The organism is Gammaproteobacteria bacterium, from assembly GCA_040183005.1.
In the GTDB taxonomy this organism is placed as follows: domain Bacteria; phylum Pseudomonadota; class Gammaproteobacteria.
Genome location: JAMPIW010000007.1, coordinates 1,325,790 through 1,383,460, shown reverse-complemented (window position 1 = coordinate 1,383,460; position 57,671 = coordinate 1,325,790). Strand labels below are relative to the sequence as shown.

50 protein-coding genes, 2 tRNA genes and 1 pseudogene (2 of these 53 cut by a window edge) are annotated in these 57,671 nt (G+C 56.0%); 28 read left to right on the top strand and 25 right to left on the bottom strand.

Translation table 11 applies throughout. From position 1 onward, the window contains the following. Positions 1 to 1,008, top strand: the 3' portion of a protein-coding gene (locus tag M3A44_12470; GenBank protein ID MEQ6342428.1) for a hypothetical protein. The gene continues 162 nt to the left of window position 1, outside the view; the window shows 1,008 of its 1,170 coding nt (coding positions 163–1,170); the start codon falls outside the window, past its left edge; it ends in the stop codon at positions 1,006 to 1,008. A 61-nt stretch (positions 1,009 to 1,069) separates the two neighbouring features. On the opposite strand, the gene M3A44_12465 is transcribed toward M3A44_12470, so the two are convergent. The 7 genes from M3A44_12465 to pepA form a co-directional block, all read right to left on the bottom strand. Further along, positions 1,070 to 1,771, bottom strand: a complete 702-nt coding sequence (locus M3A44_12465; protein MEQ6342427.1) for an endonuclease III — start codon at positions 1,769 to 1,771, stop codon at positions 1,070 to 1,072. A 1-nt stretch (position 1,772) separates the two neighbouring features. Then, complete coding sequence (locus tag M3A44_12460; protein MEQ6342426.1) at positions 1,773 to 4,136, bottom strand: DUF2357 domain-containing protein; 2,364 nt, start codon at positions 4,134 to 4,136, stop codon at positions 1,773 to 1,775. Then, positions 4,137 to 5,744: a DUF3578 domain-containing protein gene (locus M3A44_12455; protein ID MEQ6342425.1), complete on the bottom strand. Its 1,608-nt coding sequence runs from the start codon at positions 5,742 to 5,744 to the stop codon at positions 4,137 to 4,139. 274 nt (positions 5,745 to 6,018) lie between these two features. Further along, entirely contained in the window at positions 6,019 to 7,011 is a 993-nt protein-coding gene (locus tag M3A44_12450; GenBank protein MEQ6342424.1) for a (p)ppGpp synthetase, read from the bottom strand. Further along, positions 7,008 to 8,075 carry a nucleoid-associated protein gene (locus M3A44_12445; GenBank protein ID MEQ6342423.1) on the bottom strand — a complete coding sequence of 356 codons (1,068 nt, stop codon included), beginning with the start codon at positions 8,073 to 8,075 and terminating at the stop codon, positions 7,008 to 7,010. Before M3A44_12445 ends, M3A44_12450 begins: the two co-directional genes overlap by 4 nt. Positions 8,076 to 8,150: 75 nt before the next feature. Further along, positions 8,151 to 8,435: a primase-like DNA-binding domain-containing protein gene (locus M3A44_12440; protein MEQ6342422.1), complete on the bottom strand. Its 285-nt coding sequence runs from the start codon at positions 8,433 to 8,435 to the stop codon at positions 8,151 to 8,153. 110 nt (positions 8,436 to 8,545) lie between these two features. Further along, positions 8,546 to 10,048 carry a leucyl aminopeptidase gene (pepA, locus tag M3A44_12435; GenBank protein ID MEQ6342421.1) on the bottom strand — a complete coding sequence of 501 codons (1,503 nt, stop codon included), beginning with the start codon at positions 10,046 to 10,048 and terminating at the stop codon, positions 8,546 to 8,548. A gap of 183 nt (positions 10,049 to 10,231) precedes the next feature. Between pepA and lptF the strand changes: the two genes are divergently transcribed. Genes lptF through M3A44_12420 form a run of 3 tightly spaced genes read left to right on the top strand, consistent with a single transcriptional unit; the run spans position 10,232 to position 12,864 of the window. Beyond that, positions 10,232 to 11,332 (top strand): LPS export ABC transporter permease LptF, encoded by a 1,101-nt coding sequence (gene lptF / locus M3A44_12430; protein MEQ6342420.1) that lies wholly within the window; start codon positions 10,232 to 10,234, stop codon positions 11,330 to 11,332. Next, the gene (gene lptG / locus M3A44_12425) at positions 11,329 to 12,393 is read left to right on the top strand and encodes an LPS export ABC transporter permease LptG (GenBank protein MEQ6342419.1); all 1,065 of its coding nucleotides are present in this window, start codon (positions 11,329 to 11,331) and stop codon (positions 12,391 to 12,393) included. Before lptF ends, lptG begins: the two co-directional genes overlap by 4 nt. 51 nt (positions 12,394 to 12,444) lie before the next feature. Then, on the top strand, positions 12,445 to 12,864 hold the full coding sequence (locus M3A44_12420) for a hypothetical protein (protein ID MEQ6342418.1): 420 nt from the start codon (positions 12,445 to 12,447) through the stop codon (positions 12,862 to 12,864). A 28-nt stretch (positions 12,865 to 12,892) separates the two neighbouring features. Here M3A44_12420 and M3A44_12415 read toward each other — a convergent pair whose 3' ends face one another. The 4 genes from M3A44_12415 to rpmE form a co-directional block, all read right to left on the bottom strand. Next, positions 12,893 to 13,900 (bottom strand): AI-2E family transporter, encoded by a 1,008-nt coding sequence (locus M3A44_12415; GenBank protein ID MEQ6342417.1) that lies wholly within the window; start codon positions 13,898 to 13,900, stop codon positions 12,893 to 12,895. 162 nt (positions 13,901 to 14,062) lie between these two features. Next, complete coding sequence (locus tag M3A44_12410) at positions 14,063 to 14,755, bottom strand: hypothetical protein (GenBank protein ID MEQ6342416.1); 693 nt, start codon at positions 14,753 to 14,755, stop codon at positions 14,063 to 14,065. 663 nt (positions 14,756 to 15,418) lie between these two features. Beyond that, positions 15,419 to 16,183: a thermonuclease family protein gene (locus M3A44_12405; protein ID MEQ6342415.1), complete on the bottom strand. Its 765-nt coding sequence runs from the start codon at positions 16,181 to 16,183 to the stop codon at positions 15,419 to 15,421. A gap of 99 nt (positions 16,184 to 16,282) precedes the next feature. After that, positions 16,283 to 16,486, bottom strand: a complete 204-nt coding sequence (gene rpmE, locus M3A44_12400; protein ID MEQ6342414.1) for a 50S ribosomal protein L31 — start codon at positions 16,484 to 16,486, stop codon at positions 16,283 to 16,285. A gap of 240 nt (positions 16,487 to 16,726) precedes the next feature. Here rpmE and prlC point away from each other — a divergent pair, with 240 nt between their 5' ends. Continuing rightward, positions 16,727 to 18,769 carry an oligopeptidase A gene (gene prlC / locus M3A44_12395; GenBank protein MEQ6342413.1) on the top strand — a complete coding sequence of 681 codons (2,043 nt, stop codon included), beginning with the start codon at positions 16,727 to 16,729 and terminating at the stop codon, positions 18,767 to 18,769. Positions 18,770 to 18,785: 16 nt separating this feature from the next. Further along, positions 18,786 to 19,586, top strand: coding sequence for an exodeoxyribonuclease III (gene xth / locus M3A44_12390; GenBank protein MEQ6342412.1), 801 nt, complete (start codon positions 18,786 to 18,788; stop codon positions 19,584 to 19,586). A 151-nt stretch (positions 19,587 to 19,737) separates the two neighbouring features. On the opposite strand, the gene M3A44_12385 is transcribed toward xth, so the two are convergent. From M3A44_12385 to glyQ, 8 genes are all read right to left on the bottom strand, one after another. After that, positions 19,738 to 20,067 carry a hypothetical protein gene (locus M3A44_12385; protein ID MEQ6342411.1) on the bottom strand — a complete coding sequence of 110 codons (330 nt, stop codon included), beginning with the start codon at positions 20,065 to 20,067 and terminating at the stop codon, positions 19,738 to 19,740. Then, a complete protein-coding gene (locus M3A44_12380; GenBank protein ID MEQ6342410.1) occupies positions 20,061 to 20,285 on the bottom strand; it encodes a hypothetical protein in 225 nt (74 codons plus the stop codon). The genes M3A44_12385 and M3A44_12380 overlap by 7 nt, the downstream gene beginning before the upstream one ends. A 10-nt stretch (positions 20,286 to 20,295) precedes the next feature. After that, complete coding sequence (locus tag M3A44_12375) at positions 20,296 to 20,958, bottom strand: hypothetical protein (GenBank protein MEQ6342409.1); 663 nt, start codon at positions 20,956 to 20,958, stop codon at positions 20,296 to 20,298. A gap of 108 nt (positions 20,959 to 21,066) precedes the next feature. Next, complete coding sequence (locus M3A44_12370) at positions 21,067 to 21,642, bottom strand: YceI family protein (protein ID MEQ6342408.1); 576 nt, start codon at positions 21,640 to 21,642, stop codon at positions 21,067 to 21,069. A gap of 126 nt (positions 21,643 to 21,768) precedes the next feature. Further along, the gene (locus tag M3A44_12365; protein MEQ6342407.1) at positions 21,769 to 22,593 is read right to left on the bottom strand and encodes a hypothetical protein; all 825 of its coding nucleotides are present in this window, start codon (positions 22,591 to 22,593) and stop codon (positions 21,769 to 21,771) included. Positions 22,594 to 22,671: 78 nt separating this feature from the next. Then, positions 22,672 to 23,406 (bottom strand): 1-acyl-sn-glycerol-3-phosphate acyltransferase, encoded by a 735-nt coding sequence (locus M3A44_12360; GenBank protein ID MEQ6342406.1) that lies wholly within the window; start codon positions 23,404 to 23,406, stop codon positions 22,672 to 22,674. 221 nt (positions 23,407 to 23,627) lie between these two features. Further along, the gene (glyS, locus tag M3A44_12355) at positions 23,628 to 25,742 is read right to left on the bottom strand and encodes a glycine--tRNA ligase subunit beta (protein MEQ6342405.1); all 2,115 of its coding nucleotides are present in this window, start codon (positions 25,740 to 25,742) and stop codon (positions 23,628 to 23,630) included. Then, positions 25,739 to 26,692, bottom strand: coding sequence for a glycine--tRNA ligase subunit alpha (glyQ, locus tag M3A44_12350; protein ID MEQ6342404.1), 954 nt, complete (start codon positions 26,690 to 26,692; stop codon positions 25,739 to 25,741). Before glyQ ends, glyS begins: the two co-directional genes overlap by 4 nt. Positions 26,693 to 27,020: 328 nt before the next feature. Here glyQ and M3A44_12345 point away from each other — a divergent pair, with 328 nt between their 5' ends. Then, positions 27,021 to 27,452 carry a periplasmic heavy metal sensor gene (locus M3A44_12345; GenBank protein MEQ6342403.1) on the top strand — a complete coding sequence of 144 codons (432 nt, stop codon included), beginning with the start codon at positions 27,021 to 27,023 and terminating at the stop codon, positions 27,450 to 27,452. A gap of 183 nt (positions 27,453 to 27,635) precedes the next feature. Here the strand turns inward: M3A44_12345 and M3A44_12340 are convergent, their stop codons facing one another. Both M3A44_12340 and folD read right to left on the bottom strand, forming a co-directional pair. After that, positions 27,636 to 28,103: a DUF5658 family protein gene (locus M3A44_12340; protein ID MEQ6342402.1), complete on the bottom strand. Its 468-nt coding sequence runs from the start codon at positions 28,101 to 28,103 to the stop codon at positions 27,636 to 27,638. 167 nt (positions 28,104 to 28,270) lie between these two features. Beyond that, positions 28,271 to 29,122 carry a bifunctional methylenetetrahydrofolate dehydrogenase/methenyltetrahydrofolate cyclohydrolase FolD gene (gene folD, locus M3A44_12335; protein ID MEQ6342401.1) on the bottom strand — a complete coding sequence of 284 codons (852 nt, stop codon included), beginning with the start codon at positions 29,120 to 29,122 and terminating at the stop codon, positions 28,271 to 28,273. 144 nt (positions 29,123 to 29,266) lie between these two features. Here folD and leuC point away from each other — a divergent pair, with 144 nt between their 5' ends. From leuC to pgi, 14 genes are all read left to right on the top strand, one after another. Continuing rightward, positions 29,267 to 30,673, top strand: a complete 1,407-nt coding sequence (leuC, locus tag M3A44_12330; GenBank protein ID MEQ6342400.1) for a 3-isopropylmalate dehydratase large subunit — start codon at positions 29,267 to 29,269, stop codon at positions 30,671 to 30,673. A gap of 285 nt (positions 30,674 to 30,958) precedes the next feature. Beyond that, a tRNA-Val gene (locus M3A44_12325) sits at positions 30,959 to 31,035 on the top strand. Positions 31,036 to 31,078: 43 nt separating this feature from the next. Beyond that, complete coding sequence (thrS, locus tag M3A44_12320) at positions 31,079 to 33,004, top strand: threonine--tRNA ligase (protein MEQ6342399.1); 1,926 nt, start codon at positions 31,079 to 31,081, stop codon at positions 33,002 to 33,004. Positions 33,005 to 33,007: 3 nt separating this feature from the next. Continuing rightward, complete coding sequence (gene infC / locus M3A44_12315; GenBank protein ID MEQ6342398.1) at positions 33,008 to 33,523, top strand: translation initiation factor IF-3; 516 nt, start codon at positions 33,008 to 33,010, stop codon at positions 33,521 to 33,523. A 79-nt stretch (positions 33,524 to 33,602) separates the two neighbouring features. Further along, positions 33,603 to 33,800 (top strand): 50S ribosomal protein L35, encoded by a 198-nt coding sequence (rpmI, locus tag M3A44_12310; GenBank protein ID MEQ6342397.1) that lies wholly within the window; start codon positions 33,603 to 33,605, stop codon positions 33,798 to 33,800. An 18-nt stretch (positions 33,801 to 33,818) separates the two neighbouring features. Continuing rightward, on the top strand, positions 33,819 to 34,178 hold the full coding sequence (gene rplT / locus M3A44_12305) for a 50S ribosomal protein L20 (GenBank protein ID MEQ6342396.1): 360 nt from the start codon (positions 33,819 to 33,821) through the stop codon (positions 34,176 to 34,178). 289 nt (positions 34,179 to 34,467) lie between these two features. After that, on the top strand, positions 34,468 to 35,484 hold the full coding sequence (gene pheS / locus M3A44_12300; protein ID MEQ6342395.1) for a phenylalanine--tRNA ligase subunit alpha: 1,017 nt from the start codon (positions 34,468 to 34,470) through the stop codon (positions 35,482 to 35,484). Positions 35,485 to 35,674: 190 nt separating this feature from the next. Next, positions 35,675 to 38,056, top strand: coding sequence for a phenylalanine--tRNA ligase subunit beta (pheT, locus tag M3A44_12295; GenBank protein ID MEQ6342394.1), 2,382 nt, complete (start codon positions 35,675 to 35,677; stop codon positions 38,054 to 38,056). A 1-nt stretch (position 38,057) separates the two neighbouring features. Continuing rightward, a complete protein-coding gene (gene ihfA / locus M3A44_12290) occupies positions 38,058 to 38,363 on the top strand; it encodes an integration host factor subunit alpha (protein MEQ6342393.1) in 306 nt (101 codons plus the stop codon). After that, complete coding sequence (locus tag M3A44_12285) at positions 38,341 to 38,697, top strand: MerR family transcriptional regulator (GenBank protein MEQ6342392.1); 357 nt, start codon at positions 38,341 to 38,343, stop codon at positions 38,695 to 38,697. The genes ihfA and M3A44_12285 overlap by 23 nt, the downstream gene beginning before the upstream one ends. Positions 38,698 to 38,855: 158 nt before the next feature. Next, positions 38,856 to 38,932: transfer RNA gene (locus M3A44_12280), tRNA-Pro, on the top strand. Positions 38,933 to 39,257: 325 nt separating this feature from the next. Next, a complete protein-coding gene (gnd, locus tag M3A44_12275; GenBank protein ID MEQ6342391.1) occupies positions 39,258 to 40,175 on the top strand; it encodes a decarboxylating 6-phosphogluconate dehydrogenase in 918 nt (305 codons plus the stop codon). 1 nt (position 40,176) lies between these two features. After that, on the top strand, positions 40,177 to 41,676 hold the full coding sequence (gene zwf, locus M3A44_12270) for a glucose-6-phosphate dehydrogenase (GenBank protein MEQ6342390.1): 1,500 nt from the start codon (positions 40,177 to 40,179) through the stop codon (positions 41,674 to 41,676). 148 nt (positions 41,677 to 41,824) lie between these two features. Next, positions 41,825 to 43,474, top strand: coding sequence for a glucose-6-phosphate isomerase (gene pgi, locus M3A44_12265; protein ID MEQ6342389.1), 1,650 nt, complete (start codon positions 41,825 to 41,827; stop codon positions 43,472 to 43,474). A gap of 232 nt (positions 43,475 to 43,706) precedes the next feature. Here the strand turns inward: pgi and M3A44_12260 are convergent, their stop codons facing one another. Next, complete coding sequence (locus tag M3A44_12260) at positions 43,707 to 44,150, bottom strand: Mth938-like domain-containing protein (protein MEQ6342388.1); 444 nt, start codon at positions 44,148 to 44,150, stop codon at positions 43,707 to 43,709. Between the two features lie 110 nt (positions 44,151 to 44,260). Beyond that, positions 44,261 to 45,697 (bottom strand): catalase, encoded by a 1,437-nt coding sequence (locus tag M3A44_12255; GenBank protein MEQ6342387.1) that lies wholly within the window; start codon positions 45,695 to 45,697, stop codon positions 44,261 to 44,263. Between the two features lie 308 nt (positions 45,698 to 46,005). On the opposite strand from M3A44_12255, the gene alaC reads away from it, so the two are divergent. From alaC to M3A44_12230, 5 genes are all read left to right on the top strand, one after another. Then, positions 46,006 to 47,208 carry an alanine transaminase gene (gene alaC / locus M3A44_12250; protein ID MEQ6342386.1) on the top strand — a complete coding sequence of 401 codons (1,203 nt, stop codon included), beginning with the start codon at positions 46,006 to 46,008 and terminating at the stop codon, positions 47,206 to 47,208. After that, entirely contained in the window at positions 47,205 to 48,521 is a 1,317-nt protein-coding gene (locus tag M3A44_12245; GenBank protein ID MEQ6342385.1) for a homoserine dehydrogenase, read from the top strand. Before alaC ends, M3A44_12245 begins: the two co-directional genes overlap by 4 nt. Positions 48,522 to 49,281: 760 nt before the next feature. Further along, the gene (locus M3A44_12240; GenBank protein ID MEQ6342384.1) at positions 49,282 to 49,494 is read left to right on the top strand and encodes a type II toxin-antitoxin system HicB family antitoxin; all 213 of its coding nucleotides are present in this window, start codon (positions 49,282 to 49,284) and stop codon (positions 49,492 to 49,494) included. 60 nt (positions 49,495 to 49,554) lie between these two features. Then, on the top strand, positions 49,555 to 50,634 hold the full coding sequence (gene thrC, locus M3A44_12235) for a threonine synthase (GenBank protein MEQ6342383.1): 1,080 nt from the start codon (positions 49,555 to 49,557) through the stop codon (positions 50,632 to 50,634). Between the two features lie 72 nt (positions 50,635 to 50,706). Next, a complete protein-coding gene (locus M3A44_12230) occupies positions 50,707 to 51,192 on the top strand; it encodes a cyclic nucleotide-binding domain-containing protein (GenBank protein MEQ6342382.1) in 486 nt (161 codons plus the stop codon). A 326-nt stretch (positions 51,193 to 51,518) separates the two neighbouring features. On the opposite strand, the gene M3A44_12225 is transcribed toward M3A44_12230, so the two are convergent. Next, complete coding sequence (locus M3A44_12225; GenBank protein ID MEQ6342381.1) at positions 51,519 to 52,838, bottom strand: hypothetical protein; 1,320 nt, start codon at positions 52,836 to 52,838, stop codon at positions 51,519 to 51,521. A gap of 25 nt (positions 52,839 to 52,863) precedes the next feature. After that, positions 52,864 to 54,483 (bottom strand): S8 family peptidase, encoded by a 1,620-nt coding sequence (locus M3A44_12220; protein ID MEQ6342380.1) that lies wholly within the window; start codon positions 54,481 to 54,483, stop codon positions 52,864 to 52,866. An 894-nt stretch (positions 54,484 to 55,377) separates the two neighbouring features. Here M3A44_12220 and M3A44_12215 point away from each other — a divergent pair. Together M3A44_12215 and tadA are read left to right on the top strand one after the other, a co-directional pair. After that, positions 55,378 to 55,587: pseudogene (locus M3A44_12215) on the top strand (transposase domain-containing protein). Positions 55,588 to 56,333: 746 nt separating this feature from the next. Further along, positions 56,334 to 57,671, top strand: partial view of a Flp pilus assembly complex ATPase component TadA gene (gene tadA, locus M3A44_12210; GenBank protein ID MEQ6342379.1) — the 5' portion only. Its footprint extends 510 nt past the window's final position; the window shows 1,338 of its 1,848 coding nt (coding positions 1–1,338); its start codon is at positions 56,334 to 56,336; its stop codon lies off the right edge, out of view.

Here is a 57,671-nt window from a genome sequence, read left to right as displayed (position 1 = left end):
CGGTACATCGTCGCGCCAACTAACACGAGCATTATTGATCTGATGAAATCAGGCGTGCGATCTGTCCGCGACGCCCTTAATCAACCTTGGGTGTGGTTTCTCGATACGCAATATGACGGCAATCCTGTTGCGGCCTGGAAGGGTACGCTAGCCGATGCGCCTGTAGATACTCTCCCGCGGCCGGGCGTGATGCTGTGGCCGCACCTTGAACCTGTTTTTGTGCTTCGTGCGATTGGCGACGGCTTGGGCGAAGGCACCGTACCCGCCAGCGTGATACGGCAAGTGGTCGATGGCGCGACAACGGCGCTCAAAAAGATAGCTGGGCGAGTATTTCAGGCGGCGCGCGCGCAAGGGCGCAAGGCTAATGTTATCCGACAATTCTACGACTTGCCCATGCAAGGTGTTGCCTACAACAGCTTCGAGATTGCCTTTCGACTTCCCGATCGCAAGCAGTTGAATTTGGGCGCAGGCGAAGCCCCGGAAGAACTTGGCAGTGAGTTCGATGAAATCGGCAAGCTGTTGGAGCAAGCACTTTCGTGGGCCATAGATGCCAAGCCCGAAGAAGACAACGAACCGCTGGACATTGACCTGCTGGAAGCACTCGAAAAGCTTGTGCCGCCGCAAACGGGCATCGTCAAGTCTGTGGAGCTACGTGGCCGGATTTTCCGTGCTGGTCACGCCCGTTATCAGCTCACCCGTGACACATCAAAGCGTGTACGTCGGGCGCTTGGCAAAGCGCGCGTATCCCAGGAGCGAATCACCAAAGTCACAGGGTTGGTGCGCGAGCTCGACAAGGACGATCTGTCCTTCACCCTGCGAGAAACGGACGACAGCAAAGATCACGTTTGCCGGTTTCCGCAGGAATTTTTCGACGATGTGTTGGAGGTGTTCAATACCGATCAGTGCGTCACGATTAGTGGCAGGGAAAACATCAAGAATGGCGAGATTGACGTTTCGCTGGTATCCCGCGAGCCATCGGCTACTGAGTCTTCCAGCAGCGCCGCATAGTCTCACATTTTCCGAATCAACCTCAGCGCTACCGATCAGTCCTCCGCCTATTTCAGCGCTACTATTTCCCCCTTCCCTTGCCACGAGCCACGCCAATCTTGGGGCACCAGTCGGCTAACGGGCATTCATCGCAACGGGGTGCACCCGCAGTGCAAATCTCGCGCCCTAGCGAAATCATGTTCACGTGTAGCGAGTAACGAAGCTCTGGGGGGATTTTGGATTGCAGGCGGTCCATGTCGCGCGGCGCGCAATGCCGGTCTTTTTGCGTTGGCCTGACCCATCCCAGTCGCCGGACGATGCGCCAGCAGTGCGTGTCAACCGGGAAAACCTGCCGGTCTAGCGAGTACATCAGAACGCACCGCGCGATTTTCTTGCCGACACCGGGCAACGACAGCAAAAAATCTTCCGCTTCCTTATCGCTCATCGCACGCAGTGGTTCGAGGCTTGGTTCGCCAAACCGTGCCACGACAGCATCCAGCAGATTGCGGATGGCTTTGGCTTTCTGGTTGGATAATCCGCCCCTTGCGATGGTCTGGGCGATGTATTCGGCTGGTGCTTCGGCGATCTTGAGGTGGGTGGGGAAAGATTCTTTCAGGGCACGAAAGGAATTCCGGTAGCTCGCTTCTTCGGTTTTCGTGCTGCAAATAATGAACAGCAGCTCGTCCAGCGGGTCTTTAAGGTTGTAATGGTCGAAATCGTGATAGCGGTATTTCAAAGCCCCTGCAACTTCTCTGACTGCCACAGGGTATTTGCGCGATCCCACGTCAGCCGCCCCCAGCGCCAGCCAGCAGGTTCTCCTTGGCTACTGCCATCAACTCGTCGAGCGTGACTGTTTGCGGCTCGGCGGACTGGCGATTTTGCAGGCGCTCGGGCAGTTTCGAGTAATCCCATTCGTAGCCATCAAATCCGGGCGCTGGCACTACGTTATAGACTAGGTAGAAAGGTTGGGATGGTGCGCCGGGATAGCCCTTTTCCTTCAGCTTTTCTCGTGAAAGCACGCGCGGTCCTTCCTTGGCGACATGGAAAAGGCCGGAACTCGTTTTTCCCTTGTAGCTGTGCAGCAACAGATACTGTGCGCCTGAAACTTCCGGCGTGAGCCGTAGCGAGCCAGCTTTCGTGTCCATGCGGAAGTTATATAGCTTCTGGGCCAGCACCCATTTCAAATGTGCCTCGTCCTTGTACCAACCAACCAGCACATGCGTTTCGGCAGGAGGTTGCGCGCGCCTGCGGGTAGCGCCATCAAACTCGGGCAACTTGCTCAACACCGCATAGCTCGCTGGCGCTTCCTGCGTTTGGTAGGTATGGTAGCTCTGGCGCTCCCGCGCAGTCGCACGGTTGCATGCGTGGGCGACAACCTCGCGGATAAAGTTTTCCACTTCCTGTGCGCCGTTGCCGGGCTTGAGCGGGAACGCGCCCAGCCCTGGCAAAATTTCATGGTAGCCCTGCCACTGGCGCGATGAATCGCCGGGGTAGAGCACATAAGCGCCTTGGGTGCGGCGGATGGCATCGCGGTAAGCGTGCATTTTCAACAGGTCGGCGCGTTTGTAGCGGCCTTCGCGCTGCTCCTGCTTTTCTTCAGCCAAGTCACTATTCACGCCAGCGGCACCCAAACTTTCGTCCTCGCGCCCAAAAAGCTGCTCCACGTTGTCGATGCGGTATTTGGCATCAAAATGCACATGCGCCATGATTTCCTGAGCTTCCGCTTCTGCTTCGGAAAACTCTGCCGGCCACAGGCTCAACGAGTAGTCCGGGCGCATGCGCTCGGTCCACGATCCAACCCGATCCGGCGCGGCATTGTGAGAAAAGCTGCGGTTGTAGCTGAAACGCACTCGCAGCGGACGAGCACCGCCAAAAGTTACGCCATCGAACGCCAGTTGCTCGCCGGATTTGAGCTTGAGGCCGAAGCCGTCCGCAGTTTCTTCGATCAGTGCATGGGCGGCAGGTTTTTCCAGCTTGAACACCGCCGAAACGATGTCCAGCAGCTTGAAGAAAACCCAGTATTCGTACAGCGTGGCGATGTCGCGCTGGCCTGCGCCGTACACGTCATCGCCGCCGTGCCATACCAGGCGCGCCGCCATGTCGAACTTGAGCCACGCCTGATAAACCTCGCGATAGCCTTCCTTGCGCTGCAAAACAGGGCTACCCAGCGGCAGCATGTCCGGGTCGGAAACGCTGCGGAACACGTCTGCCGCCAAAGCCGTTTCGAGCTGGTTTTCCAGCGCGGCGATTTCCGCTTGCAGCCGCGTGTCGGCAGCGCTGCCGACTTCTTCCAGCTTGAGGCGCATCCGGTTCAGGAAACCGGAAAAGGTTTGCAGCGCGAACCTGACAAAGCGGTTTTCCGGCGTGTCCTCGGTCTGGGCGTTGCGGTGGAGCGAAATGCGCTCGGGCAGGGATGGAATGATCTTCGCCAGCGGGTGGCCGGACGGGAGCGGCACCCGCCTGGGCGCACGGGCAAGCTGGCGCAGTGTTCTGGCGTCGGGCTTGAAGCCTCGCCGCATGTCGTGGACGGATTCTTCTGGCTCCCAGCGCCGGTGGGGGTGGGTAGTAATGCGGTGCAGCGCATCCCGAAACTGGCGCGAGCCAAGCAGGCCGCGCAAAAAGGCAAAGCGCTGGTGCAACGTGTCCGGTGTCCGGCCAGGGTCGGGCGCTACGCGCATGGCCGTAGGGGCGCGCAGTTCCATGAGCAGAGCCACGCATTGATCGGTGATGTCTTCCAGCATACGCCGGTAGTCGTAACGATACGTGACCTTGCGCGAGCGTACCTCAAGCGCTGCGCGCCCGGCAATTTCTCCCGCCGCATCGCGCACCACCAGAGCCAGCCGCCCGGTATTCAGGCCGGTGGCGATGCTGCCGCAGTGTGCCAGCCCCTTGATGCCGCTTGGCTCGACCGCGCCCTTACCAAATTCTTCTTCCAGCCGCAGGTTATCAGCGCCGGGGCCGACAAAAGCGTATTCGTAGCGCAGCCCTTCCATGAGCTGCACCGGCTCCTCTCCGGCCTCCCTGGCTTCCGCATCTTCCAGCCGCACCAACGCGTTGGCCGGGCTATCGGGCGGGTAAAGTTCCAGGCTTGCGACAGGGTTGCCGCGTTCGTCCAGAAACTCCAGTGCCTCGGGAAGCGGCTCTGCCACTTAGGCCTCGGCGAAGCTGGTGAAGCCGTCTTTCAAACGGTCCTGCATGCGGCGGATTTTTTTCAGGCTGTCATCGCACTGATGCGTCGTGCAAAACGCTTCCAACGCTTTCAGCACCGGCCCCAACCTGCGTTCCGAGCCATGCAGCTTGGGCAGCAGCTTTTGCAGCACCTGGGCATCCAGGGCATCTTTGAACTGCCAACCGCTGCCAGCCAGCTTGGCGTGAAAATGGGTGAAGCGAGTAATTTCATACGCGGTGCGGAAACCGAATTCCGCGCCAATCGGGGCAAGCGCGCCAAAAATCTCCGTTAGCCGTGCCTTGAGGTCCGCTGCTGTCGCGCCGTCCAGTTGCGCGTCCGCACTGGCTTCCGTTACAAAGGCCGGGCCGAAAGCCGCGCCCTTGCCGGCCAGCGCGGCCATGTCCACCTTTGACGGCGCATCGAGAAACGCGGCGATGTCGTCAGCGGTGGCGCGAAATTCGATTACGTTGGCGCGATCCAGCACCTTGGGCGAAAACATGTAAGTGGTTTCGTCCACGTTCACCGTGCCGACGATAAACAGGTTGTCCGGCAGGCGGAGTTTGGGCGGCACCGGCAAGGGGTCGTCCTCGCTCGCTTTCAGGTTCCCCGCCGCCGAATGCAGTGCGATTTCCTGCCCCGATTCAACAGCGGACAAAATATCGGCGAAATAGCGCTCCACGTGGGAAAGATTCATTTCGTCCAGGATCAGGAAGTAGGGGCGCGCCGGGTCGCTCTCCGCACGCAGGATCACGTCCAGCGCGCCGTTGGACGGCTTGCGGTAAATGCCGGTTTGCAGCGCGTCCTGGTAGCCGACCACGTTTTCGTTCGTGGTCCAGTCCGCGCCTACGGCAACGAGGCGGTACTGGTCTTCGGTCTCCGAAATCCAGGCGGCGAAGGCGTGAGCAAGCTTTGTCTTGCCCGAGCCGGAAAGGCCGGTGAGGATGAGGAAACGCTTGGCGAGGAGTGATGCGGCAAAACGGAGCAACAGGCTATCAGAAACTCGCAACCCCGCCCGAGTAAAGCTTGCATGTGATTGCTCTCGAAATGCTCGCAAGGAAATTTCCAACATTAACGGCTCCAGTGTTGGCGTTGCTCTGGGCAAGGTGAGATAATCATCCATGACGTGCAGGAATGCGTCTGTGATTCCCGAATAATCTTCTCTTTCATCAGTTTGAAAAAGCCGTAGTTCGTGCGATTCGCCATATTTTTTATGGCCAAAAAATGGCAGGGTTTGAACAAGTTCCGCTGGCCACTCCCTCGGCCAATCGCCTTCTGCCGCCTGGGTTGTGGCGCTCACACCATAGCAAACGCTTAACGTGTGGTTATCGCGACGATACAAGATGACAGGGTAGACACCTTCCTTGCTCGCTGTTTGTCCGGGATAAAAACATGCCATCCAGGGAATTACGGTGGGCGATCCCATTCCGAAGCTTGTCTTCATGGCGATGCCGTGGACCTGACAAATATGCCCAAGTTCAGGTGGGACTGGCACTTGGGTAAGTTCTGGTTTCTCTAGCTGTGCCTGCTGAATGAACTGTCGCAGGTACGGCATGAACGCCGCTTTGAATTGTTCGCGTTGTTGAAGCATCGTTTTCTTACCTACTGAAATTGCTGGTCCCGTCATGGTCAAAGAGGCCAGTTCCAATGTGTTCTCTGAATTTCTGCCGGCGCACAGAACCATTTGCACTGTGCATCATACGAATATTTTGCCTAAAAAAGCCAGCAGTGACACAAGTGACGCTATCCCCTACATATCTTCCCTTACATGGCTGTGCATCAGATGAGCCACTACTAAATAAGCCGCTACGCGATAAATTGGAGAAATGTAGAACACCGCATCACTTACGTCACTCCGCCTATTTCTAATCCGTGGTGTAGGAATGGTCCAAGTCAGTAAATATCTGTTCAAGGTCTTTTTCCCGGCTCCCCAGCGGCCACTGGGCTTTTGTGAACTTGCTGCGCGCAGACACGAGATAGTAAACAACCGGAATAGCGGCCTGCCGATAAAGGATATTCCCTGTGCGACGATCTTTTATCAATTGAACAAGTGCCGGGGTAGCCTGTAAAAACTGCTGAATTTCTGAAGCGGTTTCCGGTACGAATTTTTCCCGGTAGGCGTCAATAAGTTCCAGTTCGGTTTTTGTGGCAATAGCCCTTTCGCCGATCAAAACTTCATATAGGCGTTTTATATCCCTGAGAATGGCGTCTTCTGGGCTTGTTGCAATATCTATTTGTTTTTTTGCGGTACAGAAAAGCTCGTCGGTCGTTTCAATCAACGCCATACTGCGCGCCATGTAGCGCTTAACCTGTGGTGTAGCTGCCGCCTTGGGCTTGTAGGTGGCATCGTGGGTAAGCTCGCTGTAGGCATGTTGCATGAGGCTGCGAACCTGCACTTCGCAGGGTGTACCCGCCGGTACAGTTATTCCGCCTACTGGCAAGTTCTGCTTGGCGCGAACAACAAAATGAACGGACTGGTAATCAAAAGATTCGGGATTTTGTTCCTGCTCTTTTTCGTAGTCCTTGTCCTTTGATGCCGCCCAATGCTCGATTGATTCCACGGCGCCAGTGATTTTATCAATGTCCTGGGTAAGCAGAACGACAAAGCGGACGCCGACCTTATCGCTCAAGTCTTCATAAGGGTTTTGGTAGGGCTTGCGAACGAAAACTTTTTCTATTGCCGACTCCACTGTTTTTACACGCGGACTAACCGGAAGTTTTAGAAAAGTCTCAACAGATTCAGATTCTGGCAGTAATTCACCAAGTTTGTCGCAGATTGCCTTGGCCACAAAACGTCCCCACGCCTCCAGCATTGGGGCATCTTTCTCAAAACGCTCAATGAAGTCTGCTTCGGTCATTCCTCTGACCTTAACTTGCCTTTGATTCTGACCAGGGTTGAATCCGCGCCGCTTTCCTCGATCTGTATTAAGTCTTTGAACTGGTCGGCAGGAGCGGTTAGGGTGACATCGCTGGTGAACTTAACCTTGCGGCGCTTCAACAACGAGCCCAGCAAGGAAGTGTCCTTGCTAATCGCCTGAGCAGGAAAACCCTTGGTTTGCATGAATTGCAGATAATCGTCTCGGGTGTCTTCGTCAAAGGCCAAGTAGGAATCGGCATACTCGGCGGACGAGAGCGTTAAAGTCTGATCAGACTTGACCATGACGCGCAAGGCATCGTTAAGGTCTAGCTTCTTCTCGGTGTCAAGATCGCGGCCAGTAATGAATTCTCGCGTAAACAAAAAGAAATCGCGGGTCAGCTTCTTGCTGGTGTCCATCACCTCGAACCCAAGAAAGGTCCGGTAAAAATATTGGGCTGCCGAGCGGGTTTCCTGTGCGCTCATTTGTTGGTCATACAAAATTGCGGCAAAATCGCCCGGCGCTCTTCCTTCCTCGCCAGCTTCATTGTAGGTGCGTTCCAGTAGCAGCCCGATCTTGTAAAAGCGCTGCGCTGGGGTCAGCATCAAATTGCTGAGATATTGAACAGTTAGCCCTTGTTCGGACTCTTCAAGATCAAAGCCGTCTTGCATTTCCGCCTTAATCACTGCCAGAAAACGCGCTGCGTTCGCGCCCGTTATGCCTGTCATGACTACCAGAGCGCCCCCTGGTAAATCGCGGGTTGCCTGGGCAACGTTAAGCATATCGGCAATGAGTTTTGACCTGTCAACAAATGAAACGTCATCAGATTCCAACAGGCCCGTGGCTGTGGCAAAAAAACTCCCCGCGCCATGTTGGGCTATCGCCATTTCAACCCCACGAGAATCGTTCCCCATGGCCTTGACGATGCGATTCTGGAGGGTTTGCAGCCCATCCGCCCCCATGTTCACAAGCCCCTGCCCATAAACAGGAGCAACTGGAGCACGATTTTGGCGCGGCTGAACCTTGTGCAGCACAAGCCGTTGAATGGTGAATTGAAAAAAATCCATGCTCACAAATTCCCCTGTCATCACTATTTTTTATGTCACGAAGTGGAAATTGTGCGCCAATTTCTGGTTGGCAGGCTAGAAGAATAAGGATAAATCTGGACATTTCACCCCCTCCTTCACTGCGCCATAACTACCCACCTCTTGCCTCGGCTTCCCCCCCCCCGCAATCATCCGCGCCCCGCTCGTTCTCCGCCCCGACGCATAGCCCAGCCGTTTCAGCCGCCCGGTGAAATTGTTGCGGTTGAGTTGCCGCCGCACTCCGGCATCCATCGCCCAGCCCTGATAGCGGGTGTATAGCTTGGCGGAGGTGGCGCGGCAGTCGGTGCCGGTTTCGCAGGCGTCATCCACGAATTGGGCCACTTGGTCAGCGTGCAGGGGATAACGTGCCCTTCACATTGTGCCCTTCACGGGTACGGCGCACCCTACGTTGGATGCAACATACCCCCCCGTGGTGTGGTCGTTTTTTACCGCTATACCTGCTTCTCCGCACACCTATCCATCAAATACTGTGTCAGCAACGGCACGGGCCGTCCGGTGGCGCCCTTTTTGTCGCCTGACAGCCAGGCGGTGCCGGCGATGTCGAGGTGCGCCCAATGGAATTTCTTGGTGAAACGCGCCAGGAAGCAGGCGGCGGTGATGGTGCCGCCCTCGCGCCCGCCGACGTTGGACATGTCGGCAAAGTTGCTTTTGAGCTGATCCTGGTATTCATCCCACAGGGGTAGCTCCCAGGCGCGGTCGCCGCTGGCCTTGCCCGCGTTGAGCAGGTCGTGTGTCAAGGGGCTGTGATTGCTCAGTAGGCCGCTGGCGTGCCTGCCAAGGGCAATGACGCAGGCGCCGGTGAGGGTGGCGATATCGATGACTGTGTCCGGCTCATAACGTTCGGCATAGGTCAGCGCGTCGCACAGGATCAGGCGGCCTTCTGCGTCTGTGTTAAGGATCTCAATGGTCTGGCCGGACAGGCTGGTGACAATGTCGCCTGGTTTGGTGGCCTGGCCGTTGAGCAGGTTTTCCGTGGCGGGGATGATGCCGACCACGTTGATGGGCAGTTTCATTTCGGCCACGGCGGACAAGGTGCCCAGCACGCTGGCTGCGCCGCACATGTCATATTTCATTTCGTCCATCTTGTCGGCGGGCTTGATTGAAATGCCGCCGGAATCGAAGGTGACGCCCTTGCCGACCAGTACCACGGGCTTGTCATGCTTTTTACCGCCGCTGTATTCGAGGGTGATCAGCTTCGGAGGTTGATCGCTGCCGCGTGACACGGATAACAGCGAGCCCATTTTGAGCTTTTCCATGTCGGCGGTTTCAAGCACGTCGACCTTGATGTTCTTGTGACGCTTGCCCAGTTCCTTGGCCTGCTCGGCTAGGTAGGTGGGTGTGCAAATATTGGCAGGGAGGTTGCCCAGGTCTTTGGTCAGCGTCACGCCCGCGGCAATAGCGAGCCCGACCTCAAGTGCCCGTTCGCCCTCTGTTAGATCGCGGCGACTCGGCACGCTCAACACCAGTTTACGCAACGGGCGGCGCTCGGTGTCTTTTTTACTTTTGAGCTGATCGAAACGGTACAGAGCGTTTTGCGCGGCCTCCACCGTTTGGCGTACCTTCCACGGTACATCGTGCTGCTTAATGTGCAGTTCGGTCAGATAGCACACGGCCTCCATCGCGCCGATCTCATTCAGGGTGTTGACAGCGGTGTTGACGATTTTGCGATACTGGGTGTCGCCCAGATCGCGCTCGCGCCCGCAGCCGATCAGCAGTATGCGGTCGCACAGCGTATTCGGAACATCGTGCAGCAGCAGCGTCTGGCCGATCTTTCCCTCCAGGTCGCCGCGCCGGATCAATTTGGACAAATAGCCGCCGGTGATGTCATCCAGTTTCTCCGCCACGGGTGAGAGCCGCCGTGGTTCGAACACCCCCATTACTATGCAGGCTGTGCGCTGTTTTTCGGGATCGCCGCTTTTTACTGTGAACTCCATGCCGAACTCCTAAAGACAAATGGCTATAAACCAGTGGATAATTGTATTTCTTTGACGTTTGACGTTTATCCTGATAGCGGAGGCTATAAGGAAAACTTTATAAAATAGGCCTGATTTCAAGTTTACCTGAAATACCCCCTTTTTCCATATAGAGAACGCATTTTTCCTTTCGGGTGTGACCTGTTGATAATTGAACGTTATTTATTGAAGGAAGTGCTGCAAACGCTATTGGCGGTGACGGGCGTGTTGTCCCTCATTTACGTCAGCAACCGTTTTGTGCGTTTTCTGACCGAGGCCGATGCGGGCGCCTTGCCAGCCGGCATGGTGGTCGAGCTGCTCTCGCTGAAGTCGCTGAATGCCATGGTGCTGCTGTTGCCGCTGGCCCTCTATCTGGCCATCATGCTCGCCTTTGGACGTTTGTACAAAGACAGCGAAATGACAGCCCTGGCCGCCTGCGGGGTGGGGCCGGGGCGGATGCTAAGGAATATCCTTGGGGTTGGTCTGCTGTTCGCAGTGCTCGTGGCAGGAGTGTCGCTGTATGCCGGGCCATGGGCGGAGGAACGCAGCTATCAGCTTATGGATCGCGCCAAAACGGCTTCGGACATCAGCACCATTACACCCGGCAGTTTCAGGGAATCCACCACTGGGGATTTGATCGTTTATATCGAGAGCCTGGCGCCAGACCGGCGAGCGATGAATAACGTGTTTATCCAGAGCGAGAAGAAGGGCAGGCAAACCATTATCACGGCGCCCAGCGCCTATCAGCGTACCGACCCCAAAACCGGCGACCGATTTGTTGTGCTGGTGAACGGCTACCGCTACGAAGGCGCGCCCGGCAAAGCTGATTTCAAGATCGTCCAGTATAAAGAACATGCCGTTCGCGTCGAGGAAAAGGCGGTGGAGCCCACCATGCGCCAATTGGCAGCGGTTCCGACGCAGGCATTATGGCAATCAACCGAGCCGGGCGCGAGCGCGGAGATTCAGTGGCGCATCGCCATGCCCGTCTCTGCCGTGCTGCTGGCCCTGCTGGCAGTGCCGTTAAGCCGCAGCAATCCGCGTCAGGGTCGTTATGCCAAGCTGTTTGCCGGGATACTGATTTATGTGGTGTATAACAATCTGCTAGGCGTCGCGCGCGCGTGGCTGGAGCGTGGTGTGGTGCCTGCCGGGGTCGGCTTGTGGTGGGTGCATGGCCTGCTGCTGCTAGGTATTGCGGTCTTGTTGTTGCAGCAGGTGGGTATTAAGTGGTTTTTCGCTACAGCCACAGGCAGGGCGGTGAAACTATGAAAATAATCGACCGTTATATCGGCGTTACCGTCGCCAGTCATACCGTAGTGGTGATGCTGGTATTCCTTGCGCTATTTTGTTTCGCCAATTTTGTTGGTGAGATGGATTCCGTCGGCAAGGGTAACTACGGCCTGCCGCAGGCCGCGCTGTATGTGTTGTTCACGCTGCCCAGCCTTATCTACCAGTTGTTCCCGCCGGTGGCGTTGATAGGCAGCATGATTGGTCTGGGTACGCTCGCCAGCAACAGCGAGTTGATCGTGGTGCGCGCTGCGGGTGTCTCCATGGCGCGGATTATTTTGTCGGTGATGAAGGTGGGCGTGTTGCTCATGCTTGCAGCTGTGATTGTTGGAGAATGGATCGCTCCAAGAGCTGAACAATACGCCCAAACCATGCGCTCCAGCGCGCTGGCGGAACGCATATCCCTGAAAACGAAAACCGGCTTCTGGGCGCGTGATGGCCAGAGCTTTATTCATGTACGCGACATCCTCCCCGACAGCAATCTGCGTGATATTTCAGTCTATGATTTTGATGTCAGGCAACGCCTGCAGGTAGTGACCCATGCAGGCGCGGCCTCGTATCAGAACAACAAATGGTTGCTGCAGGATGTTGAGCGCAGCACGATCAGCGAAAGCGGTGTAACCACTGATCACCTGCTGCGTGCGGAATGGGGTCCACTACTCAGTCCTACGGTGCTTGGTGTTGTCGCGGTCAAGCCCGAAAAGCTCTCGGCGTGGGGGCTGTATAAGTACATTGATTATCTGCATGACAATGGTCTGAGTGCCGAGCGTTACGAGCTCGCCTTCTGGAAAAAAGTCATCTCGCCACTCGCCACTGGCGTGATGGTATTTCTCGCCATCCCCTTCGTGTTCGGGGGGCTGCGTTCGGTGGGCATAGGGCAAAGAATACTGGTCGGCGCGCTGGTAGGCATCGGGTTTTACCTGTTCAACCAGACCTTCGGCTACGTTGGCCTGGTGTATGACATGAATCCGTTGTTCAGTGCTGTGTTTCCCGTGGCAGTGTTTTTTGTGGCGGGGGTGTTGTTGATGCGCAGGGTGCGTTAACGGGCCTATCAATCGTCGTGTGTTGTTCAAATTTAGCGTGAGGGATGAGCTGTGAGTGATGCGAAAAAGATAAATAAACCCTGGTCGAAATGGCTGACGATGCTGCTGATTGTCGCGGCGCTCGCGTTTGTGGTGGTTATGCTGCCCCGTGGCTTCAGTGAGGATTTATCCGTTATCGGCCAAGGAAAAAATGTGGCTGTGATGGTGCATGACAAGGAGGGCGTGCAGAGCATGAACCTCATGTCGATGATCAATAAGGTACGGGGCGAATATGCTGATCGGATAGAATTTCGTGTTGCCGATGCCAACACCAGGGAAGGATTGGCATTTTCCGAAAAATACCAGGTGCCTAGCGCCTCCCTGATATTGTTTGCGCGTGATGGCCGCCGTTTGGGCATTGTTAATGGCGAGAGTGGAGCGCAGGATCAGGACGCGTTGCGTAAGGCGCTGGATGAGGCCTTGCGTTTTTGAGCCGGATTACCCATGAATTGTGCGCGAGCTAAATCAGCTTTCTCGCCGCCAGCTCGTCCTTGATATAGGCATAGTAAATGGGCGCGGCCACCACGCCGACCAAGCCGAAGATGGATTCCATTACCAACATCGCCAGCAATAACTCCCAGGCGGAGGCGCGTATCTGCGTTCCCACGATGCGCGCGTTCAGAAAATATTCCAGTTTGTGGATCACAATCAAAAACGCCAGAGACCCGAGGGCAACATTAACCGATAGACTCAGGCTGACGATGACAATGATGCTGTTTGACAGCAGGTTCCCGATCACAGGCAGCAGTCCGAGCAGGAAGGTGAGCGCTATCATCGTTTTGACCAGCGGCAAGTCAACGCCCGCCAAAGGCAGGATAACGGCCAAATAAATCCCGGTAAAGGTAGCGTTGAGCGCGGCAATTCTCACTTGGGCGAAAACCACCCGGCGGAACGAAGCGCCAAGGCGCGACGCGCGCTCGATGAGCGCGGATGCAAGCGGCCCATGCCTGTGATCCTCCGTAACCTCCCTGAGCGAAATCAGCGCGCCGATGATCATGCCGATCAGGATGTGCGCAGCCATGCGGCCCGTCTCCTTTCCTACTGTTTGCAACTCACCGGCATGCTCCTTCAGCCAATGAACAACGGTATCTTTAAGTCCGTCCACATTGGTTGGAAGATATTGCACCAGTGAGATCGGCAACATGGCTCTGGAACTTTCCAGAATCTCGGCCATTTTTTGTAGAAGCATTGGAATGTTTTCGGCGTCGCCGCGAAAAAACACCGCCGCCCCAACGATCAACGCCGCTAGTCCGCCAACGATTAAAGCAGCAATCAGGGCAATTACTGCAATCTTGGCTTTGCCGCCTTGCAGCCGTTTTAATCGGATGCGCGGAGCGAGCAGGTGAACCATCTCATAGACAAGCAACCCCGCCAGCAGTGCCGGAAGAAGGTGATTGTTAAGCGCTATAAAAAGCAATAGTGTGACAACAGTCCAGGCGGCGATGCGACTATTTTTCTCCAGGTTCAATGGGAATCTTTCCTGACAGTTTAGTTGAAAATCATCCTAAGCATAACCAATAAAGGGAGGGTCGGGAATGAGGCTGTGCTTATGTAATTGTAGGGTGCGCCGCACGCACCATGGTGAATCCATTGGTGCGCGCGGCAGGGAAGGAGAGCGCTAGATTATAAATTAGTTTACCGTCACGTTCACCACCGCCACAGGTGGTATGCTGAACCCGAAGGAGGATGGGATGCATTGCAAGGCGAAAGACACGGTCTTTGGCGAAGATGATGCCACCAGGCTGATGTCGCCCTGTGTCGACGTTGAGATCTGACTCGTCAAAGCAAAGTTGCCTGGATTCCAGACGGGGTGTTGGTTGTTAAGTGTATACGGTTGGCATTGAAAAAAGCCTCCGCTGTGCAACCAGGCCAGCTTGGTGGTGCTGTTCGATGCCAATGTGCGAGGCCCCGCGACCAATATCAGCGGTTGTTGCGGATTGACGGTGACCGTCAGCCGGGCCGCATCACCCGCATTGACACCGGGGCCGCAGGTGGCGACAAAATTCCCGTTGACGCCGCCTGAACTGGCGATAAAGCTCGATGCCATTGAATATGATGATGATACGCCGCAGCCCGACAGTGTCACGTCGGTCCATACGGTGCTGCCTTGAGACCTTCTTTGGATAGAATATGCAGTGATTTGGTTTTGTTGCACGTTGGAGAACTGGAGCGGAAACGTGACGGCCGCAGTGCTGCCGCTTTGAACGAAGGTGCTGTCGAAGGTGAATTCGGCGGCCTGGGCGGAATAACAAATTCCCAGTGCAGAGATTGCGGAAAAAATGCCTGAAGCGATTCTTTTGTGCATCATCCCTTTGTATTTCATGGTGATCTCCTTATGAACGCAGTAAATGTGACTATGTGCAAGGGACTGGTCATCTGCTGAGTCACGCCCTTGTCGTTAAACTATAGGCCGCAAAAAGCGCAGGTGCAAGGGGGGGTGTGTTTTGTACCATTACGTTGGTTATGTAGCCATATAGGTGAGCACGGTTTGTGTTCCAACGCGCAATTTCCGCAATGACATTACGACGATCAGGTTCATTTTTATACGAGCATTTCAATCATTGTTATGTGCCCACCTTGCCTGGTCTGTGGAATGACAGTTGTTGCAAAAGCCCTTCCTTACGGGCCTATAATCAACCTAGCGCTTACTCACTCAACAGGTTCATTCCCGTATCAGCTTGCCATGCGTCGACGTTTGCCATAGCACCGCGTATTGAGGGCGTGGGCGCAAACGAGTGTCTGCATCCGGCGCTAATGCCGGCGTATGCGAGTGCGCTTTTTTGTTCTCGTACGGACGCATAGTTATCTGCCGTATCCAGCAGATCAACGACAATATATGTGCCTCGTTCTGGATTGAGGAAAACGCTATTGTCGGGTGCGCCATCCTGCGTGCATCCGGCACATGCAAGGAGAACCCACCATCAATGCTTGCAATGGCATTTTTCTCATAACGCCGACACTCGGTTTTTCTGCGCTGCTTCTTGGCTTATTCGATCACCTGCAATGCGGCAGGATGGCGAATATGGATACGTGGCCCGCTTTCGTCAGAGGGCGATAACTTGCCCCGAACCAGCACGGTGCGGCCCTGCCATCCTTCCGGCGCTGAATTGGCAAAGTAATGCCTGTTTTTGCGGGAGATGTACAACTGCATTCCGCCATTGAGTTCAAGCAACAGACCACCACGATCTTCGCTGATCTGTGCCACCTTTCCCTTGATCAGGCGAAAACCCCGCTCATCACCCGTCATGCTTGCGGCATCGACAGGCTGGTATTGCGGTAAAGACCAAATTCCGCGCTGCGCTTTGCGAGCGCGCTGCTCGGCAGCTTGATAGCAGGCTAAGTTCCACGTGTTTGGAGGGTAGGTCAACACAGTCGCAAGGCCCTGCTCCAGCATCCGGGCTTCGATGCTCACACCATTTTTCAGGAAAATATGCGCAAGGTCGCGCCCATACCTGTCGTGACGCTCCTCATCATACCGCAGACTCATAGCCTTGCCGGAACCCAGTAGGGTTTCCAGCGCGGTGCGTGCCTCAGCGGCGAAGGGCTGGGACGGTGCGCCGTTGTGCCCGACTTCTGGGGTGTCGATGCCGATAAACCGCACTTTGCGGCCATCGCTGAGGCGCACCGTATCACCGTCATAAACATAATTAACCGTCACATGCTCGTCGATGCGGTCCGAAGCGCAACCTATAGCCGTAGCCGTGTCGCGTGCAGCATCATTGGCTGAGCAGACGGCAGCAAGTAAGACCATGCAGCAGGCAATGGATATCCTGCTGACGCCGCCCAAAACAAAAAGGGCGCCTTTGCGGGGCACCCTTCTGATACAACAATCCAACGGCATTGTTGTGTATTATTTCGCGCCGTATCTCTGGCGGAACTTATCCACGCGGCCAGCGGTATCGACAATTCTCTGCTTGCCGGTGTAAAAAGGATGGCAAACAGAACATACATCCAGCCCCAGGTTTTTGCTGGAGGTGGAGCGCGTCTTGAATGTGTTGCCGCAACTGCAGGTTACGGTGATTTCATTGTAGGCAGGATGGATATCGGCTTTCATTTGCAACCTCATACTCGTGTATCAAAACTTTGCATCGCGCACCACGCTCCGCGACAGGAACGCAACATGATACGCAAATCAGGGGCCTACAGCAAGCAGGGTGCCGAAAAAAATCCTGATAAGAGCTCCAAATGTCCCTTTGTTGAGGCATGGTCGTCCATGGTAGATTAGGTGCCAGGCCTCCTGTGGCCATCTTATCCAAAAACGACAACGCCGCTTAGTTTATTAGGGAATTCAACGATGAATAACAACCCCCTGCTTGAAATGACCGGCCTGCCGCCGTTCACCCAGATCCGCCCCGAACACGTTGAGTCCGCCATTGATTGGTTATTGACGGAAAACCGCCTAGGCGTGCAGGCGCTACTGGACGCGCCCGGCCCCTACACCTGGGGTAGCCTGGTGCAACCGATCGAAGACATGGGCGAACGGCTCAACCGAGTGTGGTCCCCCATCGGCCACATGAACTCGGTGGTCAATTCCGAAGAGTTGCGCGCGGAATACAACGCCTGCCTACCAAAGTTGAGCGACTATGCCACCGAAATGGGGCAAAACGAAGGGTTATTCCGTGCCTACCAGTCCATCGCAGAAGGCCCGGAGTACGGCAGACTCGACACCGCGCAGAAGAAGATCATCGACAACGCCCTGCGCGATTTCCGGCTCTCCGGCATTGACCTGAGTCTGGAACACAAGGCACGTTACAAGGCCATCATGCAAGAAATGTCTGCGCTTACCAGCAAATTCGAGGAAAACCTGCTCGACGCCACCAACGCCTGGCAGAAACTCATCGAAAATGAGACAGCGCTGGTGGGCCTGCCGGAATCCGCCAAGGCGGCGGCAGCGCAGGCCGCCGAGCGCGAAGGCAAACAGGGCTGGCTGCTCAACCTGGAATTCCCTTCCTATTTTCCTGTCATCACCTATGCCGACAACCGCGCATTGCGCCGCGAAGTCTACGAGGCCTATGTGACGCGCGCCTCCGACGAGGGGCCGAATGCGGGCCGGTGGGACAATACGGTAATTATGGAAAAAATCCTGCAACTGCGTCATGAGGTTGCGCAACTGCTCGGCTTTGCCAATTACGCGGAACGCTCGATAGCCACCAAGATGGCGGCATCCACTGCGCAGGTGATGGAATTCCTCCACGATCTGGCGCGGCGCTCGCTACCCATCGCACGCCAGGATCTGGATGAGATCAGGGAGTTCGCCCGTGCGCAGCACGGCATGGACGATCTGGAATCCTGGGACATCCCCTACTATTCGGAAAAGCTGCGCCAGCACAAATACACTATTTCCCAGGAAGAAGTGAAGCCCTACTTTCCCGAGCCGCGTGTAGTGAACGGCATGTTCGCGGTGGTACAGCGCCTCTATGGTCTCGACATTCAGGAGATCAAGAGCGTGGAAACCTGGCACCCGGATGTGCGCTTCTTCGAGATCCGCGACGCCCAGGGCACGCTGCGCGGCCAGTTTTATCTCGATCTATATGCGCGGCCGCACAAGCGCGGCGGAGCGTGGATGGACGAGTGCATGACACGCAAGCGTGTCGAAAACGGTGTGCAGACCCCGGTGGCCTATCTCACCTGCAACTTTTCTTCGCCCATTGGCTCGGATCCGGCGCTGTTCAGCCACGACGAGGTGCTGACACTGTTCCACGAATTCGGCCACGGCCTGCACCACATGCTCACTCAGGTGAATTACCCCAGCGTGGCGGGCATCAGCGGCGTGCCGTGGGATGCTGTGGAGCTACCCAGTCAGTTCATGGAAAACTGGTGCTGGGAACGCGAGGCGCTGGATCTGATCGCGGGTCATTTTCAGACCGGCGTGCCGCTGCCACAGGCCCTGTTCGACAAAATGATTGCGGCGAAGAACTTCCAGTCCGGCATGCAGATGGCACGGCAACTAGAGTTTTCGATCTTCGATTTCCGCATGCACCTGGAATATGATCCCGCCAAAGGCGGGCGCATTTACGAGATTCTGAACGAAGTTCGGCAACAGGTGGCGGTGATCAGGCCACCCTCATTCAACCGCTTTCCGCATAGCTTCTCGCACATCTTCGCTGGCGGCTACGCGGCGGGATATTACAGCTACAAATGGGCCGAAGTGCTATCGTCGGACGCCTTCTCCAAATTTGAGGAAAACGGCATCTTCGACCGCGACACCGGCCTGCGATTCCTCTCCGCTATCCTCGAACAGGGCGGCTCGCGCGACCCGATGGAACTGTTCATCGAGTTCCGCGGCAGAGAACCGCAAATCGACGCGCTGCTACGGCATAGCGGGATTACTGCATGATCGCGAGCCGTCAAGAATGAAAATCGCAACCTGGAACGTAAACTCCCTGCGCGTGCGCTTGCCGCAGGTATTGGACTGGATCACCGCTGAGCAACCGGACATCCTTGCTCTGCAGGAAACCAAGCTGGAAGATAAAAACTTTCCCGTGGCGGAGATTGAGGCCGCGGGCTACCAAGTGATTTACTCTGGCCAGAAGACCTATAACGGCGTGGCGATACTAAGCCGCACCGCCGCACAAGACATTGTGACTGACATTCCCGGCCTGGACGATCATCAGCGCCGCATCCTCTTCGCCACTTATGGAGATATCCGAATACTTAATGTGTATGTGCCCAACGGCGAGGCCGTAGGCTCGGATAAATACGCTTACAAACTCGGCTGGTTGGAAAAACTCACCGCCTATGTGAAAGTACAGCTTGCCGCACGCCCGCGCCTGGTGCTGCTGGGAGATTTCAACATCGCCCCCGAGGCGCGCGACGTACACGACCCGCAGCTCTGGGAAAACAGCGTGCTGTGCTCCGAGCCGGAACGCGCCGCCTACCGCCAACTGATCGGCCTTGGCCTATGTGACACATTCCGGCTCTTTAATCAGGAAGAAAGCCAATTCACCTGGTGGGACTACCGCATGGCCGCCTTCCGCCGCAACATGGGCCTGCGTATCGACCACATTCTGGTCAGCCAGGAATTATGCGGGGCGAGCATCTCCTGCCAGATCGACAAAACGCCACGCAAGCTTGAGAGGCCTTCGGATCATACGCCTGTAGTGGCGGTATTCGGGACGGATGTTGCGCCAAATATTGGCGATGTAGATACCTGATTTCTATAATATGCCAACGACAAATCTATATGTGAAAACAGTTTCTATATTTTTGAAATGATGTCTATTTCTAGCAGCCTGGGCGCCAGCCATGGAAGCGACGCGTAAGCGAGCGATGGCTGGCAACCCCCGGATAGCCTCTGTCTCTTGATCACAATGTGGCACGCGCGAGCCTGCTCATTTGATAGCCCTCAAGTCGCTCCTTCAAGCGAAACCAGCCATGCCACATCGTGTCCCACCCAGGACGCCCAGTGCGCTTGGTGTCAGTAAATCCGCCCAACTTCGCGACCGCCAAGCACGCCCAACGAATCGATGGCGCCGTCGTCGGTGGCGCGCTGCGCTGGGTCGATACCCACAACACGGTCCACTCGTCTTCGCTCAGTAGCGTGTCGCAGCTCACCTGCTCATCCTCCTCCGGCGTGTCCAGCATTTCTCGCAATTGCAACAAGCGCACGGCCAGAAACGCGGTGATCACTAACATCCGTTCCAGGTTCGCCGCGCTTTGGAAGCGTTGCCTTTCCACTCCCACGCCACTCTTTCACGCCTTGTGATAATCCTCAATGCGCAATCTGGCGCGAGTGAGCGCACCACCTGCCGCGCCTCGTCCGCGCTGCCCACCAGTTCGCTCGTCAGCAACACCCAGCGTAACGGTTCCACGTCCGGCGGTGCATCCTTCTCCTCAACCAGAATCGCGTTCACGGTCAACGGCTCACGGCAGCCGGCACCCCCTGCCGGGGCGTGTAGTTCCAGACTCAGACTGCGCAGATGCACCGTGGCTTGACGCGCTGTGCAGCACGCGTCGATCCACCTTGGCCCGGATCACAAAGCGCTGCGCGTGCCGCAACTTGTAATCCAGGTACTCGTACACGTCGGATTCACGATCACACACCGAGATGGTGCGCGCCATCGTGGCGCCCAAACGCTCGGCGGTGCGCTCCGAAGCTTGTTCCCACTTGTAGCTTTCCTTGTCTTCATAGGCGCGTTGCTTGCGTGAGTGTTTCTTGCCGTGGTCTTTGCGCTTCGCGTCTTTTTGGTTGCTCGTGATGCCCAGCTCGCCCTCCACCGCATGCGTATAGCTCACGCTGGTGGTGTCTTCCACGGCCAGCAACAACGCATGCGCTTGGGCGTGCCGCGCTACGCTGGCGAAGCTACCCTCTCGGATGGCTTCCGGTTTCACGCCGTCGTTACGCAGCAATCGGTAGCCGCCCAATAATGCCGCGCCATCGCCCTGGCAGCTCTTCGCCAGTGAACGGCCCATCTGCTTCGACATGAGTGCCGCCACGTCCACCAAGCGCCCCGTGCGCCGCGCGTCGCCTAGTTCACAGTCGCCAAACATCCGTCGTGACCATTCCATCTCATCCTTGGGTATCATTGCAACCGAACGCTCCTTTTGCCTCAGAGGGTTACAAGATAGCTCTCATATGAAATGTGATCAAGAGACAGGATCGGAGCCGGGGGAGTTGTGGGATGGAAGGGGTTGTTAGTTCCTTACCCCTTCGACTTCCAGTGCAATCGCCATGTCATCGCCTACCGCCGGCAGGGCGAATTTCACGCCGAAGTCCGAGCGTTTGATTTTGGTGGTAGCGTCGAAACCGCAGACGAATTTTTGTTTCTTCGGGTCCATGGGGTGGATGCCGCAGTTGATGCTTTGCACGTCCAGCTTGACGGGCTTGGATACCCCGGCAATGGTCATCGTGCCATCCACGGTGGCCTTGGAGGGGCCGTTGAAGGTGATCTTGGTGGATTTGTAGGTGATTTCCGGGAATTCCGCAACATTCAGAAAATCCGGTGAGCGCAGGTGGTCGTCGCGCTTTTTGAAGCCGGTATCAACAGAAGCTGCATCAATCGTGATGTCCACCGAGCTGGTGTTGCCGGTGCGATCCATCACGATCTTGCCCTTGGTGGTGTTGAAACGGCCGTGCATGGTGGAAAAACCGAGATGGTTGATGGTGAAGTGAGGAAAGGTGTGGTCCGGGTCGATCGTGTAGTTTTCTGCCGCTGCGAATGCGGTGCAAGACAGTGTGGTTAATGCAACAGCAAGTACGACTTTACGCATGGTGCTCTCCTTGGGTTGGGGGGTGAAGGGGAATATTTAACCCGGATTGTCCATTAGACGAAAAACGGCCCTTCGACAGGCTCAGGGCGAGCGGTTTTGGGGCTAATGGACAATCTGGGTTTAAGACTATATAGGCGGTGCCCCGGCAATTTTCAATGCCACATAAATCGCGCCTGCTGCGGCAGGCGCGGTGGCGGCTACCAGCGCCAGCGCCTGCCCCCACAACGGCAAGCGCTTGGGCAAGGGGATGCGCGCCAGCAGCGGTGTCAGCGCCAGGATGGATAAGCTATACCATGGCAGCTTTGCATACACCAGCCCGCTCATGCCGATCAACCCGCTGAGCAGCGTCACCGGCAGCATCATTACGAACCCCACTGGCAAGGTCTTCTTTATCACGCTCAACAGCAGAAACGCACCGAGTGCCGCAGCCAGAGACGACGCCAATTGCCCGAGCAGGGCTGAAGCGCCGATCAGCGCAGCAATGCCTGTGCCCAGGCTCAGTGTCAACGTAGCCGCGTCGGCACGCAAGGGGCGGCTGCGCAGACCTTCCAGTGAAAGCATCAGCCAAACCACATAAGCAATACCGCCTGCTGCGTACAGCCAAAAGGCCTGTCCTTCCATGCGCATCAACGGCGGCCAGATCACCCACAGCAGTGCCGCGGCCCCGGTGATGGCGAGGAGGGACAAAAGATACTGCCGCTTGATCGTGAACAGGTCGAGCAGCAGGCCAACGGCTACCGCTATCATGCCCAGCAACACTACTTTGCGGGTGCTGGTGAGCGGCGTGAACTCAAAGCCTGTGATCAGTGACACGCTGGCATAAAAGCCCAGCATCACGGCCAGTCCTGCCCAATACCATCCCACATATTTAAGCAGGAAACCGGCGACGAGCGCTACAAAAAAGGGCGCTACGGAGGCCTGGAATGCGGGGTTTGCTAATAGATCGTCCATGTTCATTCAGCGATTTTGAAAGATAGGTGACAGGCTACACCCGGATTCTCTCCAGTGATAGCAAATAGTTTCGAAGTATTACTTCAATAAATTTGAATGTGTGTGGGCGGCACTGATTTCGCGCATCTTGTTTTCAATCCATGCCTCCGCACCCGCATTGATCTCAGATGTCGAGCGCCCGGTGTCGGCAATGGCCGGGCCGATGACGAGCCGGATGGTGCCAGGCCGCTTGATGAAGCCGTGTTTTGGCCAGAACTCACCGGCGTTATGCGCCACCGGCACCACAGGATAGCCGGTGTGATGGGCCAGCATCGCGCCGCCGGGGGCGTAAGGGCGCTTTTCACCGGGCGTGACGCGCGTGCCTTCGGGGAAAATCACCACCCATAAACCATCGGCCAAACGCTGCGCGCCCTGTTCCCGGAGTTGGCGCAAGGCCTTTTTGCCTGCTTTGCGGTCGATGGCGATGGGGTTGAGCATGGCCAGTCCCCAGCCGAAAAACGGCACCCACAGCAGCTCGCGCTTGAGCAACCACACCTGTGGCGGAAAAACCCTCTGTAACGCCAGCGTCTCCCAGGCGGATTGGTGCTTGCAGAGGATGATGCCGTTGGTCGGGGGGATGTTTTCCCGGCCCTCCACGGTGTAGCGCAGATTGCACGTCACCGCCAGCCACCACAGGTTAAAACGCGACCATTGGGTGATGAACGCATAGCGCTGCCGCAACGGCAAAGGGAAAGTGAGCAGACTGAGCGGCGCAAAGACCAGCGTTGAGAGCGCCATGCCGAGGGAGAACAGGAGGGAGCGGAGGGTGAGCATCGTCATAGTCTGGAGGTCAAATGCAGGTTGTAGGGTGCGCCATGCGCACCATTCATCCCAGCTTGTCCCACGGCGAAATAGAGCGTACATCGCCGTTCGTGGTGAGCTTGTCGAACCATGAACAGCCCTTCGACAGGCTCAGGGCGAACGGTTTTGGGGCGTGGGACAATCTGGGTTCATTATTCATTTTAATAGGGTGCGTGAGACACACCCTACATGGCCTATGCCGTCGCCAATTTGGAAATATCCGCCACGGGATTCATCAGCTCCGCGAGCTGCTTGAGCAGGGCGAGGCGGTTGGTGCGCAGCGACGCGTCTTCGGCCATCACCATTACCTTGTCGAAGAAGGTATCCACGGTCTCGCGCAGTCGCGCCAGACGCACCATGGCCTGAGTGTAATCGGTATCTTCGAGCAACGGCATGACCTCCGCACGAATCAGGGCCACTTGCTCCGCTAGGGCGCGCTCGGCAGGTTCGGTAAGAAGGCTGTCGGCAACCACATCGGGTATCGTTTCTCCCCGTTCAATAGCCTGCCGCAGGATATTGGCAATACGCTTGTTCGCCGCAGCCAGGCTTTCGGCCTCGGGCAGGGCGCGGAATGCTGTGACGGCGTGCATGCGGCGGTCAAAGTCGTAGGGATGGGTGGGGCGGTGTGCCAGCACGGCCTCGAAGACGTCGGGGCGGATGCCCTGGTCATGATAATAGGCGCGCAGACGCTCCATCATGAAATCGAATACCTGTTCCTCCAATGTGGAGTTGGAAAACCTGTGGTATTTGCCCTCTGGCTTAAAAGTCCCCCAATACTGTTTCCGCACTGCTTCCAGCGTAGTGAGCAAATCCAGATTCAGCTGTTTTTCTATTATGGTGCGCAGCACGCCCAGCGCGGCGCGGCGCAGTGCGAAGGGGTCCTTGTCGCCGCTTGGGGCTTGGCCGATGCCGAAGATGCCGACCAAGGTGTCAAGCTTGTCGGCAATGGACAGGGCTTGGCCGGTGTGGGTCAAGGGCAGCGCATCGCCAGCGTAGCGCGGCATGTACTGCTCATCAATGGCTTGTGACACGTCGTCTTGTTCGTCGTCATGCAGGGCATAATAACGCCCCATGCTGCCTTGCAATTCAGGAAATTCTCCTACCATGGCGGTCATGAGGTCACATTTTGATAGTGCTGCCGCGCGCTGCGCTCGCCCCACATCACCGCCAATATTGTTCGCGCAAACCCCAGCCACACCCATGACGCGTATTGTCTTGTCGTATATGGTGCCCAGCTCGTTTTGAAACACCACATGTTTGAGACTTTCGAGTCGCACTTCCAGTTTTTGCTTACGGTCTTGATCCCAGAAAAACGCGGCATCGCTTAGACGCGGGCGTATCACGCGTTCATTACCGGCGCGAACCTGGTCCGGGTCGCGGCTTTCGATGTTGGAAACGGTGATGAAGTAGGGCAGCAGTTTGCCCGCCCCGTCCACTACATGAAAATACTTCTGGTTGCCCTTCATGGTGGAGATCAGCGCCTCCTGGGGCACGCTCAGAAAGCGTTCCTCAAACTGGCCCAGCAGTGCCGCCGGCCATTCCACCAGGGCGGTGACTTCGTCGAGCAGGGCGTCGTCGATCACCGCTGTGCCGCCGACCGAGACGGCCTTTTCCTGCACCTGCCCATAGATCGCCTCGCGACGCGCGGCGAAGTCGGGCATCACACGTCCTTCGGTTTCCAGCAACGGGGCGTAGGCGGCGGGTTCGGCCAGATACATGGAGTCAGGGTGATGGAAGCGGTGCCCGCGTGTCTCGCGTCCGGTTTGCACGCCGAGGATTTCGGCGTCGACCACTTCATCACCAAACAGCAGAACTATCCAATGCACCGGGCGCACAAATTCCACGCGCGAGCTACCCCAGCGCATGCGCTTGGGGATAGGGAGTGCAGCGAGGGATTGCTCTATGATGCCGGTCAGCAAATCCTTTGTGGTGCGGCCAGGCTGCGTGGCGCGGAACACCAGCCAGGAACCTTTGTCGGTTTCCAGTTTTTCGAGTTGCTCGACCGCAACACCACACGAGCGCGCGAAGCCTTCGGTAGCCTTGGTAGGCAGGCCGTCGCCGTCAAACGCAGCATTCAACGCCGGACCACGGCGTTCCACCAGACGGTCAGCCTGGGTGGTGATCAACGCCTCAATGTGTACCGCTAATCGGCGTGGTGTGGCGTAGGGGTGTACTGTGCCAAATTCCAGGCCGGCTTTGTTGAGTCCATCCATTATGCCGTTGGCAAATGCCTCCATGAGCTTCTTTAAAGCCTTGGGTGGCAGTTCTTCGGTGCCGATTTCCACCAGCAGGTCACGATGCTGTGTCATGACGCACCTCCCGCAGTCGCAGTCTGCGCCATGGGGAAACCTAGTGCCTCGCGGCGTTTGTAATAGGTTTCCGCTACCGCGCGCGCCAGGGTGCGCACGCGCAGGATGTAGCGTTGGCGTTCGGTCACTGAAATCGCGCGGCGCGCATCGAGCAGGTTGAAGGTGTGCGAGGCTTTGAGCACCATCTCATAGGCGGGCAGCGGCAATCCCTCCTCGATCAGTTTGCTGCTCTCGCGTTCACAGGTGTCGAACCAGCCAAGCAGCGATGCAACATCGGCGTGTTCAAAATTGTATGTGGACATTTCCACTTCGTTCTGGTGAAACACATCCCCATAGGTGACTTTCGCCGCTCCCGGCATCCCGTTGGTCCACGTCAGGTCAAAAACGCTCTCTACCCCTTGCAGGTACATGGCGATGCGCTCCAGTCCATAGGTGATCTCGCCGGTCACCGGCTGGCATTCCAGCCCGCCCACCTGCTGGAAATAGGTGAACTGCGTCACCTCCATGCCGTTCAGCCACACCTCCCAGCCCAGGCCCCACGCGCCCAGCGTCGGCGATTCCCAGTTGTCCTCGACGAAGCGGATGTCATGCACCAGCGGGTCGATACCCAGCATTTTCAGTGAACCCAGGTACAGGTCTTGGATGTCAAGCGGCGACGGCTTGAGGATCACCTGGAATTGGTAATAATGCTGCAAACGGTTAGGGTTCTCGCCGTAACGCCCATCGGTGGGGCGGCGCGAGGGTTGCACATAAGCCGCGCGCCATGGCTCGGGGCCGATGGCACGCAGGAAAGTAGCGGAATGGAACGTGCCCGCGCCGACTTCCATATCGTAAGGCTGCAACAGCACGCAACCCTGCGCAGCCCAGTAATTCTGGAGCGCCAGAATCAGGCCCTGGAAGGTCGAGACGTCAGGCGACGGGGCGTCGCCAGAAAGAGTGGTGTATGTCAAAACAAACCCTTTTATTCGTAAATGGAGCGTGGCGCAAAGTATAGCGGGTACAAGCGGGTTTATGTAGTCCGATGAGTTTTCATGCGTGCTGCGGGTTAGGCCGGATTTTTTGATTTTTTACGGATTAGGCGTCACCGGCAGGCCACCCTCAGGCACAAATGATGGATAGGGGTTATGTGAGCCCATAGACCGGGCTGGCCGGAGCATGCGATGTGGAATTGATTCTTTCGGAAGCCGAGCGCCTTCGTTACGACATCGTAGTAAAATTTCTCTGGTCTCCCCAGGTTCGAGGTCGTAACATATCAATAATAACCAGGAGGGATCGAATATGACGATGACGCATCGAATACTACCATTCGCGATGGCAGCAACATTGCTAGTGCCATTTGCGGTGTCAGCGGAACCCGATACGCATAGTGAAAAGGCACATAAGTCTGCCCACCATTTTACTGACCATTGGGCAAAAACATTGAGCGACGATCAAAAAACTCGGGTGGATATAATGCATCTTGAACTCGACCGTGAACTCGTTGTGTTGAAGGCGCAAGAGGAGCTTGTACAAAAACAGATTAACGTGTTGGTGGCGCGGGATAATACAGCCACAAATTCGCTTCACACGAAAATCGATGAGCTGATGGGCGTAAAAAAACAGATAATGCGTTCCCGTTACGCACATATTCTGGAAATGCGCGCGATACTAACGCCAGTACAACGCATTTCGTATGATATGGAGATACTTGAACGCAGTGGCGTTAAGTGACGCTTGATGGGGTTTGCTTGATTTGTAGCCCTGAGCGCTGTCCTGGCGCCCATTTTTCACGTGTAATTCGCATTCAAGCCCGGATGTTTTATAGAACATCCGGGCGATGACAAAAGCATTGGCGGATCTGGTTCGGCATGCCCATGAACGACGACCCGAAACCCCAGGCAACCGATACCTGTCCTACAGCCATTCCCCCAGCAAAACCAATTCATACTGTATAAGCAGCGCGTAGCCAAACAGCAACCCGTGTAACGCATGGCGCACCGTGAAGCGGTTGAATACGGAGAAGTTTTTATGCGCAACCAGGAACACCAGTCCCGCCGCAGTAAGGGCGAGCTTTGTAACAAGAAATAGCTGGGTATCTATTTCGAGCAGCCACGTCATGAACGGGTTAGCCTCGGATGCGCCACGCTGCAGCAAGCTGAGCGTGAATGCCGCGTCCATACAGCACAGAAGCAGGATTCCCACGGCGATATAGAACAATCCTGGCTCATACCAGTCAACATAGGAATTCCCCCGATCTTCCGCGCGCTGCGCCCCTCGACGCCGGCCCTGCCAGGCCGCGCGACTAAAGGGTGCGGATGATGCCGAGCGGCGGTCCGTGCGCCTGCGCTGTTTGACGCCGTTAGAGATCGCTATTGAGGTCATATATATCCTGAATCTTGTTCTTGCTTTTATGCGATTAGAAGTTCGCGCCCTGAAGCTGGGGGGTTAACAGAATAGTATTCGCGAATGGATTTTAAAGGAAGTATAAATGGCGAAAAAAGAGCACGCACTGCGTTTAGTTCTACTGTGTCACAAGCAATGAGTGGGCATCAACCCCGTTGCTCCGCCGCATCAAGCGTATTCTGCAACAACGTCGCCACCGTCATCGGTCCCACCCCGCCGGGAACGGGGGTGATCCAGGCGGCGCGTTCGGCGGCGGGGGCGAATTCCACGTCACCCACGATCTTTCCATCCGCCAGCCGATTGATGCCCACGTCAATCACGATGGCGCCTGGCTTGATCCATTCACCCTTGATGAACCCCGGTTTGCCCACGGCCACCACCAGGATGTCGGCGCGCCCCACATGGCTGGGCAGGTCGCGGGTGAAGCGGTGACAGGTGGTGACGGTGCATCCGGCCAGCAGCAACTCCAGGGACATCGGGCGTCCGACGATATTGGATGCGCCTACTATAACCGCCTCCTGCCCTTTGAGGATTTGCCCGGTACTTTCCAGCAAGGTCATAACCCCGTGCGGGGTGCAAGGCCGAAGCGCGGGCAGGCGTAGCGCCAGCCGTCCGACGTTATAGGGGTGAAAGCCGTCCACGTCTTTGCCGGGGTGTATTCGCTCAATGACGATTTCGGAATCGATATGTGTGGGCAATGGGAGCTGGACCAGAATGCCATCAATATCGGGGGCGTCATTCAGTTCGTCAATCAGCGCGAGGAGAGCTTCCTGGCTGACGCTGTCGGGCAGGTCATAGCTCTTGGAGATAATGCCGGCTTCAAAGCAGGCTTTTCTCTTGCTGGCGACATAGACCTCCGAGGCCGGATTGTTGCCAACCAGGATAACGGCTAGACCAGGTGCGCGTTTGCTGTGCGCCAGGCGCTGTTCTACGCCGCGTTTTACCGCTTGCCTGAGATCGGCAGCCTGTGCCTTGCCATCTATGATCTGTGCCTTCATGTTTGAACCCGAATGTGACGAAGGTGTCTATTCTAACCGTTGCGGGGATTTCTGTGCTAATCCGTATGTTGGTGTTTTTGTGTAATCCCGCTTGCTGGCGTAAAATCAACCTTTTAGCGAGCAAATCAAGTAGGAGTCAGGAAAGTGGCCGGAAAAACCTTGTACGATAAATTGTGGGACGCGCATGTGGTGCGCTGCAATGATGATGGTACGTGTCTTTTGTACATTGATCGCCATCTTGTGCACGAGGTTACCTCCCCTCAGGCCTTTGACGGGCTGCGTCTGGCCGGGCGCAAGCCATGGCGCGTGGACGCAAACCTGGCGGTGGCCGATCACAACGTTCCGACTACCGATCGCAGTCACGGAATAGCCGATCCTGTCTCACGTTTGCAAGTGGAGACGCTTGATAACAATTGCGACGAGTTTGGTATCACCGAATTCCGGATGAATGACCCACGCCAAGGCATCGTCCATGTCATCGGCCCGGAGCAGGGCGCGACGCTGCCTGGCATGACCGTGGTGTGCGGTGATTCGCACACCTCCACTCACGGCGCCTTTGGCGCGCTGGCGCACGGTATCGGCACCTCCGAAGTTGAGCATGTGCTTGCCACCCAGTGCCTGATCCAGAAGAAATCGAAAAATATGCTCATCAGCGTGGATGGCCAAGTGGGCGCTGGTGTCACGGCCAAGGATATCGTGCTGGCGATTATCGGTGAAATCGGCACTGCGGGCGGTACAGGCTATGCCATCGAGTTCGGCGGTGAGGCGATCCGCGCGCTCTCCATGGAAGGCCGCATGACGGTCTGCAACATGGCCATCGAGGCCGGTGCGCGTGCGGGCATGGTGGCGGTGGACGACAAGACTATCGACTATGTGAAAGGGCGGCATTATGCCCCCGTTGGCGAGGCATGGAAGCGGGCGGTGACGGCTTGGCGCGATCTGCACAGCGATCCGGACGCAGTGTTCGACCGGGTGTTGCATATCAATGCCGCCTCCATCAAGCCTCAGGTGACGTGGGGCACCTCGCCGGAAATGGTGGTGCCGGTGGATGGCCGCGTGCCCGATCCTGCCCAGGAGTCTGATGCAGTAAAGCGCGAGGGGATGACGCGGGCGCTACGTTATATGAACCTGACGCCGGGCATGGCGATCACCGATATCGCCATCGACAAGGTGTTCATCGGCTCCTGCACCAATTCGCGCATTGAAGACCTGCGCGCCGCCGCAGCGATTGCGCGTGGCCAGCATGTCGCCAGCAATGTAAAGCTCGCCCTGGTGGTGCCGGGCTCAGGTCTGGTTAAACGCCAGGCCGAAGCGGAAGGACTGGACAGGATTTTTATCGAGGCCGGTTTTGAATGGCGCGAGCCAGGGTGCTCCATGTGCCTGGCCATGAACGCCGACCGTCTGGAGCCGGGCGAGCGCTGCGCCTCCACCTCGAACCGCAACTTCGAAGGCCGCCAAGGCCCAGGTGGACGTACACATCTGGTCAGCCCGGCAATGGCCGCCGCAGCGGCAGTGGCGGGACATTTTGTGGATGTTCGTGAGCTTGCATAGACCTCTGACAGGCCGCTTCCCTGAGGTTTTTCAATTTTCAGCCGCACGTAATTTGCGGTTGATTATTGGGGCTGATGCCTACCTGTATCTGTTTGGTGTTTGGTAATTCATACTCCGCAGGCACAGTGGTTGTGGTCGACGGGGGGGGCAATATGCTGAGTGCAGTTCTATCGCGCCAACGGATAGCTTGCTAATAGAGTTTTAATGGGGCGGCCCTGGCGAAATGTAAGATATGGCTTGTAATTGTCCCCGGGATTATGTTATTTTTTCGCCTCTTGAATAAGTAGGCGCGTAGCTCAGTTGGTTAGAGCACCACCTTGACATGGTGGGGGTCGTTGGTTCGAGTCCAATCGCGCCTACCAGGATTGCTGGTCCCACCGTTTGTAATCATACCCATCTGTAATCATGCCCATCATAACCCTTCCCGACGGTAGTCAGCGTAACTTCGATCATCCCGTGACCGTGCAGCAGGTCGCCGCGAGCATTGGCGCCGGTTTGGCCAAGGCCGCCCTGGCGGGCAAGATTGATGACAGGCTGGTCGATATCTCGTATGTCATCGAGCATGACGCCCACCTAGCGATTGTGACCGACAAAGGTCCCGAGGGCCTGGAAGTTATCCGTCATTCCTGCGCCCATTTGCTGGCGCAAGCCGTCAAGGCGTTATTTCCCGACGCCCAGGTGACCATCGGCCCGGTGATCGAAGACGGCTTTTACTACGATTTTGCCTATCAGCGCCCCTTTACCCCGGAAGATCTCCAGGCCATCGAAAACAAGATGCTGGAATTGACTGCCCAGGATCTGCCAGTGTCCCGCTCGGTGATGCCGCGTGATGAGGCCGTGATCTTCTTCCGCAACATGGGTGAGGAATACAAGGCCAAGATCATTGAAGATATCCCGGCGCACGAAGTGTTGTCCCTCTATAGCCAAGGTGACTTTACCGATCTGTGCCGTGGTCCGCACGTGCCTTCGACCGGAAAGATCAAGGCCTTTAAGCTGATGAAGGTGGCGGGGGCATATTGGCGCGGCGATTCGAAAAATGCGATGTTGCAGCGCATCTACGGCACCGCCTGGTCCGACAAGAAGGCGCTCGACGCCTATCTGCACCGCCTGGAAGAGGCTGAAAAGCGTGATCACCGCAAGATAGGCAAGGCCCAGGATCTATTCCATCTTCAGGAGGAAGCGCCGGGCATGGTGTTCTGGCATCCCAAGGGGTGGGGTATTTGGCAGGTGGTGGAACAGTACATGCGCCAGGTATTCCGCGATAACGGCTATCAGGAAATCCGTACCCCGCAGGTGATGGACCGGATGATGTGGGAAAAATCCGGGCACTGGGAAAATTACCGCGAGAACATGTTTACCACGCACTCCGAGTCGCGCGACTTTGCTGTTAAGCCGATGAATTGCCCTGGACACATCCAGGTGTTCAATCAGGGCTTGAAGAGCTACCGCGATCTGCCGCTGCGCCTGGCCGAGTTTGGCTCCTGTCACCGCAATGAGCCCTCCGGCGCGCTGCACGGCATCATGCGGGTGCGCGGCTTCACGCAGGATGACGCGCATATCTTTTGCACCGAGGAGCAGGTTCAGGATGAGGTCTCCGTGTTCATTGATCTGGTGCGCAAGGTATACGCGGATTTTGGTTTTAACGAGATTTTAGTTAAGCTCTCCACCCGTCCCGAAAAGCGTGTCGGCTTGGATGAGGCGTGGGACAAGGCGGAGCATGCGCTGGAGCAAGCACTCAACAGCAAAGGCCTGTCGTGGGATTTGCAGCCGGGCGAGGGCGCCTTCTATGGACCGAAAATCGAGTTCTCGCTCAAGGATTCCATTGGGCGCGTCTGGCAATGTGGTACAGTACAGCTTGATTTTTCCTTGCCGGAGCGGCTTGACGCATCCTATATCTCCGAAGACAGCTCCCGGAAAGTACCCGTCATGCTGCACCGCGCCATACTGGGTTCGCTGGAGCGTTTTATCGGCATTTTGATCGAGCACCATGCCGGTTTCTTTCCTGTCTGGTTGGCGCCCGTCCAGGTGGTGGTGATGAATATTACCGATAAACAGGCCGGATATACGCAGGAAATTGAAGAATTACTGAGAAAACAGGGTTTCAGGGTTAAATCAGACTTGAGAAATGAGAAGATCGGCTTTAAAATTCGTGAGCACACGTTACAGCGTGTGCCGTACCTCCTCGTTATAGGAGATCGCGAAGTAAATGAACGTTTGCTGGCCGTGCGTGCGCGTGGCGGAGAAGATCTGGGCAGCATGTCACTTGATGCCTTCCTGGGTCGTCTCAATGCCGATATCGCGAGCCGCGGCCTTACTGTTTCGGAGGGTTAGAGTATCGCCGCTGACAAAGAGGTTCGCCTCAATGATGAGATAAGGTCCCCGCAGGTTCGCCTGATCGGAGTCGATGGAGAGATGGTAGGCGTGGTTACCTCGAGAGAGGCGCTGCAAATGGCTATCGAGGCCGAGCTGGATCTTGTGGAGATTGTCCCGAACGCGACGCCTCCCGTATGCCGCATTATGGATTATGGCAAGTTCTTGTTTGAAGAAAGCAAGAAGCGCCATGCGGCGAAAAAGAAACAGAAGCAAATCCAGGTTAAGGAAGTAAAGTTTCGACCAGGGACGGAGGAAGGGGATTATCAGGTAAAACTACGCAACCTGATACGTTTCCTGAGTGAAGGGGATAAGGCCAAGGTAACCATCAGGTTCCGTGGCCGAGAGCTGGTGCACCAAGAACTCGGGTTCAAGATCGTAAAACGGCTTGAAGTCGATCTGGCGGAAGTCGGTGTTGTTGAACAACACCCGAAAATGGAAGGCCGCCAGATGGTGATGGTTCTTTCCCCCAAGAAGTAGGAGCGGTAATGGTGCCCTTTAGGGTGTTGGCGCTCCTGCAAAGCAAACATTTTTATTTAACGAATGCGGAGTTATTTTAATGCCTAAGTTGAAAACCAATAGCGGCGCGGCCAAGCGTTTCAAGCGCACGGCCTCTGGCGGCTTTAAACACAAACAATCGTTCCGTAACCACATCCTCACTAAAAAGAGTTCAAAGCGGAAACGGCACCTGCGTCATAACTCGATGCTGGACAAATCCGATGTGGCAGGACTTAACCGTCTGCTGCCCAACAGTTAAGGAACGAGGAATTAAGCTATGCCAAGAGTAAAACGTGGCGTTACCGCCCGCGCCAGACACAAAAAAATTATCGATCAGGCCAAGGGCCATCGTGGTAGACGCAACAGTGTCTTCCGCGTAGCAACCCAGAGCGTCATCAAGGCCGGCCAGTATGCCTACCGTGATCGCCGCCAGAGGAAGCGTCAGTTCCGCGCCCTGTGGATTACCCGTATCAACGCCGCCTCGCGTGAGTGCGGCCTGTCCTACAGCCGTATGATCAACGGCCTGAATAAGGCCGCTGTGGCAATCGACCGTAAGGTTTTGGCTGATATCGCGGTCTATGACAAGGCTGCATTTGCCCTATTGGCGGAAAAGGCCAAGGCTGGACTGTCGAGCTGAAAATAGTGATGTGATTATTCGCCATCTCGGTGGCGGTTGAAGCGATAAAGACAGGGGAAAGGCCAAAACCTTTCCCCTATTTTGTTATTAGGGATCGAGCCCAGGTTGTCCGTTAGGCGAAATAGGGAGTACACCGCCGTTCGTGGTGAGCTTGTCGAACCATGGACGGCCCTTCGACAGGCTCAGGGCGAACGGTTTTAGGGCTAATGGATAATCTGGGTTGAAGTCACAATTGTAGGGTGCGCCATGCGCACCGGTATTTGACACTACATCATGCGGGGATATTTTAGTGCAAGAGCTGACAGAGCTTGTACAGCAGGCCGAAAAAGAGATCGCGCAGGCACAGAGTTTGTCCGATCTTGATCAGGCCCGGGTACGTTATCTCGGTAAAAAGGGCCTGCTTACTGAATACCTTAAGAGTTTAGGCAATCTCTCGCCTGAAGAAAGACCTAAGGCGGGTCAGGCTGTCAACGCCACCAAGGAAGCGGTGACGGCCAGCATTGAAGCGCGACTCGCTGTTATCGAGAGTGCGGCGATTACGGCCAAATTGGCGGCGGAAACGCTTGATGTAACATTGCCCGGAAGGGGGCAAGTGTCAGGTGGTCTGCATCCGATAACGCGCACCCTTGAGCGTATCGAGCAGTTGTTTGCCCAAGTGGGTTTCGAGGTGGCCGAAGGACCGGAGGCGGAGAGCGATTATTACAACTTTGAGGCGCTGAATATTCCAGCGCATCATCCGGCGCGCGCGATGCATGACACGTTTTATTTCGACGCCCACACCCTGTTACGCACCCATACCTCGCCGGTACAGATCCATGTAATGCAAGACCGTCCGCCGCCGCTGCGGGTGATCGCCCCCGGGCGCGTCTATCGCTGCGATTCCGATCTGACGCATACCCCGATGTTCCATCAGGTGGAAGGTTTCATGATCGACGAAAATGTGAGCTTCGCCGATTTGAAGGGGATGCTCAACGATTTCTTGCGTGGCTTTTTCGAGCAGGATCTCAATACCCGTTTTCGTCCCTCCTACTTTCCCTTTACCGAACCTTCGGCAGAGGTGGACATCCAGTGCGTGATGTGCGGCGGCAGCGGTTGCCGGGTGTGCAAGCATACCGGCTGGCTGGAGGTGCTGGGGTGCGGCATGATCCATCCCCAGGTGTTTGCCAACGTCGGCATCGATAATGAGCAGTACACCGGCTTTGCCTTCGGTATGGGGGTGGAGCGTCTCGCCATGCTGCGCTATGGCGTCAACGACCTGCGCCTGTTTTTTGAAAACGACCTGCGCTTTTTGCGGCAGTTTGGGTAACTTGAAAACCGCTTTTTGTCCGCGAAAGGCACGTTGTTACGAAATAAAACAAAAACATGGATTTTTTCAGCAATTCACTGGACAGGTGGCAAGTAATATCGCGATATGCGTTTGAATATTTTCGTGTTTTTTGTGATTTTCGTGGATGGCTGAGTTTTTTAGGGTTAATGTTCTTATACGGTAAAGCATCATGAAATTCAGCGAACACTGGTTGCGGGAATGGGTGAATCCCGCTATCACCACCGAACAATTATCCGCGCAGTTGACCATGGCTGGCTTGGAAGTCGATGCCATTGAGCCTGTCGCGCCTGCCTTTTCAAAGGTGGTAGTAGGCGAGGTGCTGGTGGTTGCGCCGCATCCGGATGCCGAGCGTCTCAAGGTGTGCCAGGTGAATATCGGTGAGGCGCAGCCATTGCAGATCGTGTGTGGTGCAGCCAATGTGCAGGTAGGGCTGCGTGTGCCCGCTGCACTGGTTGGAGCGCAGCTCCCCGGCGGGCTGGAGATCAAGCGGGCGAAGCTGCGTGGTGTCGAATCCTTTGGTATGTTGTGCTCCGCCAAGGAACTGGGTCTGGCAGAGAATGCTAATGGTTTGATGGTCTTGCCGCCCGACACCCTGCCCGGTGCGGATGTGCGCGTCTATCTTCATCTCGACGATGCCAGCATCGAATTGGGGATTACGCCCAATCGCGGTGATTGCCTGAGTATCGCCGGGATTGCACGCGAGGTGGCGGTGTTGAACCGGCTGACTGTGGCCGCGCCGTCTATCGCTGAGGTGCCTGCTACCATCACAGATATTTTGCCCATTGAAGTCGCCGCCCCCGCTGCGTGCCCGCGTTATGTGGGACGCGTCATCAAGGGCGTCAATCCGAGCGCCGAGACGCCGTTGTGGATGCGCGAACGTCTGCGCCGTAGCGGTGTGCGCAGCATCGGCCCGGTGGTGGACGTTACCAATTACGTTCTACTGGAAATGGGCCAGCCGATGCACGCCTTTGATCTGGCGAAGCTGAGCGGCAGCATCCATGTGCGGTACGCGCTCGCAGGGGAGGTTATCACGCTACTGGATGGACAGCAGGTCACCCTCGATGCGGGCACTTTGCTGATATGCGATCAGCGTCAGCCGCAGGCTATCGCCGGGATCATGGGCGGGCTGGACGCGGCGATCAGTGACGTGACGGACACGCTGTTTCTGGAAAGCGCCTTCTTTGCGCCGGCGGCGGTGAGCGGCCATGCGCGCCGCTACGGACTGCATACTGACTCATCGCACCGCTTCGAGCGCGGGGTTGATCCGAACCTGCCGCGGCGCGCCATGGAACGTGCCACCGCCTTGTTGCTGGCAATTGTGGGGGGGCAGGCGGGGCCGGTGGTCGAGGCCGTGGCCCAGGAACATCTGCCTGAGCGAAAGCCTATCAAGCTGCGCGCCGCGCGCGTGCGCCGTTTGCTGGGGGTGGCTATTCCTGGCTATCAGGTCTCCGACATCTTGGTACGGCTTGGTATGGGGGTGGCTCACGAGGGGGAAGATTGGCAGGTTACTCCGCCGAGTTTCCGCTTTGATATTGCTATCGAGGCCGATCTCATCGAAGAGGTCGGGCGGATTCACGGCTACACCGAACTCCCCAGCGCCCGGCCCGTGGGGCCGTTGACCATTCATTCACAACCGGAGTCACGTATTGATGTGGGGCGGATGCGTCAGATATTGATAGATCGAAGCTATCAGGAGGCGATCACCTATAGTTTTGTCGATTCCGCTTTGCAACGCGTGCTGGATCCGCAAACCACACCCTTGGCGTTGGCTAACCCGATTTCGGCGGATATGGCAGTGATGCGTACCAGCCTCTGGCCGGGCCTGATACAGGCGCTGATGTATAACCAAAATCGTCAGCAGGGGCGGATCAGGCTATTTGAGGCGGGCGTGAGATTCTTGCCGCAAGACAATGGAATTAAAGAAGAAAAAATGGTCGCGGGGGTTGTTACTGGCAACCTTTGTCCGGAGCAATGGGGCGAGCAGATGCGGCTTGCGGACTTTTATGATCTCAAGGCTGATGTCGAAGCCTTGCTGGGATTGACCGCGTGTTCAGATGAGTTTATTTTTGCTGCCAGGCAACACCCGGCGCTTCATCCTGGTCAATCCGCCGCCATTACCCGGCGCGACGGTGATCTGGTGGGTTGGATAGGTGCTGTTCACCCTGTCGTGGAGCGTGAATTAGGCTTGACGGGGAGAGTATTGCTGTTTGAATTGTGCTTGTCGGCTATCGGGCAAGCTAGGTTGCCGCGTTTTCATGAAATATCCAAATACCCGGCAATCCGCCGTGATATTGCTATCATCGTGGATGAGGCTGTTTCGTCGCAGGCCGTGCATGATTGCGTGGTCGGCGTGGCTGGTACGCTGTTGCAAAACGTGCAGTTGTTTGACGTATATCGCGGCAAAGGCATTGATCCTGGAAGAAAAAGCCTTGCTTTGGGCTTGACGTGGCAGGATTCTTCGCGCACTCTTACGGATGAGGATGTTAACAGCCTCATGGAAATAGTGTTAAACAAGCTTGGGTTGGACCTTGGCGCTAAATTGAGAGACTAGAATCATGGCGTTGACAAAGGCGGAATTGGCCGAAAAATTGTTCGAAGACCTTGGCTTGAACAAGCGTGAAGCCAAAGAGCTGGTGGAAATGTTTTTCGAGGAGGTGCGCGACGCGTTGGCCAAAGGGGTGCAGGTCAAGCTCTCCGGTTTCGGTAATTTCAATCTGCGCGATAAGCGGCAGCGCCCTGGACGTAACCCCAAGACAGGCGAGGAGATTCCGATCACATCGCGCCGTGTCGTAACCTTCCATCCTGGTCAGAAATTAAAAGCGCGGGTAGAGGCGTATGCTGGAAGCCAGCAGCCATAACGGACTGCCGGTCATTCCCGGCAAACGCTACTTCACCATCGGTGAGGTGAGTGACCTGTGCGACGTCAAACCGCACGTGTTGCGCTACTGGGAGCAGGAATTCCCCCAGCTCAAGCCTATCAAGCGGCGCGGTAACCGGCGTTATTATCAGCGGCAGGACGTGATCATGGTGCGCCAGATCCGCAGTTTGCTCTATGAACACGGTTTCACTATCGGCGGTGCGCGCCAACGTTTGTCAGGAGACAGCGCGAAAAGCGACGTTACTCATAGCCAGCAGATTGTTCAGCAAATGCAGCATGAACTAGAAGAGTTGCTATATATTTTGAAAGGGTGATCGGCTGTTGCGCGATGCTGCGTTATTTCGGCCGCAAAATTAAGTGCGGTGCAGAACCGAATAAATGTCATTTTTTGTTTGTTATCAGATGTGCATTTGAAGTATCATTAGCCCCCTCGCATCATCCCAGTTGAGGTCCACTGGGTGTACCAAAAAATCGGGGCGTAGCGCAGCCTGGTAGCGCACCACCTTGGGGTGGTGGTGGTCGGAGGTTCAAATCCTCTCGCCCCGACCAAATTCCTTTAGGGCAAGAGAATTCCCAGCCCGATGCCGTCCATGGCCTCGGGCGTTTGTTGCAGTGCAACGAACCCTCTCGCACTGACTAACATGATCAAATCCTAGAATAGTCTTGCGGCTCACGTCCAGTGAGCCATGCTTCTTCTCCCGTGTTATCTCTTTAATAACCGCTTGCGTAGCGGGACGCGCGTCCTCCCATTCTTCCAGTAATTTTCTTTGTCATTTCCTCCGGCCCGATATTCAATTAAAGTAACTATCAGGACGTGGCGATATAGAGGCATTGTCTTCTAACCACAGCAGGGATAACCCAGAGGGAAAAAATCATGAAAATGGCATTGATAGGATTGGGTAAAATGGGCGGTAACATGGCGCGTCGTTTGTGCCGGGGTGGTGTTGAGGTGGTGGGTTACAACCGATCACAAGACATAGTCAAGAAAATCGCCGCCGAAGAGGGCATGATCCCTGCGGCATCGGTGGCCGAGGCGGTGCAACAACTGCCGTCGCCGCGCGTGGTATGGATAATGTTGCCCAGCGGAGAGCCGACCGAGCAGCAGATTCGTGATTTGATCCCGCTGCTTTCCAGGGGTGACGTCGTGGTGGACGGAGGCAATTCCAACTATCACGACAGCGAGCGCCGAGGTGCGTGGTTGGCGGAACACGGCATCGGGTTCATGGACGCGGGCACGTCGGGCGGTATCTGGGGCTTGGATAATGGCTACTGTCTGATGGTGGGTGGCACGCCAGAAGTGGCGGCAGTGCTGGAACCGGCGCTCAAAGTGTTGGCGCCCGCGCCAGATCGCGGCTGGGCGCATGTCGGGCCGGTAGGCGCCGGCCACTTCACCAAAATGATCCACAATGGCATTGAATACGGCATGATGCAGGCCTTCGCCGAAGGGCTGTCCTTGCTGCGTGGCAAAGAGGAGTTTGCGCTGGATCTGGCAAAAATCACTGAGCTATGGCGGCACAGTTCTGTAGTACGGAGCTGGCTGCTCGATCTCACGGCGGAGGCGTTGAAGAATGGTGGTCAGACGCTGGAGAATATCGCGCCCTACGTCGCGGACTCCGGTGAGGGACGCTGGACAGCGGTGGAGGCCATTGACCAGGGTGTTGCAACGCCGGTCATGACGCTGGCGTTGCAGATGCGGTTCGCGAGCCAGGACAAAGAGGGTTATCCTTATCGCCTGTTGTCTTTGATGCGGAATGCCTTTGGCGGACACGCCATCAAGAGCGCGGGTGAATAAGATGATTGATCCTTGCACTCTGGTGATATTCGGTGCCACCGGGAACCTGGCGCGACGCAAGCTGATACCCGCGCTGTTCCAGTTGGAGGTGGCGGGGCGGTTGCCTGACAAAATGGTCATACTTGCGTTCGCGCGCCGTCCTTGGCAACGCGAGCAGTGGATAGATGAAGTGTCCGGTATGCTGTGCGAAAAATTTCCGCATGGCCTCAATGAAAAGGCTTTCGAGCGTTTCCGTGAGCGGTTGTACTACCATGAGGGTGATTTGGACGATGCAGATGCTTATCAGCGTTTGCAGCAGACGCTTGATGTAGATCCGAATTTTCCGCCCAATGCGATGTTTTACATGTCGATCCGCCCTGCCGAATTTGGCTCGGTGATCGAGAAGTTGACGGGGGCCGGTTTGCTTGTAGAGAAAAACGGCTGGCGCAGGGTGGTGATCGAAAAACCCTTTGGCTATGACTTGCTCAGTGCGCAGATCCTGCAACAGGGGTTGAGCAAACATTTAAACGAGAATCAGATCTACCGCATTGATCACTACCTTGGCAAGGGCACGGTGCAGAACGTGTTGGTGTTCCGCTTCGCCAATCTGCTGCTGGAGCCATTGTGGAATCGCAACTACATCGATCATGTGCAGATCACACATTCTGAAACCTTGGGTATCGAGGCGCGCGCGGATTATTACGAAGGCGCGGGCGCACTACGTGACATGATTCAGAGCCATTTGATGCAATTGCTGACGCTGGTGGCGATGGAGCCGCCAGTGATGATGGATGCCGAATCGTTGCGTGATGAGAAGGTTAAAGTGCTCAAGGCCATCCGCCCCATCCCGCAGAACGCCGTGCATGCCCATGCCTTCCGCGCGCAATATGCCCGTGGCACAGTGAACGGAAAGCCTGTGCCGGGTTATCTTGAGGAGGAGGGCGTGGCGTCTGATAGTTCCACCGAGACCTACGCTGCGCTAAAACTCTACATCGATAACTGGCGGTGGAAGGGCGTACCGTTTTATCTGCGTACAGGCAAACGTATGATAGAAGGAAGTTCGGCGATCTATATCCGCCTCAAAAATCCACCGCAACACTTGTTGCGGCACACGCACCATGAACCACTCACGCCAAACTGGATCATGCTGGGTATTCAGCCCAGTGAGGCCATGAGAGTGGAGCTGCAAGTCAAAGTACCTGGCCTTGAAATGCATACCCGCACTATCGGTCTTGATGCTTCCTACCGCAAGGACGATGACCGGGAATATGACGCCTACGAAGACCTGCTGCTTGACGCCATGCGAGGTGATCATTCGCTGTTCTTGCGCTATGATGAGATCGAGTGGGCGTGGCGCGTAGTGGACCCGATTCTCAAGGTGTGGTCCATGGAGCGCGAGTTCATCAATACCTATCCGTCAGGCACGTGGGGGCCGCGCGGCACGTATCGCCTGTTTGACCGCGAGGATCAGTTCTGGCGGCATTCGCTGGATGTGGATGGAGGCAACCTGGAAGCGTACTAAACGATTTCTGCACAATGCCGTTCGTGGTGAGCTTGTCGAACCATAAACGGTCCTTCGACAGGTTCAGGGCAAACGGTTTTGGGGTTTATGGACTGTGTGGGTTAAACAAGGTGGGCATCACCCACCCTAAGGAAGATAGGGAGAAAGAATGTCTGCACTGACGCAATCGGATGCCTGGCAGGCGTTGAGCGCGCACCATCGCACTATGGCGCGTGTCCATATGCGTGATTTGTTTGCTCAAGACGCGCAACGCTTCGAAAAATTTTCGCTGAAAACCGGCGATATCTTTCTCGACTATTCAAAAAATATCATCACGCGTGAGACGCTTTCCCTGTTGATGGATCTGGCGCGTCAGGCTGATCTCGCGGGCTGGATCAGTGGGATGTTCTCCGGCGAAAAAATCAATATCACGGAAAATCGTGCGGTGCTGCACATCGCTCTGCGTAACCGCGCCAATCGACCGATTATGGTCGATGGCAAGGATGTCATGCCCGATGTGAATGCGGTGCTGGCGCAGATGAAGGCGTTCAGCGATGCAGTGCGCAGTGGCGAATGGCGGGGCTATACCGGCAAGCCGATCAGCGACGTGGTGAATATCGGCATCGGCGGTTCGGATCTGGGGCCGGTGATGGTAACCGAGGCCCTCAAGCCCTATGGCAAAGAAGGACTCAACGTCCATTTTGTCTCGAACATTGACGGTACGCATATCGCCGAGACGCTGAAACATCTCAACCCCGAAACCACCCTGGTAATCGTGGCCTCGAAAACCTTCACTACACAGGAAACACTGACCAATGCGCTTGCGGCAAAGCAATGGCTGCTGAAATCCGCAGGTGACGTATCCGCTGTCGCAAAACACTTTGTCGCCTTATCGACGAATGCCAAAGAAGTATCGGCGTTCGGCATCGACACCCGCAACATGTTCGAATTCTGGGATTGGGTCGGTGGGCGTTATTCGCTATGGAGTGCAATCGGCCTGTCTATCGCCATCTATATCGGCATGGAAAATTTCGAGGCACTACTCAGCGGTGCGCATGAGATGGATGAACATTTTCGCTCCGCACCACTGGAAGAGAATATGCCAGTGATCCTGGGTTTGCTCGGCATCTGGTATAACAATTTCTTTGGCGCGCAGACGCACATCATCTTACCGTACGATCAATATCTGCATCGTTTTTCCGCCTATTTTCAGCAGGGCGACATGGAGAGTAACGGCAAATCTGTCACCCGTGATGGCGAGAAGGTGGATTATGCTACAGGCCCAATTATCTGGGGTGAGCCGGGCACCAACGGCCAGCATGCCTTCTACCAGCTCATTCACCAGGGCACGCGCGTCATCCCCGCCGATTTCATCGTGCCTATTGAAACCCATAACCCCGTCAGCGAGCACCACGCCATCCTGCTGTCCAACTTCTTCGCCCAGCCCGAGGCATTGATGAAGGGCAAAACCACCGCCGAAGCGCGTGCGGAATTGGAGGCGGCAGGTACGAGCGGCGAAGCGCTGGAAAAACTCTTGCCTCATAAAGTGTTCGCGGGCAACAAACCCACCAATTCCTTCATTCTTCAAAAAATTACGCCCAAGTCATTGGGCGAGCTTATCGCTCTTTATGAGCATAAAATCTTTGTGCAGGGCATTATCTGGAACATCAATTCATTCGATCAGTGGGGTGTCGAGCTGGGCAAGCAGCTCGCGAAAGCCATTTTTCCGGAGTTGAAGGGTGATGAAGAAGTTCGTAGTCATGATGCGTCGACCAACGGGTTGATTAATTACTATAAGGACAACCGGAGATTTCTGTAGGCTGTGGTGTAAGCTCTAGTATCAACGATGGCTGTCGTTCCTGAAACACAGCCAATCAAAGAGTTGCTCAGAGAGCAAATTTACTGTGGGGCATATATTAATTCTCTGATTGAACTGGAATTGGAATAAGCCGTTAGCAATGTAACTCCCGCCCCTTCATGACGAGGGTTCGTGTCCTGTCGGAGATCTTGGTTATGGCCTTTCCTCCGTGTTTTCTGTGGGCCACTACAGGTCAGATCATCAACAACGCTGCTGCGACATTGCGCGCTTCATAGACCAGGATATTGTACGTGCGGCACGCCGCTGCGGTGTCCATTACCTCTATGCCTATTCCGCGCTTGATAAATGGTTCAAGAAGGGCGCTGGGTGGCCACCATAGGCGCGCGCCGGAGCCGAACAGCACGACTTCGGGTTGCAACTCGGCGACGGCCTCAAAATGGGCGGCGGTTATTTCGGCGGGGGTGCTCGGCGGCCAGTCTCTTATTAGCTGGTCGGGCATCACAATGATGCTGGTGGTCAAGGTTTCGTGACGGATGCGCCCGCGCACTTCGCCGTCGCGGTCTACGAGCAGGGGGGTGTCATCGCCTTCCCGCCAGGGGATGGTGACAACCACCTGTCCGGGGGCGTAGGAAATAAAGGTGTGGGTGCGAGGGTCGCGTTCCAGGTTGAATTGCATGGCGGCAGGCGTCCAGTGATAGTAACTCCCCTATCTTACAGAAACCCCGGTAAAACCTCACGCTTGAGATTTTACCGGGGCATCGGTTAATGCTTAATAACCCCCTTTTTCTATAAACCCAGCCCCTTGGCGATGCGCATTCCATAATCCTCGTCCGCGCCACGGAAGTGCGCGACCTGGCGGATTTGGATGTCCTTGCGGGCATTTTTGAGGTGGGTGACGATGTTGTCGACGAGCATGGCCTTTTCTGTCTCCGGCATCAGGCGGTACAGATTGCCTGCTTGCACATAGTCATCGTCGTGCGATGGTGCATGATGGCCAACCACGCCTTCGACGGGTAAGGGGAAGGGCGCGTGCTGGGGCGCTTCCTTGATGCCGTCAAAGCTGTTGGGTTCGTAGTTCGGGCTTGTGCCGCCATTGCCGTCGAAACGCATAGCGCCATCGCGCTGGTGGTTGACCGCTTCGGCGGCGTGTGGACGGTTGACGGGCAGAAGCTGGTAGTTCGCGCCCAGACGGTAGCGGTGCGCGTCGCCATAGGCAAAGATGCGCCCTTGCAGCATTTTGTCCGGCGAGAAACCTATGCCCGGCACGATGTTGCCAGGTGAAAATGCCGCTTGTTCGACCTCGGCAAAATAATTTTCCGGGTTGCGGTTGAGCACCAGACGTCCCACCGGGATCAGTGGGTAATCCTTGTGCGGCCATACCTTGGTCACGTCAAAGGGGTTGAAGCGGTATTTCGGCGCGTCCTCGAAAGGCATGATTTGCACGTGAAGTTTCCATGCCGCCTCACCACCGTCTTTGATGTGATTGAACAGGTCGCGCGTGGCATGATCAGGATCTTCGCCCGCCAGATGCCCCGCCTCTTGCCGTGTCAGGTTCTGGATGCCGGTCTCGGTCTTGAAGTGGTACTTGATCCACGCGCCTTTGCCTTCTGCGTTGATCCACATGAAGGTATGCGAGCCGAAGCCGTCCATATGCCGGTAGGACTTGGGGGTGCCGCGGCTGGAGAAGAGGATCGTCACCTGATGCAGCGCTTCTGGCGTGAGCGACAGAAAATCCCAAAAGGCATCAGGATCTTTCAGGTTGGTCTGCGGATTGCGTTTTTGGGTGTGGATGAAGTCGGGGAATTTGAGCGGGTCACGCAAGAAAAATACCGGCGTGTTATTGCCGGTGATGTCGTAGTTTCCGTCTTCAGTGTAGAGCTTCAGGGCAAAGCCGCGCGGGTCACGATCGGTGTCGGCGGAGCCCTTTTCCCCACCTACAGTTGAAAAACGCAAGAATACCTCAGTTTTCTTGCCGATTTTTTCCAGGAATCTGGCCTTGGTCCATTTCGCCACATCATGGGTAACCTCAAAATAGCCATAGGCGCCCGCGCCTTTGGCGTGAACCACCCGCTCCGGGATGCGCTCGCGATTGAAGTGTGCGTTTTTTTCGACGAGATGATAATCCTGTAGCAGCGCCGGTCCGTGTGCGCCGGCAGTTAGTGTATTCTGATTATCTGCGACGGGAATGCCGTTAGCCGTGGTCAGTGTCTTGTTCTTTGCCATATCAAGCTCCATTTTGAGGGAAGAGAATGTGATCAGGCGGTGGTTGTGCTTGTTTCGCCTGATCACCAGCACACGTTATCGAACGTACATCATCTCCCTTTAGGTTTTTTTGTCAATGGCTTTCACGGTAAAATTTTCACGTCTCTTCATGGTAGTTTTATGTGTCCCGCTCCTGATTTCCAAGCCATTTCCAGCTTCGATCATTGACAGTTTCGCCTGGCATCGGTAATGTTTAAAGTTTTGACGTGTCGGCTGCTGTTTTCGCCGCGCGTCTTGTTTTTTCTCGGAAGTTATTTGGATAAACCAGCTTGAACAACGAATTTGCCAGAATTAAGCGCCTTCCCCCCTATGTCTTCAATATCGTTGGTGAATTGAAGGCCAAGGCGCGCGCGCGCGGGGAGGACATCATCGACTTCGGTATGGGCAATCCCGATCAGCCCACGCCCAAGCATATCGTGGACAAGATGGTCGAGGCCGCCCAGCGTGGCGACACGCACCGTTATTCAGTATCGAAAGGCATTCCACGTCTGCGCAAAGCGATTTGCACCTGGTATCAGCGTCGTTTCGGCGTGGATCTGAACCCGGACAGCGAAGCTATCGTCACCATCGGCTCCAAGGAGGGTCTGGCGCATCTCGCCTTTGCCACCATGGGGCCGGGCGACGTGGTGATGGTGCCCAATCCCGCCTATCCCATCCATCCCTATGGTTTCGTGATTGCGGGCGCGGATATCCGCCATGTACCGCTGGTGCCGGGCGGGGATTTTTTTGCCGAGCTGGAAAAGGCGATTAAGGACTGCTGGCCGCGCCCCAAGATGCTGGTGCTCAACTTCCCAGGCAACCCCACTACTCAGTGCGTGGATCTGCCGTTTTTCGAAAAGGTGATCGCCATCGCGCGCGAGCACAAGATATGGGTGGTGCATGACCTCGCCTATGTCGATATCGTGTTCGATGGCTATGAGGCGCCGTCCATCATGCAGGTGCCGGGTGCAAAAGAGGTGGCGGTGGAGTTTTTCACGCTGTCCAAGAGCTATAACATGCCGGGCTGGCGCGTCGGCTTCATGGTCGGCAATCCCACGCTGGTGGCGGCGCTGGCGCGCATGAAATCCTATCTCGATTATGGCATGTTCACGCCCATCCAGGTGGCGGCGATTACCGCCCTGGAAGGGCCGCAAGAGTGCGTAAAAGAGATTTCCGATATGTACAAACGTCGCCGCGACGTGCTGTGCAGCGGCCTCAATGCCCTGGGCTGGCCGGTAGAGTTGCCCAAGGCGACGATGTTTGTGTGGGCGCTGATTCCCGAGCAGTACCGTCACCTCGGATCGCTGGAATTCTCCAAGAGACTGTTGGAAGATGCCAAGGTCGCAGTGGCGCCGGGCATTGGTTTTGGCGAGTATGGCGATGACCACGTGCGTTTCGGTTTGATCGAGAATGAACACCGCACCCGCCAGGCGATACGCGGTATACGCGATATGTTCAAGAAAGACGGAATATTGTTGGGGACGGGAACATGAATCCAGTAAAAGTAGGTCTGCTGGGCTTGGGTACAGTTGGCGGCGGTACGGTCAAGGTGTTGGCGCGTAACGCCCAGGAGATTATGCGCCGTGCTGGTCGTGGTATCGAGGTTGTCCACGCCAGCGCGCGGGACTTGAGCAAGTCGCGCATCTGCGATACTACCGGTATCAAGCTCACTCAAGATCCTTTCGAGGTGGTCAATAATCCCGATCTCCAGGTCATCGTCGAACTGATCGGCGGCACGGATCAGGCGCGTGACCTGGTGCTGCGCGCCATCGCCAACGGCAAGCATGTAGTGACCGCCAACAAGGCGCTGATCGCCCGTTATGGTAACGAAATCTTCGCCGCAGCCCGCGAAAGGGGCGTGATGGTAGCCTTCGAGGCCGCAGTGGCGGGCGGCATTCCGATCATCAAGGCGATTCGCGAAGGCCTGGCCGGTAACCGCATCGAATGGCTGGCGGGCATTATTAATGGCACTGGAAATTTCATTCTCACCGAGATGCGTGATAAGGGGCGTGATTTCGCCGATGTGCTGGCCGAGGCGCAACGTCTGGGTTACGCCGAGGCCGATCCCACCTTCGACGTGGAGGGTATCGATGCGGCGCACAAGCTCACCATCCTCGCCTCCATTGCCTTCGGCATCCCCTTGCAATTCGATAAGGCCTACACTGAAGGCATCACCCGCATCACTCGCCAGGACGTAGGCTATGCTGAGGAGCTTGGTTATCGCATCAAGCATCTGGGCATTGCGCGCCGTACCGAAGAAGGCATTGAGTTGCGTGTGCATCCCACGCTGATCCCGCATCGCCGCCTGATCGCCAACGTCGATGGCGTAATGAACGCCGTACTGGTGAAGGGCGACGCTGTTGGCCCGACGCTGTTTTACGGCGCGGGCGCGGGCGCCGAGCCCACCGCCTCGGCAGTGGTGGCCGACCTGGTGGACGTGGTGCGTACCCTCACCTCCGACCCGGAAAACCGTGTGCCGCACCTGGCGTTCCAGCCAGACGCCTTGTCCGACCTGCCGATTATGCCCATGGAAAAGGTGGAAACCGCCTATTACCTGCGCATGCAGGCGCAAGATCGCCCCGGCGTACTGGCCGACGTGACGCGCATTCTCGCCGATCAAAACATCAGCATCGAGGCCATGCTGCAAAAGGCGCCGGCCAACGGCGGTGACGACACGGTGCCCGTGGTGATCCTCACCCACCGCATCTGCGAGAGACAGATGAACGAAGCCATCCGCTGTATCGAGGCGCTGGGAACGATGGCGGGGCCGGTGATGAGGATGCGGGTGGAGTCTTTGAAGGGGTGAGCCGCGGAGCGCATGGAGATTTGAAAATGTAGGTTGGGTCAAGCGAAGCGGACCCAACATTACTCCAGGTTGTGATTCGTTGGGTCCGGAGCTTGCGCTCCTTGACCCAACCTACACTCTTGCGCAAAGTCTAGCAAGATATCGGAGGTGGCGATTAACTTAAGTAAGGATGAATCCAAGGATGTAGATTTTGGGAGGTTGATTTTTAGTGAAGGTTATTGTGCTAGCTAAAAATATTAACATTAATATTTAAATTTAATTCTAAATTTAGTATTACTATTAATTTTGATATTAATATTATTGTTACTGCTACTTGCATGTATATCTTCTTCTTGGTTGGAATCTTCATGGTGTGTTTTACCTTTCGTTAGTTGATCAATGAAGAGTGTTTAACCTTGCTGACTTTGTGCGCAAGGCTGCGGAAAACAAATAAAGAGAATTTTAAAGGTGAGATGTAACTAAGCAGGATATGCAGTAAGAAGTGGATGTGTACTGGATTAATTGCCCAGTAACTTAATTTCTGAGGTAGATGATTTGGCTCAGATTATAAAGAATTATTAATGTGACAACATATCATGGGTTATTTCGTATGTTGTTGATATTTAAGCATATCTTCATGAAAAGTCAAGAAAAATTTTCTCTCTCGGTGAAAAAAGATACAGTCAGGTGTAAGTTGGGTCAAGAGAAGCGGACCCAACCTACACCTGACATGAATCACAGAGCAGATGACAAGCCGGCTTGAAGAAATGAGGTTTCAATTATGCGCTATGCCATTGTGATCGAAAAAATCGAAAGCAACTACTCTGCTTATGTCCCCGATCTGCCCGGCTGTGTAGCTACGGGCGCAACCGTGGAGGAAGTCGAGTGCGCCATTCGTGAGGCCATTGAATTCCATCTGTCCGGGTTGCGTGAGGATGGTTTTGCTATCCCCCTGCCCTCTAGTCATGTTGAATACATCGAGGTTGCCGCCTGACAGGGCGCTGCGATTCCTGATACAAGCCGATCATTCGAAATTTATTTCTGAGGTTTATTTATGCCATTCCGCCCCCGCTACACCGGTCTGATCGACAAATACCGCGATCGCCTTCCCGTCCATGACGACACGCGCATCATCAGCCTCGGCGAGGGTAATACCCCGCTGATCCGGCTAAACAATATCCCGCGCCTATTGGGAAAAGAAGTAGACATCTACGTCAAATATGAAGGCCTTAATCCCACCGGTTCGTTCAAGGACCGTGGCATGACCATGGCGGTGACCAAGGCGGTGGAGGAGGGCAGCCGCGCCATCATCTGCGCTTCCACCGGCAATACCTCTGCTGCCGCTGCCGCCTATGCGGCGCGCGCGGGGATCGCTTCGTTCGTGCTGATCCCCGATGGGAAAATCGCGCTTGGCAAGCTTGCTCAGGCGATGATCCACGGCGCCTGCGTGATCCAGATCAAGGGCAACTTCGATGTCGGCATGCAACTGGTCAAGGATGTCGCACTGGAGGCGCCGGTTACTATCGTCAACTCCATTAACCCCTTCCGTCTGCAAGGCCAGAAGACTGCCGCCTTTGAGATTGTCGAAGAGTTGGAGTGCGCGCCGGATTTCCATTGTCTGCCAGTCGGCAACGCGGGCAACATTACCGCCCACTGGATGGGTTATAAGGAATACCAGGAGCACGGCATCGCTAATAATCGTCCGCGCATGGTGGGTTATCAAGCGGCCGGTTCTGCCCCGTTCATGCGCGGCCAGCCGGTCGATAATCCCGAAACCGTGGCTACGGCGATTCGCATCGGCCATCCGCAAAGCTGGGACAAGGCGTGGAAGGTAAGAGAGGAGTCCAACGGTTGGTTTGACGAATGCACCGATCAGGAGATTCTCGCCGCGCAGAAGTTGCTTGCTCTGAAGGAAGGCGTATTCTGCGAGCCTGCTTCGGCGACCTCGCTGGCAGGTGCGATGCGCGATATCAAATCGGGCAAGATTCCCGAGGGCAGCAAGGTGGTGTGTACCCTCACGGGCCATGGTCTAAAGGACCCGGACATTGCCATCAGTCAGAGCACCTCCCCGGTGCATACCGTCGAGGCAACGCTGGAGTCCGTTAAGCGTGCCATATTGGAAAATATGGTCTAAGATTGTAGGGCGTTGCGGTTGCCCACCGCTTGGCTATAATCAAGCACTTATTCATCACCGGATAGGTTCTCTATGAGTGACCAGATCAAGTATGACATTCTCCGTTCCTCGCCCTTTGCGGTTGAGTTGGCCGATGAGCAGTGCAGGGTATTAGCCAAGGTTATCGAAACCCGCCGTTTGAAAGACGGGGAGGTTTTGATTCAGGAGGGACATAGCGACAACAGTCTGCATGTGGTCATGAGCGGCATGCTCGCCGTAGTCAAAGAGAGCGGGGGAGGCGAGTCAGCCACCCTGCATATCCTCAAGACAGGCGATTTGGCGGGTGCTTTGGGCTTTATCGACGGACTGGAACACAGCGCAACCCTGACGTCGATTGGCGATACCGAAGTGTTCACTCTGCGCCGCGAGTCTTTTGAAGCGCTGCTCAACACCGATCCCCTGATCGTGTACCGCGTGATGCGCTCCATCGTTCGCTCGGTGCATGCCATCGTGCGGCGCATGAATAACCAGTATGTTGAACTGACCAACTACATCAGCAAGCAGCACGGGCGATATTAGTCCTCCCTTGTAGTTCGCCACGGCATCGCTGGATTTTACTCGGAAGTTAGCTGTCGGCTTTTTTCCGTCATATGGTGGTGTAGCAGTGCCCCGCTATAAAGGATCTCCAGGCTGGCTCGTGCATCGGGGTAACCCTGCTCGGCGGCGAGGCGATACCATTTTTCCGCCTTGTGACCATTTGACTCTTTGATGCTGAGCCCAATGATTCTAATTGTTTTGAACTGGGTTTCAGGCGGAATGTGTTAATGCAAGACTTGACCTGCGCCTTCTGCGGCCGCCACCCGTACCCCGCACTGTTGCCCTGAGAATCTTCGAGACTTTCGGATTCAGGTCGCCGCAATCGCCGTCAGCACCGCATAGGCCACCTGCTTGTTGGTGATGTCGCTGTGGCTGGAGATGAACGGGTCGGCGCGCAGGTTGTGGATCTTTCCCGGCGTGAGCGCGTAGGCGCCGCCGACGTCGAGCAGCTCCGCCTTCACCGCCTCCGGGGTCTTCTGGGCACCGTTGCGTCCTATGCCGCCGTACTTGTCGTTCTCGTCACCGAGGCCAGCCGCGACCTGGCCGGCGACGATCGACGCGATCGGATAAGCCAGACCGACCGCTTTGTCGTTCGCGGTGCAGGTGATGATCGTCGGTCCCAAGATGACGCCCAGGGCGACGACGCGCCGGAAGGCGCCGTCTTGCTGCCCGTCCCACTTCTGCGCCAGGCCGTAATGTGAATACGCCGCCTGCAGTAGGCTGAGCGAGTTCGCCTTGATCACGCTAGCATCGTCGGCGCCAGCGGCAACCGCGGTGACCAGCCGACCGCCAAAGCTGTGGCCGACTAGATGCAAACGCAGTGCCGGGTATTTCTTCTTGAGCCCGGAGACGAGTGGGTTCACGCCGACTGCGCCCACGAGTCCGGCGCGCTCCTTCATCTGGTAGTAGGTGGTGAGGTTGAGCAGGTTGCGCACGCCCGAGCCAATACCGCTAAAAAAGCTTCCGAGGCCGGCAGCGCCACCCGTGTCGCCGATGGTCGCGGCCCCGCCTCCGCCCGCTGGGGCCGCGATTGCGGTGAACGAGACCGGCTGCTGCAGCTTGGTGAACAGATCGCCCGCAGGTATCGAGAAGAACAGCTTCGCCGCATCGGCATCGTCGCCCGCGCTCGGTTTCATCAGCCCGCGCACACCGTCGACGAATGTCTTGCACGCGCTTGCGCTATCCTCGAGCTTGGGCAGCAGCTTTTCCAGGTCGGTGAGCTTCTGGTCGGCGTCCGGGGCGTCAAACGTGCCGTGCAGACCGCGCAGCTTGTCGCGCAGGTCGTCGATCTCCACCGTCGACCCGGCGCCCGCCGCGCCGCTCGGGATGAGTTCCTTGTCGGCGAACTTCTTCGACGGCCATAGCACACCGAGCACGGCGAACGTGCGCGCCGCAGCGCCCGGCACCTTGCCGGTATCGAGCACCGCTCGCGCACTCGCGAAAAAGTCGGCATAGAGTTGGCTCGCCTCGTCCATGTCGTTGTTCCAGCCGTGTGAGAACACTATGAGGTCGGTCGTGCCGCCTTTCGCGAGATGTGCTTCAAGCGCCGCCGGCTGAGCCGGGTCGTGGATATTGCCTTGCTTGTCGAACTCGACTGGGAAGAACGGGAATCCTGATAAGTCAGCCATTGTTATCTCCTGCCATTGAGTTATGTCAAACGGACTGGATCGCACGCATCAAGTCGATCAGGCCCGCACCCTGGAAATGCCGCTCGCGGCGCAAATCGGTCGCGGTAGCGACGAAAATCTCCTTCACTCGCTCCGGCAGGCCGATGAACTCCTTTTTCACCGACAACAGCGCCGCTGCCGCGCCGGAGACATGGGGCGCGGCCATGCTCGTGCCGGTGCTCTCGATGTAGGTCGGGACGACACCGTCTTCCAGCTTCGCGGCGATGTGGTCGCGTAGCTTGCCCGATGCGCACGAGACCACTTTCTCGCCCGGCGCGACGAGGTCGGGCTTCATGCGCCCGTCGCCAGTCGGACCCTTCGACGAGAAATAGGACACGCCGTAGACGTGCGGCATGGTGCGGTGGGTCGACCCCACCGTGATCGCGCCATCCGCGTTGCCGGGATCGTTAATCGACAGCGCGAGGCCGGTCTTGCGCGCGGCATTGAACTCGGTTGCGACGGTGCCGTAGCCAGTGTTGCCGGCCGCCACGACCACCACGACGCCCGAACGCACCAAGCGGTTGACCTCGACACACAGCTGGCTCTGTCCGCACGCGAACCACTCGGGATCGAAGGCGTAGCCGACCGACAGGTTGATGCCGTGGATGCGTATGTGCCGGCCGTTGGCGTTGATCGTCTGGATGTATGCGAGCGCTGCGATGATGTTTGAAACCGCGCCCTGCTCGTCGGCACCGATCACCTTCAGGCTGACCAGCTTGGTCTTCGGCGCCATGCCACAGATCGATGCCAGTTTCAGGCGCTCGTAGCTGAGCTCGCGCTCAGTTTGGTCGCCATCGGGCTTCAGCAACCGGGTGTAGGCGACGATATCGGGGTGCGGATCCTTCTCGCACGCCGCGACCTCGCCAGCGATGATCCCCGCGACGTGCGTACCGTGGCCGAAGCCGTCGTCGAGCGCGTTTCCTTCGCCGGTGAAGTCCTTGTGCCACTCCTTGACTTGCCCTTCCAGGTTGCCGTGCTGCTTGAAATGAACGTGGTCGCCCTGGATCCCTGAGTCGATAACTGCCCAGACGATGTCGCCGCCTTCGGCCCGGAACGCGGCGCGCGCCGCATCGGCCTTCATGGTCGAAATCGAACCGCAGATGAGCGGATGGACCTTGAAGTCCTCCCAGATCTGGAAGATCGCGTGAGGGCCCGACGTCCGCTTTACGTCTGTGTCGGCGATCGTCTTCGGCTCCCCATCGGCGACCACCAGATCGCGGATCACGCCGCCGGAAAGCCGCGCGAAGAGATACTGGCTCGTGTAGGAGCTCTTCTCGACATCGATGCGCTCCCCTGCGGGACCGGTCGCGATGTTCCGCGCCTGGAAGATGTGGTTGATGGCCTGGATCACCCACTTGCGCGCTTCGTCGCGCCCTTTCGGATACTCCTGGTGCAGATCGATGATGACGTCGTAGAGGACTGGCGCGATCGTTGGATCCATGAGGCGGGTGGCGGTCTCGGCGTTCATCTTGTCGAGCAGCGGCAGTGCAATAACCGTTTTGACCAGGGTGCGCGCGATTTGCTCGCTCTGATTCGGCGCCCCCGCAACTGGGGGCGGGGTGACGGCGCTGCGAGCGCGCTTTCTGCCCGTCTTCTTGGTGACCATGACTCTTCCTTTGGATGGACCGGTGGCCTGAGCGCCGCGAAAGGAAATGAATGATTACATTATCATGCTGGCGCGCCGAACAAAAGAGGACGCTACACTTTAATTGGCCTCAGCTCTGTCACGATGTTCGAAAGCCAAAAAGGCTGTCATAAAGGACCGAAACGGACCGGAGGTAAGAGTCCTCCAGTCAGCCGTAAGTATTGCGTATTGCGAAGAAGCGACGACCCAAGAACCTTCCGCTGTTAACCGTGACACGTCAAGTCGCGCGTGACCTCATTTATGATCAGCGATTGCTTAAGCGAGTGCCATGAGTGTCTGACCCCATTTGTCCCGCGCGCGTTACACGCTGGCACAATACAGCTGTCGGGCTAGCCCATTCTTCAAGAAGGATTGCCCCATTTTCTTTGCCAGGGCTTGCAGTTGATCAAGCGGACCAATTGCCGTTAGATGGTGGGTGAGCTTGGATTTCCCGCTCATGTAGTGGAGATAACGTCCCGGATCAAGCCCGAGTCGGTTTAAGATTGGCGGAATATGGCCAGGAATTGCGCCACGCTTGTCAGATCGGACAGCCCGACCTGCCCAGTCGACTAATTCTAAGTGGTCGCGTTCGGTGTAGCCTAGGCGATGCACGTGTTCGTCTTGATTGGCTTTTGACCAAAGGCATCAAGGGCGGTTGAACGCTGGTGGTCTCCGGTGACACAGGCGGCGCTGCTTCTTTGGGAGCCGAGGCAGGTTGTGGTTGCAGGCTACAAATGCGTTGTTGAATGCTCGTGAAATCGGATTCTTCCGGCGTTTGGGCCATGCTCGCACGAATTGGATTGAGGTCGACATAACTCATACACGTGAGCACGGCGGCATCGTCTGGTCTTCTGTTCTTGGCTGTTTTCTGTTCTTTGGCTGTTTAGCGACACGCCTGCCGGTGCCAACGCCAGTGCTATTATTTACTCGCTGCTGCAGACGGCCAAGGCCAATGGCCAGGAACCCTACGCCTGGTTGCGCCGCGTCATGCGTGACTTGCCCGCCGCCAGGACGGTGGAAGAAATGGAAGCACTGTTGCCGTGGAATTTGCATGCGCTGGCTTTAACCAGCGAAATGACAACCTGAATAGGTTGGGGTTTGTGGAGCGTTTACAGTCTTTCTTCCCCCGTCCCTGAGATAGGGTATAGCTTAAATCACTATAGAAAAGCCGTAATTCACTTACATGCGATTTTCTAAGATTTCCTCTCATCATGCCGATAAGGCCAATGGAGAGGTCGAAAAAGTCACCAATCGGTTGATGCCTCTATTATGTCTAATTACCCTAGGTAATATTTGGAACATTGTGGATTACCTGCTATTGCTAGGGGCTATAGGGAATTGAACGTGTCATGTTAAGTTCGAGTGGAAAGTTGCCCGTATTTAATGCGGCTTCTGCGCCATATAATATTATGAAGGTAGGTGCGGATGTAATTATTAACCTGACAAGCGGAAAAAAAGTCAGCGGGAAATTCATATCCTACTTGGCTCGCGAGGAAGGTGAAATTACTCTACTCCCAGATGGGCAGGGTTCAGAAAGCGTTCTTAACCTGCGTCAGATAAAAATGTTCAGTTTTCCCGAGCCTCGTTTGTGGGAAAGCGCGTTGCCCTCCATTCTCGATAAGAATGTTAAACCCTATCTTGAGCCGAAAAATTTCGAAATTGAGTGTCAGGATGGCGCGATTTTTGGGGGAGAGATGTTTGCTTCGTACAAGGATGAGTACTGTCTGCACATTTTTGTGAAAGAGGGTAAAGATCGCTACACCTACACAGCATTCTCACTGAACAGCATCATAAGCTCAAAAAACGGCAAGCAGCAAGCATCTCATCTGCGGATGGCTAATGCAGAAAAGTCTATAGCCATAGTAAGCACGGAAGAAGATCTGATACGCGCTTTGAATCATCAAAAGACCATGCCAAGCCTGCGCCTGGGAGAAATCCTGCTCATGGAAGGATTGGTGACTCAGGAGCAGATTGACGGTGCTCTGGAGCATCAGAAAACAAATCGAAGCGTACCGTTGGGTGAGATTTTGATTCAGCAGGGGCTGATCACAGCTATTGATGTGCAACAAGCACTAGCCAAGAAGCTCGGTATTCCCATGGTGAATCTGCGCGAATACAAAATTGCGCCTAATGTGCTTGGTTCCGTTCCACGTGATTTTGCGGACAAATACACTATTGTTCCCATTGCGATACATAAGGGAAACCTGGTTGTTGCAATTGAAAATCCCCTCAATACCAAGATTTTGGATGACCTGCGCTTTCAGACCAAGCTGTTTGCCGAAGCGGTTATCGCTAACGCTACAGATATCAAGTGGGCTATAAAATTTTATTACCCGTCACAGATTGATGATGCGTCGTTGGATGAGCTTGCTGCGGCAGAGATAAACGAAGAAGAAGACAAATCGATGTCGTCTGAAGCGCAGGCTCTGGCTGATAATGTGGTGGTCAAACTTATCAATAAGGTAATTGTAGATGCCTTCGATCGAAATGCTTCCGATATCCATATCGAACCCTACCCGGGCAAAGGCAAAGTGCGCATCCGATTTCGCAAGGATGGCACACTTATAAATTATCATGAATTACCCGCGCAGTACCGTAACGCACTGATTTCACGCATCAAAATTATGGCACAGCTGGATATATCTGAGCGACGAAAACCCCAGGATGGAAAGATTGATTTTAAAAAATTTGGGCCACTTAAAATCGAGTTGCGAGTTGCGACACTCCCGACCGCCGGTGGAATGGAAGACGTCGTTATGCGAATTCTTTCCAGTAGCGAACCTGTGCCATTGGAAAATCTAGGCCTCACCGATTCGAATAGGCTGAGCCTGCTTAAGACTATCGACAAACCTCACGGACTTTTTTTGGTGTGCGGGCCAACAGGGTCTGGTAAAACAACAACGCTGCATTCCATATTAGGGCATCTCAATACGCCGGAGAGGAAGATCTGGACTGCTGAAGACCCGGTTGAAATCACTCAAAAGGGGTTGCGCCAAATGCAGGTATTGCCAAAAATCGGCCTTACCTTTGCTGTGGCTCTCCGCGCATTTTTACGCGCTGATCCAGATGTCATTATGGTGGGTGAAATGCGTGACGAGGAGACTGCCAGTGCAGGCATCGAAGCCTCACTCACGGGTCACTTGGTGTTTTCAACATTACATACGAATAGT

Bases quoted from the DNA above. Each gene is read 5' to 3' on its own strand.
- M3A44_12455 (MEQ6342425.1), bottom strand. From the start codon at position 5,744: ATGCTTCAACAACGCGAACAATTCAAAGCGGCGTTCATGCCGTACCTG.
- M3A44_12450 (MEQ6342424.1), bottom strand. From the start codon at position 7,011: ATGACCGAAGCAGACTTCATTGAGCGTTTTGAGAAAGATGCCCCAATG.
- M3A44_12445 (MEQ6342423.1), bottom strand. From the start codon at position 8,075: ATGGATTTTTTTCAATTCACCATTCAACGGCTTGTGCTGCACAAGGTT.
- pepA (MEQ6342421.1), bottom strand. From the start codon at position 10,048: ATGGAGTTCACAGTAAAAAGCGGCGATCCCGAAAAACAGCGCACAGCC.
- lptG (MEQ6342419.1), top strand. From the start codon at position 11,329: ATGAAAATAATCGACCGTTATATCGGCGTTACCGTCGCCAGTCATACC.
- M3A44_12410 (MEQ6342416.1), bottom strand. From the start codon at position 14,755: ATGAAATACAAAGGGATGATGCACAAAAGAATCGCTTCAGGCATTTTT.
- M3A44_12405 (MEQ6342415.1), bottom strand. From the start codon at position 16,183: ATGGTCTTACTTGCTGCCGTCTGCTCAGCCAATGATGCTGCACGCGAC.
- rpmE (MEQ6342414.1), bottom strand. From the start codon at position 16,486: ATGAAAGCCGATATCCATCCTGCCTACAATGAAATCACCGTAACCTGC.
- prlC (MEQ6342413.1), top strand. From the start codon at position 16,727: ATGAATAACAACCCCCTGCTTGAAATGACCGGCCTGCCGCCGTTCACC.
- xth (MEQ6342412.1), top strand. From the start codon at position 18,786: ATGAAAATCGCAACCTGGAACGTAAACTCCCTGCGCGTGCGCTTGCCG.
- M3A44_12385 (MEQ6342411.1), bottom strand. From the start codon at position 20,067: ATGTTAGTGATCACCGCGTTTCTGGCCGTGCGCTTGTTGCAATTGCGA.
- M3A44_12375 (MEQ6342409.1), bottom strand. From the start codon at position 20,958: ATGATACCCAAGGATGAGATGGAATGGTCACGACGGATGTTTGGCGAC.
- M3A44_12370 (MEQ6342408.1), bottom strand. From the start codon at position 21,642: ATGCGTAAAGTCGTACTTGCTGTTGCATTAACCACACTGTCTTGCACC.
- M3A44_12365 (MEQ6342407.1), bottom strand. From the start codon at position 22,593: ATGGACGATCTATTAGCAAACCCCGCATTCCAGGCCTCCGTAGCGCCC.
- M3A44_12360 (MEQ6342406.1), bottom strand. From the start codon at position 23,406: ATGCTCACCCTCCGCTCCCTCCTGTTCTCCCTCGGCATGGCGCTCTCA.
- glyS (MEQ6342405.1), bottom strand. From the start codon at position 25,742: ATGACACAGCATCGTGACCTGCTGGTGGAAATCGGCACCGAAGAACTG.
- M3A44_12345 (MEQ6342403.1), top strand. From the start codon at position 27,021: ATGACGATGACGCATCGAATACTACCATTCGCGATGGCAGCAACATTG.
- M3A44_12340 (MEQ6342402.1), bottom strand. From the start codon at position 28,103: ATGACCTCAATAGCGATCTCTAACGGCGTCAAACAGCGCAGGCGCACG.
- folD (MEQ6342401.1), bottom strand. From the start codon at position 29,122: ATGAAGGCACAGATCATAGATGGCAAGGCACAGGCTGCCGATCTCAGG.
- thrS (MEQ6342399.1), top strand. From the start codon at position 31,079: ATGCCCATCATAACCCTTCCCGACGGTAGTCAGCGTAACTTCGATCAT.
- rpmI (MEQ6342397.1), top strand. From the start codon at position 33,603: ATGCCTAAGTTGAAAACCAATAGCGGCGCGGCCAAGCGTTTCAAGCGC.
- rplT (MEQ6342396.1), top strand. From the start codon at position 33,819: ATGCCAAGAGTAAAACGTGGCGTTACCGCCCGCGCCAGACACAAAAAA.
- pheT (MEQ6342394.1), top strand. From the start codon at position 35,675: ATGAAATTCAGCGAACACTGGTTGCGGGAATGGGTGAATCCCGCTATC.
- M3A44_12285 (MEQ6342392.1), top strand. From the start codon at position 38,341: ATGCTGGAAGCCAGCAGCCATAACGGACTGCCGGTCATTCCCGGCAAA.
- gnd (MEQ6342391.1), top strand. From the start codon at position 39,258: ATGAAAATGGCATTGATAGGATTGGGTAAAATGGGCGGTAACATGGCG.
- zwf (MEQ6342390.1), top strand. From the start codon at position 40,177: ATGATTGATCCTTGCACTCTGGTGATATTCGGTGCCACCGGGAACCTG.
- pgi (MEQ6342389.1), top strand. From the start codon at position 41,825: ATGTCTGCACTGACGCAATCGGATGCCTGGCAGGCGTTGAGCGCGCAC.
- M3A44_12260 (MEQ6342388.1), bottom strand. From the start codon at position 44,150: ATGCAATTCAACCTGGAACGCGACCCTCGCACCCACACCTTTATTTCC.
- M3A44_12255 (MEQ6342387.1), bottom strand. From the start codon at position 45,697: ATGGCAAAGAACAAGACACTGACCACGGCTAACGGCATTCCCGTCGCA.
- M3A44_12245 (MEQ6342385.1), top strand. From the start codon at position 47,205: ATGAATCCAGTAAAAGTAGGTCTGCTGGGCTTGGGTACAGTTGGCGGC.
- M3A44_12240 (MEQ6342384.1), top strand. From the start codon at position 49,282: ATGCGCTATGCCATTGTGATCGAAAAAATCGAAAGCAACTACTCTGCT.
- thrC (MEQ6342383.1), top strand. From the start codon at position 49,555: ATGCCATTCCGCCCCCGCTACACCGGTCTGATCGACAAATACCGCGAT.
- M3A44_12230 (MEQ6342382.1), top strand. From the start codon at position 50,707: ATGAGTGACCAGATCAAGTATGACATTCTCCGTTCCTCGCCCTTTGCG.
- M3A44_12225 (MEQ6342381.1), bottom strand. From the start codon at position 52,838: ATGGCTGACTTATCAGGATTCCCGTTCTTCCCAGTCGAGTTCGACAAG.
- M3A44_12220 (MEQ6342380.1), bottom strand. From the start codon at position 54,483: ATGGTCACCAAGAAGACGGGCAGAAAGCGCGCTCGCAGCGCCGTCACC.